Below are 55,917 nucleotides of genomic sequence, written 5' to 3'. Positions count from 1 at the left end.
CCCGACGGCTCCGTCGACCTGGACGCCTTCCGCACCCATGTGCGCGGCGGCATCGAGGCGGGCGCCGCGGCCGTCTTCGCCTGCTGCGGCACGGGCGAGTTCCATGCCCTGACTCCCGAGGAGTTCCAGGAGTGCGTGGCCGCCGCCGTCGAGGAGGCGGCGGGCCGGGTGCCGGTCGTCGCCGGCGCCGGGTACGGCACCGCGCTCGCCGTGCGGTACGCGCGCCTGGCCGAGGAGGCGGGCGCCGACGGGCTGCTCGCCATGCCGCCCTACCTCGTCGTCGCCGGGCAGGAGGGGCTGCTGCGGCACTACACCGAACTCGCCGCGGCCACCTCCCTGGACGTCATCGTCTACCAGCGCGACAACGCCGTCCTCACCCCGGAGACGGTCGTCGCGCTCGCCCGCGCCGAAGGCGTCATCGGCTTCAAGGACGGCCTCGGTGACATGGACCTGATGCAGCGCACGGTCAGCGCCGTGCGCGCCGAAGTACCCGGGGACTTCCTCTACTTCAATGGCCTGCCGACCGCCGAGCTGACCGGCCTCGCCTACCGCGGCATCGGCGTGAGCCTCTACTCCTCGGCCGTCTTCTGCTTCGCGCCCGACATCGCGCTCGCCTACCACCGGGCGTTCAACGCCGGGACCTCCGAGGGCGACGCCACCGTGAACCGCCTCCTGGACGGCTTCTACCGGCCCTTCGTGGAGCTGCGCGCCCTCGGCCGCGGTTACGCCGTCTCCCTGGTGAAGGCGGGCGTGCGGCTCGGTGGCCTCGATGTCGGCCCCGTGCGCCCGCCGCTGCACGAACCCGCCGCCGAGCACGTCAAACGCCTGGCCGAACTCGTCGAGCAGGGGCGTGGGCTGCTGGGGACCGCGCACCCGGGGGCGGGCGCGTGAAGGCCGCCGCGTTCCTCTACCCCTGGGACGTCGTCGGCGACCCGGACGCGCCCGCCCGCATCGCCGCGCTCGGCGTCCGGCAGGTCACCCTCGCCTCCGCCTATCACTCCACGCGCGCGCTGACCCCGCGCCACCCGCGCCACCGGATCGTCACGGCCGCGCACGCCGCCGTGCTCTACCCGCCGGGGGAGGCGTGGGAGGGGCGCGTGCCGCGGCCGTACGCCGCGGGGGACTGGGCGCCGGGCGATGCCTACGGAGAGGCCGCGCAGGCGTTGCGTGCCGCCGGGCTCGACGTGCACAGCTGGGTCGTCCTCGCCCACAACTCCCGCCTCGGAGCGGAGCATCCGGCGACCTCCGTGGTCAACGCCTACGGAGACCGCTACCCCTGGGCGCCGTGCGTCGCGCAGCCCGCCACGCGCGCGTACCTCGTCGACCTCGCCGCCGAGGCCGCCGCGCGCCCGGAGACCAGCGGCACCGAACTGGAGTCGTGCGGCTGGTACGGCCTCGCGCACCTGCACGCCCACGACAAGATCGCCGGCGTCGGTCTCGGCGAGGCGGGCCAGTATCTGATGTCGCTCTGCTTCTGTGCCTCCTGCCGCGAGGGGTACGCCGCAACGGGCCTCGACCCCGACGAGCTCGCGGCAGCCGTGCGCGACGCCCTGGAGCCGCTCTGGCGCGGCCGGGCCGAGGACACCGGCTGGGCGTCCGTCGAGAAGCTCCTCGGCGCACAGCGGGCGACGGCCACGCGCGCGTGGCGCGAGGAAACCGCCCGCACGCTCCAGGAGGCCGTGATCGGCGCCGTCCGCTCGGCGGCCCCGCCGGGCTTCCAGGTGCTGCTGCACGCGGACCCGGTCACGTACCACTGCGGCGCGAACGCGGGCGTCGACCCGGCGCACATCCTCACCGTGGCCGACGGCGTGGTCGTGCCCTGCACGGGCGGCGCACAGGCCCTGACGCCGTTCGCCGAGCACGCGGGCGACGGGACCGTGCTGGCCGCCAACCTCACCGTGGTCACCGGCATGGGCGGCAGCCCCGCGACCCTCGCGGCCGACGCGAGCCGGGCGGCGGACCTGGGCGCCACGGAACTGCGGCTGTACCACGCGGGGTTGGCCTCGGACGCGGACCTGGCGCGGGTCGGGCGGGGGTTGGCGGGCCTGGGGTGACCGGCTTCCCGTGTGCCTGGCGGGGCCTGACATGTAGGCCGTCGCCACCATCAAGCGCTGGGCCGACGTGAAGTGACCCGCACCCGGCGCCCGAGGAGCAGGGGCGCGGCGATCAGCAGCCGCGCCCCCGCGAGAACCGGCAGCAGGACGCGGATGTCGACGCTCTCCACGAGGGCCGCGCCCGCCGCGATGCCGAGCGCGGTCGGTGCGAACATCAGCGTATTGGCGGTCGCCGCCACCCGGCCGAGCAGCGCGTCCGGCGTCTCCCGCTGCACCGCGGTGAGCCCCGCGATCAGCACGCAGGGCAGCCCGACGCCGTTCGCGAAGCTCCCCGCGAGGACCGCCGCGTCGCTCGGCAGCGCACTCAGGACCGCCGCCACACCGGTCAGCGCGATGCCCACGCCGCCGAACCGCCACGCCCCGAAGCGCCGCAGCAGCGCCCCCGAGGCCACGCCCACCGCCACGGAGCCCGCGCCCTGCACGACGTACAGCACGCCCGTGTACGCGGGCGAGTGGCCGAGCCGCTCCACGATCGCGTAGACCGTCGCACCGCTGATCCCCGACGTCAGCATCGTCAGGCCGCCCGCCACCACGACGGGCCGCAGCCGCTCGTGCCCCCACAGGTACCGGGCACCCTCGGCGGTCCGGGCCCATGGCGAGGCGCGCTCACGGACGGGGGCGGCCTCCCGGACCCGCAGCAGCGCGTACATGCCGGCGGCGAGTACGAACGTGACGGCGTCCAGGAGCGCCACCCGGGCGCCGCCGTACGCGGTGAACAGGCCCGCCCCCGCGAGCGGCGCCACCAGCTTCATGCCCTCGTTCGCGGACATCCGCAGGCCGTTGAAGTCGCCGAGCAGCTCCTTGCCGACGGCCGCCGGGACCAGGGCGGCCTCCGCCGCGTCCGTGACGACGCCGCACGCCCCGTACACCAGCAGGAGCGCGAAGAGGATCCACAGCCGTCCGGCGGAGTCCACCGCGAACAGGGACAGGAGCAGGGCACCGAGGGTCAGGTTCACGGTCACCAGGAGCGGTTTGCGGCGCGTGCGGTCGGCGAGCGTGCCGAGCAGCGGGCCGGCGAGGGTGGGCGCCCACAGGGCCAGCTGGCAGAGCGCGGCGAGCCCGTCGGAGCCGGTCAGCTCCTTCACCCAGACCCCGGAGACGAGCCACAGCGCGGAGGTCCCGAAGCCGGAGACCACCACCGCGCCCAGATAGAGGCCGGCGTTGCGGTCCCGCAGGACGCGCCCGATCGTCGATGTCATGCCTGGTGATGCTGGTTCCTGAGGCCCTCGGCACGGTATCGGGCGGTTTCCTTAAGGAAGCCGATGAGTTCGGGTCGCGCGGCCGGTCCACCAGGGGAGGCGTACCGAGAAAGCCGCCTTATCCCAAGCGCGAAGTCCTTAGTGGAGGCCCCCATGACCGTCGACCACCTCGATCTCGCCCCGCAGGCCCGCCTGGTGGCGCAGCTGGCCGCGCACGTCACGGACGAGCAGCTCGCGGCTCCCACGCCCTGCCCCCAGTACGCGGTGCGGAATCTGCTCGGACATCTGATCGGCCTCGCCCAGGCCTTCGAGGCGGCCGCGCGCAAGGACTTCGGGCCGGCCCTGGACCAGGACCCCGCGAGCACCGTGCCGGACATCGGCCCCGGCTGGCGGGACGAGCTGCCCAAGGCCCTCGACGCCCTCGCCGAGGCGTGGCGTGACCCGGCGGCCCGGCAGGGCATGACCCGCGCGGGCGGCGTCGACCTGCCCGGCGAGGTCGCGGGCCTGGTCGCCCTCGACGAGCTGGTCGTCCACGGCTGGGACCTGGCGCGGTCCACCGGCCAGGAGTACGCGCCCGACGAGGCGAGCCTGGAGGGAGCGCTGGCGGTGCTGGCCCCCGGTGGGGAGGAGGGCGAGGAGCCGGGCGGCCTCTTCGGCCCGCCGGTCCCGGTGCCGGACGGGGCGCCGCTCCTGGACCGGGTGATCGGACTGAGCGGCCGCGACCCGGGGTGGCGGGTCGCGGGCTGAGGAGCAACCGTCCGTGCGTTCGGGCCCTCCTGCCGCGCTCGACATATCTAGTTAGGTTGCATTCCTGACTAGGTCGCTCTACGGTCTAGGTAGCTCAGACGCTCAAGGGGGGTGCGGGCACGCGCCACCGCGCACGTCCGCGCCCCCTCCGGGAAGGGGGACCCCGCCATGACCATCTCGCCGGACTTCTCACCCGCCGCCACGGCTCTCACGGCCGCGATCGGCGCCTATCTGCTGCTCGGGGAGCCCCTGCTCGGCCGCCGCATGTACGCCTCGCTGGCCCGCCGCCGCGCCACCGAACCCGGCGCCCTCGTCCGCTACTTCCGCGTCGTGCTCGCGCTGTGGTGGGCCCTCGCCGCCCTGGCGGCCGCGGCGCTGCTGCTCTCGCCGGGCACGGCCGCCGCCGACCTCGGCATCGCCTCGCCCGACAAGCCCGCCGTCGTCGCGGTCGGCGTCCTGTTCTGCGTGGTGATCGCGGTGACCTCCGGTCGCGCGCTCCGCGACCTCGACCGGCAGGGCAAGCACGTACCCGGGCGCGCCGCCATCGAGGCGATGCTGCCGGGCACGCCCCGCGAGCGCGCCCTCGCCGTCGCCTTCGGCGTGAGCGACGGCATCTGCGCGGAGTTCGTCTACCGCGGCCTGCTCATCGCCTTCGGCGTCGGCGTGCTCGGCCTCCACCTCTACGCCGCCGCGGCCCTCTCCGTGCTCGTCTACGCCGTCGCCGGCTACTACCAGGGCCGCCAGGGACTCCTCGTCTTCGCCGTCTTCGGCGCGCTGCTCACCGGCCTGTACCTGGCCACCGGCAGCCTGCTCCTGCCTGTGGCCCTGCACGTCATCCTCAGTGTGCGCGATCTGACAACGCTCACGCCGCCGACGCCGTCCGCGCCGCCCACGGCGTCCGCGGCGCCGCTCACCGCCAAGTGAAGGGCCCGAGAACGTGACCGCCGACCGCCGCGCCAGCTGGTTCAAGGGCGTACTCGACCTTCTCGTACTCGCGAGCCTCACCGACGGCGAGAGCTACGGCTACGAGATCGCCAAACTTCTCGGAGCCGCCGGCTTCGGCCAGATCAAGGGCGGCACGCTCTACCCCGTGCTGAACCGCCTGGAGGAGGCGGGCCTGGTCGCCGCCGAGTTCCGCGCCGCCGAGAAGGGGCCGGGACGGCGCTACTACCGGCTCACCGACGCCGGGCGCGAGACCCTCGGCGAGCAGGGCGGGCTGTGGCTCGCCTTCGACGGCTCCGTACGGGAGATCCTCGCGAAGGCGGGTGTGCGATGAGCACCCCACACACCCCGCACACACAGGACGGCTACCTCATCGACCTCGCCGAGCGGCTCCTCGCGCACGGCCTGCCCGCCGACCGCGTCGAGGCGACCGTCGCGGACCTGGCCGCGCACCTGGAGGAGTCCGGCGCCGAGGACGCGGAGACGGAGTTCGGCCCGGCGCGGGACTTCGCCCGGCAGCTGGCCCCCGAGGCCGCCACCCCCGACGGGCCCCCGGAGGGACACGTCGAGACCTGGCGCTGGACCGCCGACACCTACGTCGACGAGGAACTCCTGAACCGCTTCGGCGACCAGGGCTGGGAGGTCGAGCGCGTCGACGCCCTCGGCCGCTTCGTCAGCCACCGGGATCTCGCGCGGCCCCAGCGGTGGGAGTACCGCAGGGAACTGATCACGCGCGGCCGCGAAGGCCTGGACGAACGCCTCGCCCCCGACGGCTGGGAGGCCTGCGGCACCTGGGTGGTCTACGCCTGGTTCAAGCGACCCAGGGCGGCAAGCCTCGGCCCGGCGGCGGAGATCGCCGCGCCCCCGCCGGTCCCGGAGCGGACGAACTTCCTCAGCCGGAAGTTCTACGCCCTGCTCGCCGTCCTCGGGGCGACCGTGGCGCTGGCGGGCCTGTGGGCCGCGCTCGACGACGGCGAGGCGAGCACGGGGCTCGGCTTCACCGGCGGTCTGCTGTTCGGCGCGGCCGTGCCGCTGACGCTGACCCTCGGCTTCCGGCTGTGGAGCAACAGGCGCGGCCGGGGGCGCTGACGGGCACGGACGCGGGCGTGGACAAGTGCGGACGCGGGCACTGACAGGTACACACGCGCGCGCGGCACTGACAGGTGTACACACGCGCGCGGGCCCCGGGGGCGGCACCCCGGGGCCCGCGCGCGTGTGCCGCCTCAGCCCTTCAGCGCCGCCTCCATCATCGCCTTGGCGATCGGCGCCGCCAGGCCGTTGCCGCTGACCTCGTCGCGGGCCGCGCTCGACGACTCGATCATCACCGCGACCGCCACCTCCTGGCCGTCCGCGCCCTTGGCGTACGAGGTGAACCACGCGTACGGCGTCTTGCTGTTGTTCTCGCCGTGCTGGGCCGTGCCCGTCTTGCCGCCGACCGTCGCGCCGTCGATCTGCGCGTTCGAACCCGTGCCCTTCTCGACGACCGTCCGCATCGCCGACTGGAGGCCCTCGGCGACGGACTCGCTCATCACACGCTGGGAGTCCCCGTCGCCGAACTTCTCCAGGACGTTGCCGTCGGCGTCCGTGATCTGCGAGACCATGTGCGGCGCGGCGAGCTCGCCGCCGTTGGCGATCGCCGCCGACACCATCGACATCTGGAGCGGTGTCGCCGTCACGTCGAACTGGCCGATGCCCGACAGGCCCGTCTGGGCCTTGTCCATGCCGGAGGGGTACACGCTCTTCGCCGCGCGCACCGGCACATCCAGCTTGTCCGCGCCGAAGCCCAGCTTCTCCGCCATCGCCTTGACCTTGTCCTGGCCCAGGTCGACGGCCATCTTCGCGAAGACGTTGTTGCAGGAGTACTGGAGACCCGTGCGGATCGTCGCGTTCTCGCACGGCGCCGAGGGGTTCTCGTTCCGCAGGACCGTCGTCGTGCCCGGCAGCGTGTACGGGTTCGGGCTGGCGGTCCTCGCGTCCACCGAGGAGTAGAGCCCGTCCTCCAGGGCGGCCGCCGCGACGACCAGCTTGAACGTCGAGCCGGGCGGCAGCGGCTGGCGCATCGCCCGGTTCACCATCGGCTTCTCCTTGTCGGACGTCAGCGCCTGCCACTCCTTCGAGTCCGTGGAACCGCTGATCTTCGACGGGTCGTACGACGGCGTCGAGACCATGCCGAGGATCTTGCCGGTCTTGGGGTCGAGCGCGACCGCCGCGCCCTTGGTGTCCCCGAGCGCCTTGTACCCCGCCTTCTGCACCGCCGGGTCGATGGTCGTCACCACGTCGCCGGGGTCGGCGCGCTTGTCGGTGACCGTGTCGAGCGGCTTCTTCAGGCGGTTGTCGGTGCCGTCCAGGAGGTCCTTGTAGATGCCCTCCAGCTGGGTGGCGCCGTACACCTGCGAGCTGTAGCCCGTCACGGGTGAGTACAGGGCGCCGTTCTTGTACGTGCGCTTGTAGGCGAGGTCCCCTCCTGTCGTCCGCGCGGAGCCGGTGATGGCCTCACCGCCCACGATGATGTCGCCCAGCGGGTTCGCGTACTGCTCGATCGCGTTGCGCCGGTTGTGCTTGTCGTCCGCGAGCGCCTTGCCGTCGTAGAACTGCACCCACGTCGCCCGCACCAGCAGGGCGAGCACGAGCAGCAGAGCGAAGACCGAGGCGCGCCTGATCGTCTTGTTCATCCCACGGAAGGACGAGCGAGGGGGAAGGTTTCGTTCCCTTCTGGTCCCCTTGCGACCGTTTTCTCAGAGAGTCCTCATGAACCGCGGCCGTCGGCCGCTTCTGCGCACCAGAAACAGCCACCAGCACAGCACAAGGCCCAGTTTTCGACAGGTCTATGGGTTGACCCACTGGGGCGGGGCTCTTCCCTCCGCGTCAGCCGGTCTTGCCGCCAGTGAGGGCGATGTCCAGGTGCGCGAGCAGCGTGTCCAGTGTGGCCAGCTGTTGCGGTTCGAGACGGCCGAAGCGCTGGCGAAGTACCTGCGTGCCCGCTTCTTCCGCGGCCTTTAGTGCCGTGCGGCCGATGTCGGTGATAGAGACGGTCTTGCGGCGGCGGTCCTCGGGGTCGCCGGTTCGGGCGACCATGCCGAGGCGCTCCAGGCCTTCCACGACCTGGGTGACGGAGCGCGGTGCTTGGCCGAGGGAGGCGGCCAGCTGCGCTTGGTGGAGCGCGCCGCATGCCGCCAGTGCCTGAAGCACCTTGGTGCGGGACAGGGACAGGCCGGCGGTCGCCAGCATGTGCTGGTCGACCTGTTCGCGCAGGCTGTACGCGAGGGCCAGGAAGGACATTCCCACCTGCTCAGGGGCGCTGCCCGCCGTTGTTGATTCGTGCTGCTCCATGGTTCGGGTATCCTCGCACAACATAATCATGAGGTACCTCACGAAAGGGGTTGCGGGATGGATCGTCCAGTCGCCGTGGTCACCGGAGCCACCTCCGGACTGGGCCGCATCGCCGCCTTCGAGCTGGCCCGCCGGGGCTACCGCATCGGCACCGTGGCCCGCTCCCGCAGCAAGGCGCAGGCTCTCGTCACCGACCTGAAGGCGGTGACCGACGAGCCCGTGGATGTCTTCCACGCCGACCTGGGCCTGCTCCGCGACGCCCGCCGTGCGGGCGAGGAGATCGCCGCGCGCTACCCGCGCCTGGACGTCCTGGTCAACAACGCCGGTCTCCATGCCTTCGCGCAGCGCGTCACCACCGAGGGCTTGGCGGAGATGGCGGCGGTGAACTACCTCGGCCCGTTCGTCCTGACCGGGGCGCTGACGGCGAAGCTCGGGTCCTCGGCGCCGGCCCGGATCGTCAACGTGGCCTCCGAAGCGGCCCGGCAGGCGAAAACGATCGTCCCGGCCGAGGACCTGTCGCGCACTGAGCCCTACACCCGCCGGGAGTCGATGCCCCTGTACGGGCGCACAAAGCTGATGAACATCATGTGGACGCAGGAGCTGGCCCGTCGCCTGGACGCGGACAAGGTCACGGTGAACTGCTGCGACCCCGGCTTCAACGCCACCGGATTGGGCCGGGACCTGCCCGGCTCCGCCGTCCTGCAGCGGGTGCTGAACACTCTGAGGATCGGCGATCCCCGCAAGGGCGCCGGCATCATTGTGCGACTGGCCACCGACCCGGCGCTGGCGGGCACCACCGGCGGCTACTTCTCCGCCCGCGGCGCACGCCCCCTGCAGTGCCCCGAGCCCGGCCGGGAGCCGCGCGTGCAGCGGGAGCTGTGGGACGCGACCACGGCACTTCTCGCCGCCCACCCGGTCGGCTGAGACCCGGCACGCCCGCCTCAAGGAGGACACCGCCCGGTACCGGGGTACCGCCCCGGGCGCGGATTCGTCCTCCAGTAGCTCTTTTCGGCCGCAGCCGGCTCCTACGTTCATGGGCGGAGCCTGTCGGGCTCGCCCTCACACATCCGTTTTCCCTCCTGGTGGGAGTAATTTTCGTGGCCACCTTTCTCTACCGGCTCGGCCGGCTCGCCTTCCGGCGGCGCCGGCTGGTGCTGCTGGCGTGGATCGCGGTGCTCGCCGCCGCGGTCATCGGCGTCAGCAGCGTGTCGGGCAGTACGACGGACGACTTCACGCTTCCCGGAACCCAGTCGCAGCAGGCCATCGACCTGCTGGAGAAGGAGTTCCCGCAGGCTTCGGCCTCCGGCGCCACGGCCCGTGTGGTCATGGAGGCTCCGGACGGGCAGAAGCTGACGTCCGCCGCCCACAAGCAGGAGGTGGAGGCGCTGGTCGCCGACCTGCGCAAGGCACCGCAGGTGGCGAACGTGACCGACCCCTTCACCGCCGGCCTGGTCAGCTCCTCGGGCGGCGTCGCCTACGCCCAGGTGACCTACGCCGTCCCGCAGGCCGACATCACTCCCGCCGCGTCAAACGCCCTGCACGAGGTGGCGGACAAGGGCGAGAAGGCGGGCCTGGACGTCAGCCTGGGCGGCAATGCGGTGCTGGAGGAGGAGCAGAGCAACGCGGCCGAACTGATCGGCTTGCTGGTCGCCGCCTTCGTCCTGGTCGTCACCTTCGGTTCGCTGGTCGCGGCGGGACTGCCGCTGTTGTCCGCGATCGTCGGCGTCGGTATCGCCCTGTGCGCCATCACCGTCGTCTCCTCGTTCGTCGACATGGCCTCCAACGCGCAGACTCTGGCGCTCATGCTGGGTCTGGCGGTGGCCATCGACTACGCCCTGTTCATCGTCTCGCGCTACCGCACAGAGCTGCGTGAGGGGCACGCGCCCGAGGAAGCCGCCGGGCGTGCTCTGGGCACCGCGGGCTCGGCGGTGGTCTTCGCCGGCCTGACCGTCGTCATCGCGCTCGCCGGTCTGAGCGTCATCGGTATCGCGATGCTCACCACCATGGGGCTGGCCGCGGCCTTCGCCATCACCGTCGCCGTGCTGGTCGCGCTCACCCTCCTGCCGGCCATGCTGGGCTTCACCGGTACCCGCGTGGCGGGCGGTCGCCTCACCACACGCCGGGTGCGTGCCGAGCAGCGCGGCCGGCGCGTCACGATGGGGGTTCGCTGGGGCCGCTTCGTCACCCGTCACCCCTGGAAGATGCTGCTGGCGTCGGTGGTCGGCCTGGGCGTGCTGGCCATCCCGGCGCTGTCGCTGCGGCTGACTCTGCCCGACGACAGCATGGCGGCCCCCGGCAGCACCCAGCGCGTGGCCTACGACACGCTCGGCAAGGGTTTCGGACCGGGCTTCAGCGGCCCGCTGACCATCGTTGTTGACGCACCCGATGGCGACGCCGCGAAGACCGCGGCCGCGGACACCTCCGCCCTGTTGGAGGGCCTCGACGGCGTCGCCGCCGTACGGCCTCCGGTCTTCAACGAGGCTGGTGACGTGGCCCTGCTCACCGCGGTGCCGGGAAGCTCGCCCACCAGCCAGGAGACCGTCGACCTGGTCGGCGACATCCGCGAGCGCAGCGACGCGGTGGAGAAGGACAGCGGCGCGCAGGTGATGGTGACCGGCACGACCGCGCTCAACATCGACGTCTCCGCCAAACTAGGCGAGGCGATGGTGCCCTACCTGGCCGTCGTCGTCGGCCTCGCGCTGGTCCTGCTGCTTCTCGTGTTCCGCTCGGTCCTGGTCCCGATCAAGGCCGCGGCCGGCTTCCTGCTCAGCGTCGTCGCCACCCTCGGCGTGCTGGTCGCCGTGTTCCAGTGGGGCTGGCTCAAGGACATCTTCGGCGTCGACGAGACCGCACCCATCGTCAGCCTGCTGCCCATCCTGCTGATCGGCGTGGTCTTCGGCCTGGCCATGGACTACGAGGTGTTCCTCGTCTCCGGGATGCGCGAGGCATACGTCCACGGCGCCGGCCCCACCGAAGCGATCGTCACCGGGTTCCGCCACGGCGCCCGCGTGGTCACCGCCGCCGCCATCATCATGATCTCGGTGTTCGCCGGGTTCCTCCTCGACGACATCGCCCTGGTGAAATCCATCGGCATGGGCCTCGCCACCGCGGTCCTCTTCGACGCCTTCGTCATCCGCATGACCCTCGTCCCCGCGGTGATGACCCTGCTCGGCGCACGGGCCTGGGCACTTCCCCGCTGGCTCGACCGCCGCCTGCCCAACGTCGACGTGGAGGGTGAGAAGCTGCGCCGGGTACTGGCCGAACGCGAACGCCAGACCCGCATCCCCGCGCAGAACGACCAGGAGCCGACGGCGCCCGCGCCCCTGGGATAGGCACAGCCCGGCACACCCCGGCACACCCCGACCCCGCCTGCCGGCCCCCATCCCCCGAGGGGCGGCAGGCGGCCCCCGGGGCCCGGACAGCACACCGTGCACCGCACATCAGCTGCCCGGGCCCCTCTGCCCCGCCCGCCGGTTCACGCTCCCCGGGGAGCGGCGGGCGGCCTGCCCGGACAGTGAAAAGGCCCCCACCTGCCATGAGCGAGCCAACCACCCGAGAACCCGTACGCGGCACCTCGCCCCATGCTTCACGGCTTCCGCGGTCACTGACCAGCGACCCCGACCACCGCGTCACGGTGTCGATCATCAGCGGGCTGGCCGCCTGGCGGACGCTCGACCGCGACCACCCCCGGCTGCGGCTGTGGACCGTGCCCGTCTTCTGCGCCGTCCTCGCACTGCCCTCCCTCCTCAACCCGGCCAACCGCGCCCACCTGCCCAGCGAGATCGTCCTCACCCTCGCCTACACGGTTCCGCTGCTGTGGCGCGAACGCCGTCCCGGCCTGGTGTTCGCGATCACCACAGCCGCCTCCGTCCTCGCGCTGCCGCTGAACGTCCTCAACGGTGCCGACGCGGCCCGGATCGTCGCGCTCTACAACGTCGGCCGCCACGGTAGCCACCGCCAGATGGTCCTCGCCTGCACGGTCACCGCCGCCCAGCTCGTTCTCTGGATCGCGGCGTTCTGGGGAAGCGGCCAACTGCAACACGCCAAGCGCCCAGAAATCGTCACGCTGCTGGCCATGCTCGCCGTGACCGCCTGCGCCGGACTGGCCCTCACCGGACGCCTGGCGAAGGCATACATCGTGGCATTGGAGACCGAGCGGGACCAGCACACCCGCCTGGCCGCGGCCTCGGAACGCACCCGCGTCTCCCACGAGATGCACGACATCCTCGGCCACACCCTCGCCGTCATCATCGGGCTCGCCGACGGAGCTGCCGCCCTGGCCAGGTCCCGCTCGGAGAAATCCGCCGACACCCTCGACCTCATCGGCGACAGCAGCCGCGAGGCCCTCGCGGAACTGCGCCGCCTGCTCATCGTGGTCGACAACCCCGCGACACAGCGGGACACCACCCCGCTCGCACCGCAGCCGAACCTTCACGACCTGCCCGCGCTGCTCCACCGCTTCCGCGCCGCAGGTCCCACCGCCGACCTGCACACCAAAGGGGACCTCACACCGCTCGGTCCCGGCCTTCAGCTCACCGTCTACCGCATCGTGCAGGAAGCCCTCACCAACACCCTCAAACACGCCGCGGCCGACACCACCGTCTCCGTCGACCTGTACAGAGACGAGAAGTCGGTGCACATCACGGTGGAGGACACAGGCCCCACCCGTGCGGCGGACAGCGAACGGCACGGCAGGCACAGCGGGCAAGGCCTGGTCGGCATGCGCCACCGCGCCGCCCTCTACCAGGGGCGCATCAGCGCGGGCCCGACCCCCGCCGGCGGCTGGCGCGTCCACACCGTCCTGAGCACCTCCCACACCCTGCCCAGCGCCGTCACGGAGAAGCACCGCATATGACCACCGTCCTCATCGTCGACGACCAGACCTTGCAACGACTGGGCTTTCGCATGCTCCTCGAAGCACAGCCGGACATCTCAGTCGTCGGCGAAGCCTCCCAGGGCCAGGAGGCCGTCCGCCTGACCGCCGAACTGCGTCCCGACGTCGTCCTGATGGACGTCCGGATGCCCGGTGTCAACGGCATCGAGGCCACCCGCCGCATCGTCGAGTCCGGCGGCCGCTCGCGGGTCCTGGTCCTGACCACCTTCGACCTCGACGAGTACGCCTACGAGGCCCTGCGAGCCGGAGCGGCCGGCTTCTTCCTCAAAGACGCACGCCCCGAGGAACTCGTCGTCGGCATCCGGACCGTGGCGGCCGGCGACAGCGTCACCTCCCCGAGCCTGACCCGCAGACTCATCGACGCCTTCACCACCACGCACCCACAACGGACCTCCGCCGCTCCTGTCCTCAGCCCCGCACAGCGACGACAACTGGCCGCCCTGACCGAACGTGAACGCGAAGTCCTCACCGCCGTCGCCGCGGGCTGGTCCAACACCGAGATAGCCGCCCACCTCCACCTGGCCGAGTCGACGGTCAAATCCCACGTCAGCCGCATCCTGGCAAAGATCGATGCCCGCGACCGCGTACAGGCCGTCATCTTCGCCTACGACGTGGGCCTGGCCCGCCCTCAGTGAACCCGCCCGAGCAGGCAGATGGACCCCAGATGCCGCCGTCCGACGCGGCCGTCCCTCCAGCCGGGCGCCGCCGACCCCGGACCAATCAACTCCAACTATTCGACAACTCGCCCGGAGCACCCCGCCGCCATGCACCGACACCCCGGCCCCAGCACCCACGACGGGCGACCCGTCTCCAGCCCGTTCCCACCGGCTGAGGCAGCGGCGTGAGCACCCTCGCGCAGGAAGCCACCGTCGCCGCGGTGAGCATCATCGCCTCAGCCGCCGCACACCGCTACCTCTACCTGAGGCTCGTCAAGGACGTCACAGCGCCCACCCGGCTGCGCCGCGCGGGCGGGGCCACGGCAATCGCACTCACGGTCCTGGTCCCCACCGGTGTCCTCGCCGCCCAGTACGCGAACCCCACACGCATCGCATGGCTGGCCTGGCCGGCCTTCGTGTGGGTCGCCCTGGCCGCCTACCTGCTGATGACACTCGCCGTCCTGGAAATCCCAGCACGCCTCACGGCGCGTGCACTGCGGCGTCGAACCGTAACCGGCCCCGTGATTCCCGAGCAGGCCCTACGGGCGCCGGTCGTGCAGCAGAGCCACCCCGTTACGGCTCCGGTCATGGGCGCCCCGAATCCCCGACCGGCCCAGGAGGCACCGCGGATGGTGGACCGCCGTCTCGTGCTGGCCCGCTCGGTCGCGCTGCTCGCCACCGGAACCGCCGTGGCCACCACCGGCTATGGCTTTCACCGCGGTCTGGGAGCACCCGATGTGAAAGTCGTGCCCGTGGCCCTGCGCCGACTGCACCCCTCACTCGACGGCATGCGCATCACCATGGCCAGCGACCTCCACCTCGGGCCGTTCTTCGGCCGCGCCCACACCGCACGCACGGTCCGGATGATCAACGACACCTCGCCCGACATCGTCGCCATCGTGGGCGATCTCTCCGACGGCACCGCCGGCGACCTGGCCGCTCACGCCGCGCCGCTCACCCGGCTGTCCTCGACCCACGGCACCTTCTTCGTCACGGGCAACCACGACTACCGCCACGATGTCGACGCCTGGATCGCCACACTCGCCGACTTCCGCGTCACCACCCTGCGCAACACCCGAACACTGATCAAACACCGGGGCGGAGCCATCGACATCGCAGGCGTCACCGACGTCACAGGCGAGCAGAACCACGACACACCCGACTACGACAAGGCCCTCGGCGACCGCGACGCCTCCCACCCCGTCGTCCTGCTCGCCCACCAACCCGTGCAGGTGCACGAAGCCGCCCGGCACAAAGTCGATCTCCAACTGTCCGGGCACACACACGGCGGAGCCTTCTTCCCCGGCAACCTGCTCGTGCCGCTGACCCAACCCCTCACAGCGGGACTGGCCACCATCGACCACACACAGCTCTACGTCTCTCGCGGAGTCGGAGCATCCCTGCCACCCATCAGAGTCGGAGCGCCACCCGACATCACAGTCATCGAATTGCGCAGGCAATAACGCACGCGTGGTGCCGGCGAGCCGGACCAGCATCGTCATCGTTGAGGAGCTGGTACTCGCTGGTGTCGCGTGCTCGGTGCGCATCCAGCGCATGCCGTCCCGGCCGACATCCCCCGGCCTTCGGCCCCAGCTCAATCACTCGAAGGAACAATCGATGTCGGGGCTGTGCGCGAGATCAAAAAGCGGACAGGCGATTCGCCTCACTGGATCGCCTGCCGCGAACGGTACGAGTCAGTCGAAGCTCAGACACGATTCACAGAAAGTCGCTCTTCATGAAACCGGCCTCGTACGCCGCGATCACCGCCTGCGTGCGGTCCCGCGCGCCCGTCTTGGCGAGGACGGACGCCACGTGCGTCTTCACCGTCGCCGCGCCCACCCCCATCCGTCCGGCGATCTCCGCGTTGGTCAGCCCCGCCGCCATCAGCCGCAGCACCTCGTTCTCCCGGCCGGTGAGCCGCGCCACCCAGGCGGGTGGTGCGGGCCTGGCGCGTCCGTGCTCGGCGGCCAGGGCGCGCACGGCCGAGGGGAAGAGCAGCGAGTCGCTGTGCGCGACGATGCGCACGGCCTGGACGAGCGCGTCCGCGTCCGCCCGCTTGAGCAGGAACCCGGCGGCGCCCGCGCGCAGCGCCTCGTACACGTACGCGTCGTTCTCGAAGGTCGTCACGACCACGATGCGCGGCGGTCGCGGCATCGTCCGCAGGATCTGCTCGGTGGCGCGGATGCCGTCGATCTCCGGCATGCGGACGTCCATCAGGACCACGTCGGGCTCAAGCTCCCGCACGACCGACACCGCCTCGGCACCGGTCGCCGCCTCGCCGACGACCTCGATGCCCGCCTCGGCGGAGAGGATCGCGCGCAGGGCGGTACGCACCATGCGCTCGTCGTCGGCGAGCACGACCCGCAGGGCGGGGCTCTCGGGGGAGGGTGCGGTCGTCATGCGTGTCCTTTCAGCGGAAGTCGTACGTCAAGGCGCCACACCCCGTCCGCCGGGCCCGCCGCCGCCGTGCCGCCCAGCAGCCGGGCCCGGTCCGCTATGCCGCGCAGGCCGTGGCCGCCGCCGGGGCGCGGGGCGGGGGAGCGGGGCGGCAGCGGGTTCTCGGCCGTGACGGTGAGGTCGGGTCCTTCCAGGGCGACGCGCAGGGTGACGTCGGTGCCCTCACCGCCGTGCCGCAGGGCGTTGCTCAGCGCCTCCTGCACGATGCGGTACGCCTCACGGGAGACCAGCGGGGGCAGGCCGGCGGGGTCCATGTCGACGGCGGCGCTCACCCGCAGGCCGCCCGCCCCGGTGCGGCGCAGCAGGCCGTCCAGGTCGGCTTCGAGGGTGGGCGCGGGCGCCGTCGCGCGGGCGTCGTCGGCCTCCCGCAACACGCCGAGCACGGCGTCCAGCTCACCGACCGTGCGGCGCGTGGTGTCCTCGATGGCGGCCAGCGCCTCGCGGACGAACTCCGGGTCGTGGTCGAGGACGCGGCGGGCCGCGCTCGCCTGGAGTGTGACGGCGCTCAGCGCGTGGCCCACCGAGTCGTGCAGCTCGCGCGCCAGGCGGTTGCGCACCGCGAGGTCGGCGGCCCGCTGCTCGGCGGCCGCGAGCCGGTCGGCGGGCGTGGGCCCGAGCAGTTCCGGCGCCCAGCGGGCGAGGAGCCCGCCGGCGGTGGCCGCGCACGCCGCTAGCGCGACCAGCGACGCGCAGCCGATGACCGGGGAGAGCGCCACCATCCAGGGCTCCCCGAAGACTTCGGGCAGCCCGATGCGGCTGCCCCCGAACACGACGAAGAACGGCAGCGCGATCAGCACGCAGGCGAACGGCGGCAGCGCGAGCGACATGCCGCTGACGATCCCGCCGAGGCCGAGGTGCAGCGTGAACCAGGCGGCGGTCCGCCCCCGCGCCACCCGCCCCCGCGCGGGCGCCTCGGCGAGCGAGTCGTCCGGCACCGCGCACAGCGCCCGCACGGCGGCCACCGACATCGGCCGGGTCAGCGGGAACAGCGCGGTGATCGCGGCCAGCGGCAACCCGGCCGCGAAGGAAGCGAGTTGGGAGGCGAGCGACCCGAAGAACCGGTCGTCGCCGACGAGCGGCCCGACGAGCACCGAACCGACGAAGACGTACGGCATGGAGAGCGCGCCGCCCAGGATCAGATGGATCCACCGGCGGCGCGTCCGACGCCCGAAGAGGGCGGTGGCGAGGGCCCTCACGCCGGTGAACCCGCCCGCTCCTTGAGGAAGCGCACCCCGACGGCGGCCACGAGTATTCCGGTGATCATCTGCACAGAGTAGGCCAGGAGCATGAGGCCGGTGGGCTGTCGGGAGACGTCGTCGGAGGGGCCGACGAGCGAGGCGAACACCAGCCAGCCGCCCCAGCAGCCCACCGCGCCCGAGCCCACCCAGGCCAGCGCGAACGGCACCTTCACGGGCAGCGCGGGAAGCCACCGGAAGGCCGGCACCAGGGCGCCCGTCACAGCGGCGGCGAGGTAGACCATGTCCAGGCACTCCAGGACGTAGAAGTCGGTGGTGCGCGCCTCGGCCTGCGCCGCGCTGAGTCCTGCGGTGGAGCCGGTCGCCCACAGCAGATGGCATACGAGCAGCGCCAGGGCCGGCGGCGCGGCGGCGACGGCGGTGGCCCGCACGCCCCTCGAACCCGCTCCGGGGCGCGGCAGGTCCCCCACGCGCCCGCGCCACAGGTGCCCCCAACGGTCCCGGGCGTACAGCACGAAGAGGGAGCCGAGCGCGATGCCCTGAAGGATGAAACCGGTGTAGACGACGCCGAAGACCCACTCGGCGAGGAACGGCTCGCCCCCGCCGCTCCCCGACGAGCCGTGCACGCTCCCGCCGAACGCCCTGACCAGCAGTTGCAGCGGAAACCCGGCCATGATCGGCACGAGCAGCCCCGTCGCCGCCCACATCGGGAACGCGAGCAGCCACGCGGGTGTCCGCAGGCCCCACGGCCGGGTCAGGAGCAGCACCAGCACGATGACGGCCGCGTCCATCAGCACGGTCAGGCCGTTCGCGAAGATCATCGACGCGCGGTGGTCGAGCAGCGGGCTGCCCTCGGGGATCCCGAGATGACTCCCGCCGATCCAGGCGGCCTTGAGGGCGAGGTAGGGGACACAGGCGGCCAGGGCGACGCACCGCAGCACGCGGCGGGAACGGCTCAGCGCGAACGGCGCGGGGGAGGCCGGCCGCGGGGCGACGGCCAGGAGCGGGTCGGGCAGCGATCGGGGCATGACCCCACGCTCCCGCCAGGAGGGCCCACCGCACCTCCTGCGCCGCGATGATCCGCCTCCCCCGCGCGGCGGAGTCTCAGCCGCCGTCCAGGACGAGGACCACCTCGTCGATCTCCGCCCCGCGCGCCGCCGCGAACCCCCGCTCCCGCGCGGTCTCGCGGAACCCGCACTTCGCCAGGACGCGCCGCGAGCCCGCGTTGTCGGCCGCCGCGCGGGCGTAGAGCGGGCGCTCCGGGATCAGCGCGAGCAGCTCGCGCAGGGCGGCGGTGGCCAGGCCGCGACCCCAGTACGCGCGGTCGATCCAGTACGTCACCTCGCGCTCGCCCGGCTCGCCGTACACCGCGGCGCTGCCGACCACGTCCCCGTCGGCGAGGACCGTGCGCACGTCGACGCCGGGGGAGGTGCGCATCTTCTTCCAGTGCGCGTCGAAGCGGTCCATGTCGCCGGGGTCCTTCGGGGTGAAGGCGGCCATGTGGGCGGACTCGGGGTCGTTCATCTGCCGGAAGAAGACGGGCAGATCGCTGTCGTGCACTTCGCGGAGACTGACATCCATGCGTCAGAGCCTACGAGTTGCCAGTGTCAGCCGGTCGCGCGCGTCGAACAGGGCGTCCTTGACCATCTGTTCGTGGGCGGGCGTGAGCCGCGCCACCGGCACCGAGCAGCTGATCGCGTCCCGCGCCGGGGTGCGGTAGGGGATGGCGACGCCGAAGCAGCGCAGGCCCAGCGTGTTCTCCTCGCGGTCCACGGCGAAGCCCTGCTCGCGCACCGTGTGCAGCTCCTCGATGAGCTTCTCGCGGTCGGTGATGGTGTGCTCGGTGAGCGCGGGCAGCGCCTCCGGGAGCATCTTGCGGACCTGCTCGTCGGTGTGGGTGGCGAGCAGCGCCTTGCCGAGCGAGGTGGAGTGCGCGGGCAGCCTGCGCCCCACCCGGGTGAAGGGCCGCAGGTAGTGCTGGGACTGGCGGGTGGCGAGGTAGACGACGTTCGTGCCGTCGAGCCGGGCCAGGTGGATGGTCTCCGTCGTGTCGTCGGAGAGCCGGTCCAGGGTCGGCCGGGCGGCGGCCACCACCTCGTCGCCGTCGATGTACGAGGTGCCGACCAGCAGGGCGCGTACGCCGATGCCGTACCGCGTGCCGGTCGCGTCGGTCTCCACCCAGCCGAGTTCGACCAGGGTGCGAAGGAGCATGTAGAGGCTCGACTTCGGGTACCCGACCGCTTCCTGGACGGCGGCCAGGGAGTGCATTCCGGGGCGGCCCGCGAAGTACTCGAGCAATTCAACTGTCCGCACCGCGGACTTGACCTGCGCACCGCCTCCGGTCTCGCCAGTCGACATCGCCCTTGACCCCTTAGTTCGCCGAGAAATAGTCTCCGAAGCCTCCGGTCATTCACGAACAGAGACGGCGTTCAGTATATCGAACAGCCCAGGTGAGTGGCATACGTCTGGAAAGGGAATCCGCGGTGGCAGCAGCACCAGTCTGGAGTGTCGACCCCCGAACCGGGAAGCAGCGTGAGCAGGTTGCGGTGGAAGCCACAGCCGAGGAGGTCGGCCGCGCGGTCCGCGCCGCCCGGGACGCGGCGCCCGCACTCGCCGACCGCGCGGTCCGCGCAGCCTTCCTGCGCACCGCCGCCGAGCTGCTCCAGGAGGCGAAGGACCAGCTCGTGGAGGCCGCGGACGCGGAGACCGCGCTCGGCTCCGTCCGCCTCACCGGCGAACTCGCCCGCACCTGCTACCAGCTGCGGGCCTTCGCGGACATAGTCGACGAGGGCGCCTTCCTCGGCGTCGTCATCGACCACCCCGACGCCTCGGCGACCCCGCCCATCCCGGACCTGCGCCGCTACAAGATCCCGCTCGGCGTCGTCGCCGTCTACTCCGCGTCCAACTTCCCCTTCGCCTTCTCCGTGCCCGGCGGCGACACCGCGAGCGCCCTCGCCGCGGGCTGTCCCGTCGTCGTCAAGGCCCACCCCGACCACCCGGGCACCTCCGAGCTGGTCGCCTTGGTGCTGCGCAGGGCCGCCGCCGCGCACGACATCCCCGAGGGCGTCCTCGGCCTCGTACACGGCTTCGAGGCAGGCGTCGAGCTGGTCAAGCACCCGCTGGTTGCGGGCGCCGGGTTCACCGGATCCATCCGCGGCGGCCGCGCCCTCTTCGACGCCGCCGCCGCCCGGCCCGTGCCGATCCCCTTCCACGGCGAGCTCGGCTCCCTCAACCCCGTCGTCGTCACCGAGGCCGCCGCCGCCGAGCGCGCCGAGCAGATCGGCACCGGACTAGCGGGCTCGATGACGCTCGGCGTCGGCCAGTTCTGCGTCAAGCCGGGCCTGGTCCTCGCCCCCGAGGGCGCGGGCGGCGACCGGCTCGTGAAGTCCCTCACCGAGGCGGTCGGCGGCACCGAGGCCGGGGTGCTCCTCGACCACCGGATGCGGGACAACTTCGTCGCCGGGGTGCGCGAGCGCGCCGGACTCCCGGACGTGGACGCCCCGGTGACCCCGGGCGCCGGCGACGAGCACACCGTCAGCGCCGGCTTCCTCACCGTCCCGGCCGCGCGCCTCGCGAGCGAGGGCGAGCACGACCTGCTCCTGGAGGAGTGCTTCGGCCCGGTCACCGTCGTCGCGCGCTACGCGGACGACGCGGAGATCACCGCCGTCCTCTCGCGCCTGCCCGGCAACCTCACGGCGACCGTGCAGCTCTCCTCCGACGAGGCGGCGGGCGTCAGCGGCCGCGGCGCCGAGCTGATCGCCGAGGTCACGCCGCTCGCCGGACGCGTACTCGTCGACGGCTGGCCCACCGGCGTCGCCGTCGCACCCGCCCAGCACCATGGCGGCCCCTACCCGGCCACCACCTCCACCTCGACGTCAGTGGGCGGCACGGCCATCGAGCGCTGGCTGCGCCCGGTCGCCTACCAGAACACCCCGGAGGCCCTGCTCCCGCCGGAGCTGCGCGACGCCAACCCGCTGGGACTGCCGCGGCGCGTGGACGGGCGCCTGGAACACTGACGCCATGGACGTCACCATCGAGCACCTCCCGTTCCCGCTGCGCAGCTACGGCCCCGAAGGCCACTGGTCGTACGAGGAGGGGGTGCTCACCGGCCGGGCCGGGGCCCGGCAGGACCGCTTCGTGCCGCCGACCGGCGCGGCACTGGACTCCGCCTCCGACGCGCCCCGCCTCCTCGGGGCGCCCGAAGGTGACTTCCAGCTGATCGCCCGCGTCACGGTCGGCTTCGCGGCCGCCTTCGACGCGGGCGTGCTGTACCTCCATGTCGGCGAGCGGGAGTGGGCCAAGCTCTGCCTGGAGCGCTCCCCCGACCGGCCCACGATCTGCGCGGTCGTCACCCGCGGCCGCTCCGACGACGCCAACGCCTTCGAGGTGGACGGCGACAGCGCCTGGCTGCGCGTCAGCCGCACCGGCTCGGCGTTCGCCTTCCACGCGTCGACGGACGGCGAACGCTGGACGTTCGTGCGGATCTTCTCGCTCGGCGACGAGGAGTCGGCGGGCGCGGCCCTCGTCGGCTTCATGGCCCAGTCGCCCACCGGCGAGGGCTGCGAGGTGACGTTCGACGGGATCGAGTTCCGCCCCAACTGGCCGAAGGGCCTGCGGGACGGCTCCTGACCGGCGCCCGGCGAGGGGATTCCGCAGGTCTTGGCGCGGCGGAACCTACGGCTTGTGGGTCACCCAGAGCAGTTCCGCCGGCCAGCGGTGTGCCCAGTCGGGCGGGTCGGTCTCGTTGTAGCCGTTGCGTGTTCCCGGTTCGGGCCGCGGCTCGATGAGGTCGTCGATGACCAGACCCGCGCCGCGCAGGACCCTGACCCAGTCGCCGTAGGTGAGCTGATAGCTGGTCGCGCCGTCGCCTTCAGCGATGGTGTGCAGCCCGAAGTAGTCCTGCCGCAGCGTCGTGGTCGCGCGGCCGGCGGCTTCGTCGTAGCAGGCTTCGAACCATGGGCTGGCGACGTTGAACACCAGGCGCCCGCCCGGGGCCAGGACGCGTGCGGCCTGCGGGACGGCGAGGTGCGGGGGCGCCCAGCTGAGCCCACCGAAGTCGCAGAACACCAGGTCGAAGCTGCCGTCGGCGAAGGGGAGCCGTTCGGCGGCGCCTTGCACCAGCGGGTAGCGGGCCGCCCCCATCGCGCGGGCCGCGGCGGCCAGTTGGGCTTCGGACAGGTCGAGCCCGACCACGATGGCGCCCTCGGCGGCGAGCGCCCTGGACCACTGTCCTGCGCCGCAGCCGAGTTCGAGGACGCGCTTGCCGGTGACGTCGCCCAGGGCGTGCAGGTGCGCGTCGGGGATCGAGTACATGCCCCACAGCCGGGGTGCGGCCCCGATGCGCGGGTCGTGCTCGTGCTGGTAGGCGCTGCTGATCCGGTTCCAGAGCCGCCGGTTGGCGGGGATGCTGTCCACGTGCCGACTCCAGCACTGCCCGCCGGGGGCGGTCAATTCGATAAGGGCACCGGCCCTCGCCTCGGTCCGGCCCCGGCTCGGCCCGTGATCGGCCGGACGAGCCTAGACGTGCACCCGGGCCCCCGTGGCCGCCGCCCGCCCGATCGCGTCCAGCAGCCGCTGGCGCCGCACCGCGTGCGCGAAGTCCGGCGCGTGGGCGGTGCCCTGCGTCAGGTCGGCGAGGATCCGGGCGTACTGCGCGCCGACGTTGTACGCCACTTCGTACGACGGAGTCCCGCGCAGCTCGTCCAGCTCCGGCACCCCGAAGTGGCGTTCGGGAACGGGCAGTTCCGCGAGGCCGGTGTCCGGGCCGCGCCCGCCGCGCACGGTCACCGCCGCCTGCTGGAGGTGGCCGGAGTCGCCGGTGACGACGAGGTCCCCCTCCGTGCCGTTGATCTCCCAGTGGAAGTCCGTGCCGCGTGACAGCCCCGACCGGAAATGGGCCGAGACGACGGCGCCCGACGCCAGGCGCCCCGAGACGGCGATCTGGTCGGCGGCCGTCATCGGCGCGGTGCGTCCCGTGCCCGCCTCCCGCACGACGGGCCGCCGCGTCGCCGAGGTCGCGGAGACCTCGGTGAACTCCCCGAGCGCCATGGTCACCGCGTCGACGGTGTGCCCGAAGGGGATCGTCAGCATGGTCGCCCCGTTCGTCTCGTCCAGCAGATACGCGGCGCCCGGCTCGAAGACCGGCCCCCACCCCCGCCCCGAGGCCACCAGACTGGTCGAAAGGACCTTGCCCACGTAGCCGTCGGCGACCAGCTCCCGGACGTACCGGACGGCGGGCGCCGACCGGGCCTGGAGCCCCACGAACGTCCGCACCCCCGCCCGTTCCGCGGCCGCCGCCAGCTCCTCGGCCTCGGCGAGGCCGTTGCCGAGCGGCCACTCGGAGAGCACCGCCTTGCCCGCGCCGAGCGCGGCGAGGACCACCTCGCGGTGCAGCGGCAGGCGCACGCTCACCACGACCAGGTCGACCTGATCGCTGCGGACGAGTTCCTCGGTCGACCCGAAGGCCAGCGGTACGCCGTACTTCTCGGCCGCGGCCCGCGCGGAGGCCTCGCTCGACGCGGACAGGGCACGCAGTTCGTACCCCTTCAGGGCGGACAGCGCGGGCAGGTGGGAGCGGGGCGCCCAGCCGCCGCGGGCGGACAGGCCGACGAGGCCGACGCGGACGGGGGCGCCGAAGGGGGAGACAGCGGTGGAAGTCATGATCGGGACGGTAAGGCGGACCGCGTGGTTACCCGCAAGGGCCGTAACTATATTTTCGGAACCATGACTGGTCAGCCCACGTACACCGGCCTCTCTCCCCAGACCCCCCACACGCCCCACGACATCTACGGCCTGCTCTGCCCCGGCCGCGCGGTCTGGGAGCTGCTCGTCCACAAATGGACGGGCCTCGCCATCACGGCCCTCGCGGACGGTCCGTGCCGCTTCGGCGAGCTGCGCCGCAAGCTGGAGGGCGTCAGCCCCAAGGCGCTCACCCAGACCCTGCGCCGCCTGGAGGACCACGGCCTGGTCCTGCGCACGGTCCACGCGGAGGTCCCGCCCCGCGTCGATTACGAACTGACCGACCTGGGCCGCGGCGCCCTGGAGCCGCTGGCCCACCTGCGCACCTGGATCCGCGCGAACGCGGGAAAGCTCACGGCGGGGGAATGAGCCGCTTTGCCCGTACGTTGACGCCGTGAGCGGAGGCTGCCTCCGCGCCGGCCATCCGCGTACCCCCGTGTCCGCGTACCGCACGACCTGGAGAGAAGCCACACATGCGCGTCGAGATCTGGAGCGACATCGCCTGCCCCTGGTGCTACGTGGGCAAGGCCCGCTTCGAGAAGGCCCTCGCCGCCTTCCCGCACCGTGACGGCGTCGAGGTCGTGCACCGCTCCTTCGAGCTGGACCCGAACCGCGCCAAGGGCGACTTTGGGCCCGTCATCCCGATGCTCATGGGCAAGTACGGCATGACCGAGGAGCAGGCCCGCGAAGGCGAGCGGCGGCTCGGGGAGAACGCCGCGGCCGAGGGCCTCGACTACCTCACCGAGGGCCGCGACCACGGCAGCACCTTCGACATGCACCGCGTCCTGCACCTCGCCAAGGAGCGCGGCAGGCAGGACGAGCTGATCGGCCTGCTCTACCGCGCGAACTTCGCCGAGGAGCGGTCCGTCTTCGAGGACGAGGGGCGCGTCGTCGAGGTCGCCGTCGAGGCCGGTCTTGACGCGGACGAGGTGCGTGCCGTCCTCGCCGACCCCGCCAAGTACGCCGAGGACGTCCGTGCCGACGAGCGCGAGGCCGCCGAACTGGGCGCGAACGGCGTGCCGTTCTTCGTCCTCGACCGCAAGTACGGCATCTCCGGCGCCCAGCCCGCCGAGGTCTTCACGCAGGCCCTTGAGCAGGCGTGGGGCGAGCGTTCACCGCTGACCACCCTCGCGGACGCCGGCGAGGGCGACGCGTGCGGCCCCGACGGATGCGCGGTTCCGCAAAGCGGCTGAGGCGTATAAGAGTTGACCCCATGGCGATCACCATGGGGATCAATGACGTCCGTCGCACCGAGTTCACGCCCACATCGGCGTATCTGAACACCGCGAGCTGCTGTCTGCTGCCGCGCCGCGCGAGCGAGGCCGTGGGCGCACTCGTCGCCGAACTCGGCGAGGGCAGGCCCGGCGGGGCGGGGGACTTCGAGGTCGTCGACGAGGCCCGCGCCTCCTTCGCGCGGCTCGTCGGCGTGGATCCGGGGCGCGTGGCCACCGGCGCCTCGGTCGCCACGCACGTCGGACTGATCGCGGCCTCGCTGCCGCCCGGCGCCGAAGTCCTCCTTCCCGAGGGCGAGTTCGCGTCCGTCGTGAACCCCTTCGTCGTACGGGGCGACCTCCGGCCGCGCCACGTGCCCCTGGAGTCCCTCGCGGAATCCGTGCGCCCCGGCACCGCGCTCGTCGCCTTCTCCGCCGTCCAGTCGGCCGACGGCAGGACCGCGGATCTGGCGGCGGTGCGGGAGGCCGCGGCCGCGCACGGCGCCCGTACGCTCGTCGACGCCACGCAGGCGGTGGGCTGGCTGCCGTTCGACGCGGGGCTGTACGACTACACCGTCACCGGCGCCTACAAGTGGCTGCTGTGCCCGCGCGGCACGCAGTTCCTCACGGTGAGCGAGGCGGCGCAGGAGTCCCTGATCCCGCTGCACGGCGGCTGGCTCGCGGCGGCCGACACCTGGAACTCGACGTACGGACCGCTGACCGAACTCGCCCCGGACGCCCGCCGGTTCGACGAGGGACCGGCCTTTCTCGCCTATCACGGGGCGGCGGCCGCGCTCGCGGTCCTGGAGGAGGCCGGCGTCGAAGCCGTGCACGCCCATGACACGGCCCTCGCCGCACGGTATCGCGCGGGCCTCGCGGAGCTGGGCCACGTCCCCGTGCCCGGGACGTCCCCCATCGTGGCAGTGCCCGGCCTCGGCGGGCGTCAGCCGGAGCTGGCCCGCGCCAAGGTCGTCACCTCGGCCCGCGCCGGGCATCTGCGGGCGTCGTTCCACCTGTACAACACGGAGGCGGACGTGGACCGGCTCCTCGACGTGCTGTCCGGCTGACGGCCGCCCCCGGGGTTCAGCCGCCGGCCGCCCCGCGTTCCGGGCAGTCCGCGGTCTCCGTGCAGAGGTTGGTCTCCACCCGGGTGAGCAGGTGAAGGAGTGTGGTGCGCTCGTCTTCGTCGAGACCGGCGAGCGTGTGCCCTTCCAGTTGACCCCAGGCGCGCTCCACCTGGGCCAGCAGGCCGCAGCTGGCGTCGCTGGCCTCGACGAGCACGGCCCGGCGGTCGGCCGGGTCGGGGCGGCGCCGCACGTGCCCGGCCTGCTCCAGGCGCTGGAGCATCTTCGTGACCGTCGACGGGTCGAGGTCGACCGCCTTGATGAGCTCGGACTGCCGCACCGGACCGGCGTCCCACAGGTGCATCATCACGAACTCCTGGCCCGGATAGAGGCCGACCCCCTTCAGGACCTTGCCCGCCGCGATGCGGTGCAGGCGTGCCACCCGGCTGAGCGCATGGCTGACGGGGCCCGCCTCCGCCACCGCGGGGAGCCCCGGGGGACAGGCGGGGTCGGCCGGTTCGGTCTGCGGGGTGTCGGCCTTCATCACGTGCTCCTGCTGGTCACTGGACGTCTTCCGAAAAGATTACCTTGGTCGGCCAAGAAATGCGTTACAGTGAAGCCCGGCCAGATGGTTGGCCGACCACATAAAACCTGCCCGGGAGCCCTGATGACCACCGCGTTCGACCCGATCGACCTGTCCGGCACCCCGCTCGCCAACCGCATAGCCATGGCCCCGATGACCCGAAGCCGTGCGGGTCAGGGCGGTGTTCCCACCGACCTGACCGTTGAGTACTACGTCCAGCGGGCCTCCGCGGGCCTGATCATCAGCGAGGCCATCCAGCCTTCTGTGGTCGGCCAGGGATACCCGGACACCCCCGGCCTGCACAGCGCCGAGCAGGTCGCCGCCTGGCGCAAGGTCACCGACGCCGTGCACGCGGCGGGCGGCAAGATCTTCGCCCAGCTCATGCACGCGGGCCGCATCGGCCACCCGGTCCTGCTCCCCGACGGACTGGTCAACGTCGCCCCCTCGCCCGTACAGCCCGAGGGCCAGGTCTACACCGCCGAGGGCCCCAAGGACTTCGTCACCCCGCGTGAGCTGACCGACGCCGAGATCCGCGCCACGATCGGCGACTTCGCCGCCGCCGCGCGGAACGCGGTGGACGCCGGCTTCGACGGCGTCGAGCTGCACGGCGCCAACGGCTACCTGATCCACCAGTTCCTCGCGCCCGGCACCAACCGGCGCACCGACGAGTGGGGCGGCTCCGTGGAGAACCGCCTGCGCTTCGCCGTGGAGGTGGCCAAGGCCGTCACCGCCGAGATCGGCGCCGCCCGCACCGGCTTCCGCATCTCGCCCGGCAACCCCTTCAACGACATCACCGAGCCCGATCCCGAGCCGGCGTACACCGCCCTGGTCAAGGAGCTGGCCGCGCTCGACCTCGCGTACCTGCACGTCATGGAGGTCGGCGAGATCCGCGAGCTGACCACCCGGCTGCGGCAGGACTTCGGCGGGACGTTCCTCCTGAACCCGCAGACCGAGGGCCCCACGAGCCACGACGCGCTCGCCCTCGTCGAGGACGGCACCGCGGATGTCATCGCGTTCGGGGCGCTGTTCCTCGCCAACCCCGACCTGCCGGCCCGCCTGAAGGCCGAGGGCCCGTACAACACGCCTGACCCGGCGACCTTCTACGGCGGCACGGAGAAGGGCTACACGGACTACCCCGCGCTGTAGCGAACGGGCGGGACGCGGGCCGGCCCGGCGCCCACGGGGGGTGCCGGGCCGGCCCGCGTCCCGCCTCAGTTCACCCGACCGGGGTGAAGTCCCGCGCCCCGATGAACTCGGGCCTGCGCACGGGCGCCGCGAACGGCTCGACCGCGGTGTTCTCCACGCTGTTGAAGACGATGAAGACGTTCGACCGCGGATACGGGGTGATGTTGTCCCCGGAACCGTGCATGGCGTTGCAGTCGAACCACGTGGCCGAGCCCGCCTCGCCGGTGAACAGGCGGATGCCGTGGTCGGACGCGAGGTGGGTCAGCGTCTCGTTCGACGGGATGCCCGCGTCCTGCATCTGGAGCGACCGCTTGTAGTTGTCCTTCGGCGTGGCGCCCGCACAGCCGAGGAACGTCTTGTGCGACCCCGGCATGATCATGAGGCCGCCGTTGGTGTCGTGGTTCTTCGTCAGGGCGATCGACACCGAGACGGTGCGCATGTTGGGCAGGCCGTCCTCCGCGTGCCAGGTCTCGAAGTCCGAGTGCCAGTAGAACCCCGAGGCCCCGAAGCCCGGCTTCACGTTGATCCGGGACTGGTGGACGTACACGTCGGAGCCGAGGATCTGCCGGGCCCGGCCCACCACGCGCGGGTCGGCGGCCAGCTTGCCGAAGAGCTCACTGATCTTGTGCACCTCGAAGATCGAGCGGATCTCCTGCGAGCGCGGCTCGACGATGGAACGCTCGTCCGCGCGCATCGCCGGATCGTTCATGAGCCGTTCCAGCTCACCGTGGTACACGGCGACTTCGTCCGGGGTGATCAGCTGGTCGATGGCCAGGAAACCGTCCCGCTCGAACCCCGCCAGATCCCCGGCCGCGATGGGCCCTTCGGCACCCGGCTCGGACCACACCACCGGGTCCTTGCGTTCGATGAGCACCTCTTCGGCACCTCGGGTCGGGTACAGGTCAATGGTGCGTTCGGGTGCGGTGGTCATGGTGTTGCCTGCCTCTCCTCTCGTACGGCCCTGTGCGGGATGTAGGTCGCGGTCAGACCGGGTCCGGCTCCGTGAGCAGCGGGTACACGCCGTTCTCGTCGTGGTCCTCACGACCGGTGACGGGCGGGTTGAAGACGCACAGGCAGTGGAAGTCCTCCTTGATCCGCATGGTGTGCTTCTCGTGCCCGTCGAGCAGGTACATGGTGCCCGGCGTGATCGTGTACTTCTCGCCGGTCGTGTCGTCGGTCAGTTCGGCCTCGCCCTTGGTGCAGACGACGGCCTCGATGTGGTTGGCGTACCACATCGACGTCTCCGTCCCCGCGTACAGGATGGTCTCGTGCAGGGAGAACCCCACGCGCTCCTTGGCGAGGACGATGCGCTTGCTCTCCCAGGTACCCGACTTGGCCTTCACATGCCGGTCGGTGCCTTCAATGTCCTTGAACGAACGGACGATCACGGTGTGGTGGTTCCTTTTCTCTTACGGTGTGAGGGGCTCGGACAGTCGCTCGCTCAGGCGGTCTCGCGGACCGCGCGGGCCAGCGTGCGCAGCCCCTCGTCCAGCTCGTCGGGGGTGATCGTCAGCGCCGGGAGGAGCTTGACGACCTCGCCCTCGGGGCCGGAGGTCTCGATCAGCAGGCCCAGTTCGAAGGCCCGCTTCGCCACGGCGCTCGCCCGGTCCTTGTCGAGGAACTCGATGCCCCAGACCAGGCCGCGGCCGCGGAACTCCTTGATCTCGGCACGGTTCTCGTCGACGATCGCGGTCAGCGCCTGCTCGACCTGCTCGCCGCGGGCACGGGTCTGCTTCTCCATCGCCGAACCGTCGGACCAGTACGTCTCAAGCGCGGCGGCGGCCGTGACGAACGCCGGGTTGTTGCCGCGGAAGGTGCCGTTGTGCTCGCCCGGCTCCCACACGTCGAGCTCCGGCTTGAACAGGCAGAGCGACATGGGCATGCCGTAGCCGCTGATCGACTTCGACACCGTCACGATGTCCGGCGTGATGCCCGCCTCCTCGAAGGAGAAGAAGGCGCCGGTGCGGCCGCAGCCCATCTGGATGTCGTCGACGATCAGGAGCATGTCCCAGCGCTCGCAGACCTCGGCGAGCTTGCGCAGCCACTCGACGCGGGCCACGTTGATGCCGCCCTCGCCCTGGACCGTCTCCACGATCACCGCGGCGGGCTGGTTGAGGCCCGAGCCCTGGTCCTCGAGGAGCCGCTCGAACCAGATGAAGTCAGGCGTCTGGCCGTCGAGGTAGTTGTCGAACGGCATCGGCGTGCCGTGCACCAGCGGGATACCGGCGCCCGCCCGCTTGAAGGCGTTGCCGGTCACCGCGAGGGAGCCGAGCGACATGCCGTGGAAGGCGTTCGTGAACGACACGATCGACTCGCGGCCCTTGACCTTGCGGGCCAGCTTCAGCGCCGACTCCACGGCGTTGGTGCCCGTCGGGCCCGGGAACATGACCTTGTACGGCAGGTCGCGCGGGCGCAGGATGATGTTCTGGAACGACTCCAGGAAGGCGCGCTTGGCGGACGTCGACATGTCGAGGCCGTGCACGACACCGTCGCGCTCCAGGTAGTCGATGAGCGCGCGTTTGAGGACCGGGTTGTTGTGCCCGTAGTTGAGCGAACCGGCACCGGCGAAGAAGTCGAGGTACTCGTGGCCGTCCTCGTCGAACATGCGGCTGCCCTGCGCGCGGTCGAAGACCGTAGGCCAACCGCGGCAGTAGCTGCGCACCTCCGACTCCAGGGTCTCGAAGACGCTCAGGTCGGGCTGGGTGATGGTCACAGCGGATCTCCTGGGAGATGGAAAGAAAGACGTGGGAGGTGGGGGGGGGGCTGGGGGGCTGGGGGTGGTGCGTGGGGGACTCGCCGGCTCGTGGGGGGAGCGAGCGGATCAGAAGTCGAGTGGTCCGATGGGGCCGATGCGGTACAGCACCTCGGGCTCGTGTCCGCCGTCGGGGAAGAGCCCCGCGTCGAACAGGACCTCGCGCTCGACCTGCGCGCCGTGCCGCCGCGCGTAGGAGGTGAACAGGCGCTCGGACGCGGTGTTGCCGGGCGTGATGGTGGTCTCGACGCGGGCCAGTCCGCGCTCGGCGGCGACCTTCGAGGTCAGCCCGTCGAGCAGGGCGCCGGCCAGGCCGCGGCCGCGCTGCCCGTGGTCGACGGCCACCTGCCAGACCACCAGGGTGTCCGGGCGCTCGGGCCGGATGTAGCCGGTGATGAAACCGGCCGGCTCACCGTCGGCGCCGCGGGCCACCACGGAGGTCGCCGCGAAGTCGCGGCACCACAGCAGATAGCTGTACGAGGAGTTGAGGTCGAGCACCTTGGAGTCGCGGGCGATCCGCCAGATCGCGGCGCCGTCGGCGACGACGGGACTGTCGAGCCGCAGCCCCTCAGGCATTTTCAGGTATTTCGCTTGCAGGTCGGTCGGTAGATCGGCTTGTGCAGCGGTCATGCGGATTGAATTTACCGAGCAATTTCTTGAATTGCATCGTGGGAAGGGGTTACGTGAGCGCGTCTCATGTGTTATCACGCGGGGGTGCGCGCCCGCATGAGCAACTTGCTTTTTGGGGTGATTTGACCGTGTCATATGCGGAGGAAATGGACACGATGTGGAGTACGTCACAGCGATGTAACCCGCATGAGACCCGCCCGAATTACGCCTTTTGGTGCTGACGAAATCTTAGTGTTTAGGTCTTCGGAAAGCGGGCAGAAGAATACGGGAAGCTGAGCTCATAAAGAATTCATGAGAATGCTTCATGGAATGTGCGGATGAATAGGCGGATGATGCTCGTGGAGTGCGGATGGCGTGCGGCAATTGCGCGCCCGATTCATGTTCCCGTCACGCCGTCGATACGCTCCCGCAAGAGGTCGGCATGCCCGTTGTGGCGCGCGTACTCCTCGATGAGGTGCATCAGGACCCAGCGGAGGCTGACCTCGTCGTCACCGCCCACGACGGCCGCCTCCTCGGCGCCGAGCCGCCCCGTCTCGTCCAGCGAACGCCCCGCGCAGATCTCGCGGTTGACGGCGACCTCGCGCTCCCACGCCGCGAGCACCTCGGCGAACGTCCTCGACCGGTCCAGGGTGAAGCCGCCGGGCTGTCCGGCGTAGAGCAGCGGGACCTCCCGCCGGGCGAACACCCGCTGGATCCAGTTGCGTTCGATCTCGGCCAGGTGCTGCACCAGGCCGAACAGCGAGAGCGTCGACGGCTCCACGGGCGTACGCAGCGCCTCCTCGTCGTCGAGGCCCGCGCACTTCACGGCGAGCGTCGCGCGGTGCAGGTCGAGCCAGCCGGCCAGCATGGCCGGCTCATCGGCGGTCAGGGGTGGAATGCGGCGGCCGTCCGGAAGCGTGGTCATGGCGGGCACGGTGCCACGGGGGAGCGCCACGGCGGAAGAGCGCCCCGCGAGCCAAGAGCCAGGAGCCAAGAGCCAGGGGCCAGGAGCCGAGGTACGGATCCGGACGGCCAGGGGCCGCTACCGCCAGGCGTCGGTCACCGCGCGGCGCGCCGCCTCCAGGTCGACCGCGAGACCGGCCTCGCCCATCGCGGCGCCCAGAGCCGCGAGGCAGGCGTGCACGACACCGCGGGTGGCGTCGGGGCCGTAGTGGTTGACCCGGATCATCTCCTTGGCCAGCGCCCCGCCCCCGGCGACCAGCGGCAGCACCGGGTCGGCGGCCAGCGCCTTGGCGACCAGCTCCGAGGCGTCGGTGCCCGAGGGCGCCCGCAGGGTGGTGGCGACCGGCGCCGCGTCCCCGGCCTCGTACACGTACGGCTCAAGGCCACCGCCGAGCGCGAGCGCGCCCGCACGGGTCGCGGCGGCGGCGGTGGCGTGCCGCGCCATCAGGGCGTCGAGGCCCTCCGTCTCGATGCGCTCCACGCACGCCTCGAGGGCCAGCATCTCCAGCTGGGCGGGCGCGTGCAGCAGCGCCTTGCGGCCGCCGTCGATCCAGCGCTCCTTCCAGTCGAGGAGGGAGAGGTAGGAGCGGCGGGGCGCCTGCGGGTTCGCGGCGATCCGCTGCCAGGCCCGCTCGCTCACCGACACCGCCGAGACGCCCGCCGGGCCGCCCATCGCCTTCTGCGCGCCGATCACGCACAGGTCCACGCCCCACGCGTCCGGCAGCAGCGGCTCGGCGCCCACCGAGGCGACCGCGTCCAGCATGAACAGCGCGCCGTGCTCGCGCACGACCTCGCCGATCTCCGCGACCGGGTTGGTGTTGCCGGTCGCCGCCTCGGCGTGCACCAGCGACACGAAGTCGATCTCCGGGTGCTCCGCGAAGGCCTGGCGCACCTGGTCGGCCGTGACGGCCGTGTGGAAGGGCACGGCGAGGTCGATGACCGTGGCACCGCAGTCGCGCAGCCAGTTCCCGAAAGTCTGGCCGTACGGCCCGGTGATCACGTTCAGCGCGGTCGTGCCGGGCCGCGCGGCGCCCCGGATGCACCCCTCCAGGGGCAGCAGGGCCTCACCCTGCATGATCACGACGTCCTGCTCGGTGGCCAGCAGCCCGGCCACCCGCGCCTCGATGGCGGCGAAGTGCTGGGCGCTCAGCGGCGCCAGGTCCAGAAAGGGATGCGTCACGGTACTGCTCACGTCACTGCTCACTTCGCTCACGTCGCTCACGAGTTCGTTCGGGCTGCGGTACGAGCGTACCGAGGGGCCCGGGGCCGGGCGTTCCCAGCGCCCCGTTCCCCCCGCCCTGAGCGCCTCCTAAGCTGCTGCCATGAGTGATCACGCGGTGCTGCACGTGAAGGGGCGGGTGCTCGTCGGGCCCGAGGACGTACGGGACGAACTGTGGGTCGTCGGGGGCAAGGTGACGTACGACCGGCCGCTCGCCCCGGCCGCCGGGACGGTCACCGTCGAGGGGTGGGTGCTGCCCGGCCTCGTCGACGCGCACTGCCACGTCGGCCTGGACGCGCACGGCCCCGTGGACTCCGCCACGGCCGAGAAGCAGGCGCTGACCGACCGCGAGATCGGCGCACTGCTCCTGCGGGACGCGGGCTCCCCCTCCGACACCCGCTGGATCGACGACCGCGAGGACCTGCCGAAGATCATCCGAGCCGGCCGGCACATCGCGCGCACGCGCCGCTACATCCGCAACTACGCCCACGAGATCGAGCCCGAGGACCTCGTCGCGTACGTCGCCCAGGAGGCGCGGCGCGGCGACGGCTGGGTCAAGCTCGTCGGTGACTGGATCGACCGCGAGGCCGGTGACCTGACGGCCTGCTGGCCGCGCGAGGCCGTCGAGGCGGCGATCGCCGAGGCGCACCGGCTCGGCGCCCGCGTCACCGCCCACTGCTTCGCCGAGGACTCCCTGAGGGACCTGGTCGAGGCGGGCATCGACTGCATCGAGCACGCCACGGGCCTGACGGAGGAGACGATTCCGCTCTTCGCGGAGCGGGGCGTCGCGATCGTCCCGACCCTGGTCAACATCGCCACGTTCCCCGGTCTTGCCGCCGGTGGCGAGAAGAAGTTTCCCCGCTGGTCGGCCCACATGCGCAGGCTCCACGACCGCCGCTATGACACGGTGCGTTCGGCGTACGACGCGGGCATCCCTGTCTTCGTCGGCACCGACGCGGGCGGCTCCCTGCCGCACGGCCTGGTCGCCGCCGAGGTCGCCGAACTGACCCGCGCGGGCATCCCGCCGCTGGCCGCCCTCTCCGCGACGACCTGGGGCGCGCGGGACTGGCTCGGCCGTCCCGGCCTGGCGGAGGGGGCCCCGGCCGACCTCGTGGTGTACGAGGCGGATCCCCGGCAGGACGTACGGGTCCTGGCGGCGCCTCGGCGGGTGGTGCTGAATGGGAAGGTCGTGGGGTAGGCGGGCGCCCCGCTCCTCGCATACGGACGGGTGTTGACCGGGCGTTACGTGGGGGCGCGGCGCGTCGTTTGTTCTCTCCCACGCGGCTCCGTGTGGAGCTCAGTCCGGCGGGGAACCGCGGTGCGCGAGTGATTCCAGGGAACGTGCGTGCCCGCCGATTCGAAAGCAAGGCCGGAAATCCCCCTTTGGAGTGAACTGGCGTTGGGTTGCCGCCCGTTCACTCTGAGTGCGTAAAGATTCCCGCGTCGCCCCCCCGTCGATGGGGGGCGACGCCCTCGGCGCGCACGTGATGTCCCCTGTGGCGTGCGCCGCCGACGGCCCGTCTCTCTTGTGGGGGTTCCACCACCTTGAACAGCAACACCTTCCGCCTGCCCGCGCGCCGCCTCGCCGTCGTCGCCGCCACCACCGCCCTCGCCGCCGGTCCCGCGGCGCTCGCCGGTGCCGGGCCCGCGCAGGCCACCGGCGGTGACCACGACCGCGGTGGCCGCGCCGACGCCGTCGTCCTGCGGACCGGGCTCGACGTCTCCCTGCTCAACAAGACCGTGAACGTCCCGCTCAAGGTCGCCCTCAACGAGGTCCAGGCCCCCGAGAGCGCGGAGAAGACCGCGCTCACGGCGCGGCTCGACGGGGTCGACGGAGGAAAGCCGTTCAGCGTGCTGCGCGCGGACGTGGCCACGGCCAAGGCGACCGTGCGGGGCGGCCGGGCGGAGGGCTACAGCAACATCGCGCGGGCCGAGGTGCATGTGCCGGGGCTGCCGCTGCTCTCCCTCATCGAGGTCGAGCAGGTCACCTCCAAGGCCGTCTGCGAGGCGGGCAAGCGGCCTGTCGCCGAGGCGAATCTGCTGGGCGGGGTGACCGTGCTCGGCAAGAAGGTCACGTTGACCGCCGGGGGGAGGAGCGAGGTGATCGTGCCGGGGGTCGGTGAGGTGCGGCTGGAGCTGTCCAGGACCCGTACGACGTCGCGTACGGCTGCGGCGTCCGCGCTGGAGCTCAAGGTGTCGGTGAATCCGTTGAAGCTGAACGTCGCCGAGGTCGAGGGGACGGTGACGCTGGCGGGGGCCGGCTGTTCCGCGCCGGGGGTGGCGCGTGAGGAGGGCGGGGCGGAGCCGCAGGGGGAGCGGGAGAAGCCGGTCGACGCGGGGGCGGAGCCCGAGGCCGCTGAGGCGGGCCTCGCGGAGACCGGGGGGAACTCCATGACTCCGTACGTCGCGGGTGGGGCGGTGGTGCTGCTGGCCGCGGGCGGGGGTGCGGTGGCCATGGCTCGACGCGGCCGGGGATAGCCGGGGCCGGACTGGGCTCGGCTGGGGCGCCTGGGGTGTGCGTCTTGGGGGCGGGGCGGGGCGGGGGCGCCTTGGGTCGTCGGGTGAGGCGGGGCCGCGGGGGTATGTCCGTGCTCGCCATCGTGGCGCGGGGGTTCTGCTGCTTCGGCGCCCTCATGACCACCACTGTGCTCCGCGCGCACATACCCCCACGTCCCCTCGGGCGCGCTCGCGGCTGCGGGTTGTTGGTGGCCCATGTCCTCGCTGGGTGCGTGAGTGGCTGCGGGTTGTTGGTGGCCTATGTCCTCGCTGGGTGCGCTCGCGGCTGTGGGTTGACCTCGGTCCATACCTGCGCTGGGTGCGCCTGGCCCTAACTGCGGGGTCGTCGGCCTCGGCTCATGCCCCCTGGGCGCGGCCGGTGCCGCCCGCCTGCTCGCGCGCTTCCTGCGGGCCCGCGCCCACCCGCCCCCGCCCCGCTTCCAGAGGCCGCTGCGGGTGGCTGCCCACCCTCCCCGCTCCTACCCCGAGGTCTCGACGCCGAGTTACGGGCGGGTGGGTGGGAGACGTCCGGCGCGGAGCGGCGGGGCAGGGGATACCGCCGGGCTCGTGTTCGTGGCCGGGGTGCCCCCACCCTCCCCGCTCCTACCTCGACGTCTCGACGCCGGGTTACGGGCGGGTGGGTGGGAGACATCTGGCGCGGAGCGGCGGGGTAGGGGATGCCGCCGGGTACTTGCACCGCCGCGGGGTGCGCGACCGCTCCTACCCCGAGGTCTCGACGCCGGGTTACGGGCGGGTGGGTGGGAGACATCCGGCGCGGAGCGGCGGGCGAGGGGATACCGCCGGGTTCCTCAGCCGCGCAGCGTCGCCGCCAGCGCGGCGAGGAAGCGGTCGGACGTGGCCCGGTCCCTGACCGCGAGGCGGAGCCAGTCAGGCCCCAGGCCAGGAAACGTGTCGCCCCGCCGCACCGCGAACCCCGCCGCCCGCAGCCGCCCCCGCACCCCCAGCGCTCCGGGCACACGGACCAGCACGAACGGCCCCTCCGCGGGCCCCGCCACCCGTACCCCGAAGCCTCCCAACTCCCCCAGCCCCGCGAGGAGATACGCCCGGTCCGCCGCCCCCCGATGCGCCGCGTGCCCGGCCTCCGCCAGCGCCCGCGGCCCCACACACGCCCGCGCCGCCACCAGCGCAGGAGTCGACACCGGCCACAGCGGCTGCGCCCCCGCCAGGGTGGCGATCACGTCCGGCGCGGCCAGGACGTAGCCGATACGGAGCCCCGCGAGACCCCACGTCTTCGTGAGGCTGCGCAGCACCACCAGACCGGGGACATCGGTACGGCCCGCCAGCGCCTCCCGCTCACCCGGCACCGCGTCCATGAACGCCTCGTCCACCACCAGGATCCGCCCCGGCCGGGCGAGCGCCACGATCGACGCCGCCGGGTGGAGGACGGACGTCGGGTTCGTCGGGTTTCCGATGACCACGAGGTCGGCACCCTCCGGGACCGCCGCCGGGTCGAGGCGGAACCCGTCCTCCTCCCGCAGCAGCACCCGCCCCACCTCGTGCCCCGCGTCCCGCAACGCCGCCTCGGGCTCAGTGAACTGCGGGTGCACGACGACGGGATGTCGTACCTTCAGGGCGCGTGCCAGGAGGACGAACGCCTCCGCCGCCCCGGACGTGAGCAGCACGCGATCCGGGGGGAGACCGTGGCGCGCCGCCACCGCCTCCCGCGCCGAGCGTCCGTCCGGATACGCCGCGAGGCCGTCCAGCGACTCGGCGATGACCTGCTTCAGCCAGGCCGGAGGAGTGTCGGACCGTACGTTCACCGCCAGGTCGGTCAGCTCGGCGCCGTCGTCCCGCACCTCCGCGTCCCCGTGGTGCCGCAGATCGTGCCCGGCGGCACGGCGTACGACCGCGCACGTCACCATCGGCGGCCGGCCCACCGGCGCCGACTTCCGCTTGGGGACGAGGAGTTCGCCGCCGCCCCGCAACGCCGCCGCTTCCGCCACCGACGGCGTACCCACCGCCGCGCCGGCCCACGCGGACGGGTTCGGGACCGTCACCTCCGCCAGCTCGGCCGCCGAGTACGTCACGAGCGGTACCCCGAGCCGTGCCGCCGCCGCGACGATCCCAGGCTCCTCACCCTTCACGTCGACCGTCGCCAGCTCGGCCACCGCGCCCTCGGGCAGACCGGCCTCGCGGACCGTGTCCCGGACGAGGCCGAGCACCTCCTGCGGGGGCGCGCCCTCGCAGGCGCCGACGCCCACGACCAGAACCTGGACGTCAGCCATGGAGGGGTCCTTTCATACGAGGAGGGGGGACACGGGGTGAGGGATGTGCGGGAGAGGGGGACGATCCGCTAGCAAGGGGCCATGGCGGTGTTCGTGGCGCTCGGCGCCTTTCTCATGACCCTGGTGGGCGGGTGGACGGCCCAGCGGGTCACCGACCGGCGCCATCTCGTCCTCGGGCTCGCCGGCGGCCTCATGCTCGGCGTCGTCGGCCTCGACCTGCTCCCGGAGGCCCTGGAAGCCGCCGGGAGACCCGTCTTCGGCGTACCGGAGGCGCTGCTCCTGTTCGTCGGCGGCTTCCTCGTCGCCCATCTCGTGGAGCGTCTCCTCGCGGGACGGCAGGCCGGCCACGGCGCCGATGAGCATGAGCGCGGGCGGGTTCCCCAAGTGGGGCTGACGGCCGCCGCCGCCATGGTCGGGCACAGCGTCATGGACGGTGTCGCCATCGGCGCGGCCTTCCAGGTCGGCGGCGGCATGGGCGTGGCCGTGGCGCTCGCCGTCGTCGCCCATGACTTCGCGGACGGCTTCAACACGTACACGATCACCAGCCTGTACGGGAACGCCCGCCGCAAGGCCCTCGCGATGCTCTTCGCGGACGCGGCGGCCCCGGTGGTCGGCGCCGCCTCCACCCTGCTTCTCACCATCCCGGAACAGCTGCTCGGCGCCTATCTCGGGTTCTTCGGCGGGGCACTGCTGTATCTCGCGGCGGCCGAGATCCTGCCCGAGGCGCACCACGACCACCCCGCCCGCTCGACGCTGCTGTGCACGGTGGCGGGCGTGGGGTTCATCTGGCTGGTGGTCGGCGTCGCCGAGTGAGCGGCACCGCGCGATGTTCACGGCGTACACCGGTCGACGAAGCGGCGCGCGACATCCGGGCGCGCGGCCCAGTGCGTGTGCAGGTAGCTGGCGTGCACGTTCCCCTGTACGAAGCCTTCGACACGGCGCTCAGGGGCGTGCAGGCCCCAGGCGGGGGCCGGGCCCGCCCCCGGCTCCACGACCGTGCGGTGGAACTCGTGGCCCCGCGTGCGCGTCCCCGCCGCCGCGAGCACGCCGTCCGACACGGCGACCGCCTCGCGGTACCCGAGCGTCAGCCGCTCCGACATCCGCGCCTCGGCGTCAAGCACCCCGCACATAGGCTTCCCGTCCAGCTCACGGGCGAGGTACAGCAGCCCCGCGCACTCCGCGGCCACGGGCGCCCCGGAGCGCGCCAGCGCCGCCACGGCCTCGCGCAGCGGTTCGTTGGCGGACAGCTCGGGTGCGTACACCTCGGGGAAGCCGCCGCCGATCACCAGACCGGCCGTGCCCTCCGGCAGCCGCTCGTCGTGGAGCGGGTCGAACGGCACGACCTCGGCCCCGGCCGCCGTGAGCAGTTCCGTGTGCTCGGCGTAGGAGAAGGTGAAGGCGGCGCCACCGGCGACGGCGACACGGGGCGGGCGTCCGGCAACCGAAGCCGACGCCGGTACCGCGCCGGGATCCCACGCACCGCCGGGCAGCGACGGCGCGCTGCGGGCCAGCGCGAGCAGCGCCTCCAGGTCACAGCCCTCCCGCACCTGCGAGGCCAGCGCGGCGACGGACTCCACCGCCTCCGCCTGCCGTTCGGCGACCGGGACGAGACCCAAGTGCCGTGACGGCGCCCGTACTTGACGTACCCGGCGCAGCGCGCCCAGGACCGGTACGCCGGACTCCTCCAGCGCCTCCCGCAGCAGCGTCTCGTGCCGGTCGGAACCCACCTTGTTGAGGATCACGCCCGCGACCCGCACCTGAGGGTCCCACGACGCGAAGCCGTGCACGAGCGCCGCCACCGAACGGGACTGCGACGACGCGTCGACGACCAGGACGACCGGTGCGCGCAGCAGCTTCGCGACATGCGCCGTGGAGGCGAGCTCGCCCTGGCCCGCCGCCCCGTCGTACATCCCCATCACGCCCTCGACGACCGCGAGATCGCACCCCGCCGACCCGTGCGCGAACAGCGGCGCGATCAGGTCGGGGCCGCACAGGTACGCGTCGAGGTTGCGGCCGGGCCGGCCGGTCGCCAGCGCGTGATAGCCGGGGTCGATGTAGTCCGGCCCGACCTTGTGCGGGGACACGGCGAGCCCGGCCGCCGTGAAGGCGGCCATCAGGCCCGTCGCGACGGTCGTCTTGCCACTGCCCGACGACGGCGCCGCGATGACGAGACGAGCTACCACTCGATGCCCCTCTGGCCCTTCTGTCCGGCGTCCATCGGGTGCTTGACCTTGGACATGTCCGTCACCAGGTCGGCGAAGTCGATCAGCTGCTGCGGTGCGTTGCGGCCGGTGATGACCACGTGCTGGGTGCCGGGGCGGTTCCGCAGGACCTCCACGACCTCGTCCGTGTCGATCCAGCCCCAGTGCATCGGGTACGCGAACTCGTCGAGCACGTACAGCTTGTACGTCTCCGCCGCGAGGTCACGCTTGACCTGCTCCCAGCCCTCGCGGGCCTTGTCCTCGTTCGTCGACTCGCCCTCGGCGGGGGCGCGCTGGATCCACGACCAGCCCTCGCCCATCTTGTGCCAGGCGACCGTGCCGCCCTCACCGGAGGCGCCGAGGACCTTCAGCGCGTTCTCCTCGCCGACCTTCCACTTCGCCGACTTCACGAACTGGAACACCCCGACCGGCCACCCCTGGTTCCACGCCCGCAGCGCGAGCCCGAACGCGGCGGTCGACTTGCCCTTGCCGATGCCCGTGTGCACGAAGACCAGCGGGCGGTTGCGGCGCTGGCGCGTCGTGAGCCCGTCGTCCGGTACGACACTCGGCTGTCCCTGCGGCATTAAGCGGCCCTCCTCGAAGGCGAGTTCATTCCCTGTACGTCCTTGACGAGCCCGGCGATCGAGTCCGCCCGCAGCTCGTCGAGCGTCACGGCCGTGCCGCCGAGCTCGCCCGCCAACTGGCCCGCGAGACCGAGGCGTACGTAGCCCGACTCGCAGTCGACGACGACCGAGGCCACCTTGTCGGCCGCGAACAGCCGTGCCGCGCGGCCCGCTCGGGCCACCGGCTCCACCCCGCCCGTCGCCCGCCCGTCCGTCACCACGACCACCAGCGGCCGCCGCGCGGCATCGCGCAGCCGCTCCACACGCAGCACGTCGTGCGCCTTCAGCAGGCCCGCGGCCAGCGGCGTACGGCCGCCCGTCGGCAGCGTTTCGAGGCGGGCGGCGGCGGCGTCCACCGATGACGTCGGGGGCAACGCCACCTGGGCGTCCTGGCCCCGGAACGTCACCAGGCCCACCTTGTCGCGCCGCTGGTAGGCGTCCAGGAGGAGCGAGAGCACGGCACCCTTGACGGCGCTCATCCGCTGCCGCGCCGCCATCGACCCCGAGGCGTCCACGACGAACAGCACGAGGTTGCCCTCGCGGCCCTCGCGGGTCGCCTGCCGCAAGTCGTCACGGCGTACGACGAGACCGGCACCGGAGCGGCCCCGGGCCTTCTGGTGCGGGGCGGCGGCCTGCACGGTCGCCGCCAGGTGCAGCTTGGTCAGGGCGCCTTGAGGGCGCCGCGAACCCGTCGTACGGCCGTGCTCGGTACGGGCGCGTGAGCGCCGCCCGGCCGCGCCCTCGCCGATGCCGGGCACGCTCAGCATCTTGGTGCGGAAGGGCTCGGCGGCGCGTACCGCCTGCTGCTCGCCGGCTCCGGGGCCTGCGGTCGGGGCCGGTTCCTGAGGGGCCGCCGGTGCGTCGTCCGCGCCGGGGCCCTGCTGCTGGGAGGGGAGATCGGGGGTGTCGGGGCCGCCGCCCTCCGGGGGCTGCCCACCGCCGCCACCACCATCGCCGGGACCGCCGCCGTCGGGGTCGTCCTCAGGAGGCTCGGGCGCCTCGTTCTCGCGCGCCTCCTCCAGCGTCTCGTCGAGCTTGTCCTCGTCGAGACCCGGCGCGTCGAAGGGGTTGCGGCGCCTGCGGTGCGGCAGCGCGAGCAGCGCGGCCTGCCGCACGTCCTCGCTCTCCACCTCCGTACGCCCCGCCCAGGCGGCCAGCGCGGTCGCCGTGCGCGCCATCACGATGTCGGCCCGCATCCCGTCCACCTCGAACGCCGCGCAGGTCGCCGCGATCTGCCGCAACGCCCCGTCGCCCAGGACGACTTGGGGCAGCAGCGCCCGTGCCGCCACGACGCGGTCGCGCAGCGCCGCCTCGTCCTCGGCGAAGCGGGCCGCGAAGGCCTCGGGGTCGTCGTCGTACGCCAGCCGCCGCCGCACGACCTCCACGCGCTGGTCGGTCTCGCGGGAGGCGGCCACCTCGACGGTGAGCCCGAACCGGTCGAGCAGCTGCGGCCGCAGCTCCCCCTCCTCGGGGTTCATGGTGCCGACCAGCAGGAAACGGGCGGCGTGCCGTACGGAGACGCCTTCGCGCTCCACGTACGAGGCGCCCATCGCGGCGGCGTCCAGGAGGAGGTCGATGAGATGGTCATGCAGCAAATTGACTTCATCCACGTACAAGATGCCGCGGTTTGCCGAGGCCAACAACCCGGGCTCGAAGGCCTTGACGCCTTCCGAGAGCGCACGCTCGATGTCGAGAGACCCGACAAGACGGTCCTCGGAAGCGCCGACAGGCAGTTCCACCATCCGGGCGGGCCGTGACGCTCCGGTCCCGGGCTCGTGCGGCCCGTCGGGGCAGCCGAGGTCCGGGGCGTCGGGGTCGCAGGAGAAGCGGCAGCCGGCCACGACGTCGACGGCGGGCAGCAGAGCCGAGAGGGCCCGGACGGCCGTGCTCTTCGCCGTGCCCTTCTCGCCGCGGACAAGGACACCGCCCACCTTGGGCGATACGGCGTTGAGCAGCAGCGCGAGCCGCAGGTTGTCCTGGCCGACGACAGCGGTGAACGGATAGGGGGTGCTCATACGCGGATCACTCCTTCGTGCGGTTCATGCCGGTGCTCGTGCAGCGCGAGGAGCGCCGTGCGCAGTATGGGTGAGTGGTCCCCGCTGCTGCGGGGATGGTCCACTCCTGCACGATCACTTCGTGGAACTGCTGCTGTGGTCCCCGCGCATGCGGGGCTCGTTCTACTGGGGGGCCGGGTCGTCATGCGGGCGCACCCGGCGCGATGAACGGCAGCCCGGCCGGCGCCCCCTTCTCGATCAGGCTCAACAGCCCGTCCGTGTCCGCGTGTTCTTCGATCAGGTCGCCGAGGATGTCGAGCTGCTCCTCGCGCAGCGTGCCGAAGCTGGTGTCGGGCGCGGGCACGAAGCGGCGCCCGGCCGCGCGCGCCACCTCCGTGAGGAACCGGCGCCGGAACGCGTCGCTCTCCAGCGACCCGTGCCAGTGCGTGCCCCACACCTCGCCGACCCGGCAGCCGTCCAGGAAGGGTTCCCCGCCCAGGACCTCGGCGACGCCGTGGTGGATCTCGTACCCCTCGACCGGCTCGCCGAGGGCCTCGCCCACCGGTCTGGCGAGGGTCTTCTCGCGGGCGAACCGCACCCGCACTGGCAGCACCCCGAGCCCCGCCACGGCGCCCGCCCGCGACTCGACATCGTCCTCGATGTGCTCGCCGAGGACCTGGAAGCCGCCGCAGATGCCGAGCACGGGCCGCCCCTCGGCGGCGCGGCGCACGAGGGCGCCCGCGAGGCCGCGCTCCCGCAGCCACTGGAGCGCGCGTACGGTCCCGCGCGTGCCCGGTACGACCACGAGGTCCGCGTCGACGAGCTCCTCGGCCCGGTCCACGAACCGCACGACGACACCCGGCTCGGCCGCCAGCGCGTCCACGTCGGTGAAGTTGGACATCAGCGGCACCGCGCACACGGCGACGCGCAGCACGTCCTCACCGACCGGCGGTGCCACCACGGACTCCCGCACGGCGCCCCGCAGCGAGACGCGCAGCCCGTCCTCCTCGTCGATGCCGAGCCCGTGCTGGAAGGGCAGCACACCGAAGGTGCGGCGCCCGGTCAGCTCGTACAGCATGTCGAGGCCCGGTTCGAGGAGCGAGACGTCGCCCCGGAACTTGTTCACCAGATACCCGGCGACCAGCTCCTGGTCGGCCGCGCTCAGCAGCGCCGTCGTACCGAAGAACGAGGCGAACACCCCGCCCCGGTCGATGTCCCCGACCACCAGGACGGGGAAGCGGGCCGCGCGCGCGATGCCCATGTTCACGATGTCGGTGCGCCGCAGATTGATCTCGGCGGGGCTGCCCGCGCCCTCACAGATCACGGCGTCATAGCTGCCCCGGAGTTCTTCGAGGCATCCCACGACGGTGTCGAGCAGCGCGGCCTGCCGCCCCCCGTGGTAGCCGCGCGCGCTCATCTCGCCGACCGGCTTGCCCATCAGCACGACCTGGCTTGAGCGGTCGCTGCCCGGCTTGAGCAGGACGGGGTTCATCAGGGCGCTCGGCTCCACACGGGCGGCCTGCGCCTGCATGGCCTGGGCCCGCCCGATCTCGGCGCCCTCGCGGGTGACGAAGGAGTTCAGGGACATGTTCTGCGCCTTGAACGGCGCGACGGACACACCCTCGCGGGCCAGCCACCGGCAGATCCCGGCGGTGACGACGCTCTTCCCGGCGTCCGATGTGGTTCCCGCGACCAGCAGCCCACCACTCATGAGGTCCTCCTCGACCGAGACCGACGGCACATCTCCCGCACACCCACCGCGACGCCCAGCGCCAGCCAGCTCACCCGCCGCGACAGCTTCACGGCCCGCTCGATGTCCGTCACCCGCACGTCCCGCCCGTCCGTGTTCAGGACGGGCCGGTGCTCGACCCGCCCGCCGTACGAGAGGGTCCCGCCGAGCCGCACTCCGAGCGCTCCCGCGAAGGAGGCCTCCACGGGCCCGGCATTGGGGCTGGGATGCTTGGCGGCATCCGTACGCCATGCCCGCACCGCCCCTGAGGGCGAGTCCCCGGCCAGCGCCGCGAGCCCGGCGGTGAGCCGCGCCCCCGGCCAGCCGAGGACGTCGTCGAGGCGGGCGGAGGCCCAGCCGTACCGCCGGTACCTGGACGACTTGTGACCGACCATGGCGTCGAGGGTGTTCACGGCGCGGAAGGCGACGAGCCCCGGCACCCCGCCGACGGCACCCCACACCAGCGCCCCGACCACCGCGTCGGAGGTGTTCTCGGCGACGGACTCGACGACGGCGCGCGCGATGCCGTCGGAGTCCAGCGCCTGCGGATCCCGTCCGCACAGATGGGGCAGCCGCTCCCGGGCCACGTCCACGTCACCGGCGGCCAGCGCGCCGCCGATGGCCCGCGCCTCCCGTCCGAGCGAGGTCCCGCCGACCACGGCCCACGTCGCGGCGGCGGTCAGCGTGACGGAGGCGGCGGGGGAGCGGCGTACGAGAGAGGCGGCGAGCGCGGCGGCACCCGCCGCGCCCCCGGCACAGACCACGGCGTGCAGCGCGCCCCACCCGCGGTGGTCCCGCCACAGCACCCGCTCGACGGCGGCCGCCGCACGCCCGAACCCGGCGACCGGATGGCCCCGGCGGGGATCGCCGAGCAGCAGGTCACCGAGGAGGCCGGCGGCGGCGCCGTACGCGAAGTCGCGATCGGCACTCATGGGGTCAGCCCGTCGCAGTGCCGGGTGATGAGCTCACGCTCGGGAACAGGTCCGGCAACGGGCGGCCGCGCATGGCGATATGTCCTCACTCAGGGTGTCCGCGCCCTGGTTCGACGTGATCGGCGGCGAGAGTTCCTGGCTTCCGGGAGCGTCGGGGACGGCTGCCCGGTGACAGTGGCGGGACCGCGCCGGATTCGCACCGGCTTCCTCTTCTGCCGCCGTAGTTGGCCCCGGCAGTCCACCACGCCCCGCGAACGCCCGTCAACTCGCCGTTGACCTGCGGCGGGAGAGTGTGTGGAGCCGCACATACGGCGGCGGGGGGGGGGGGGGGGGCACCAACCCCCCCCCCCCCCCCCACCCCCCCCCCCCCCCCCCCCCGCCCCCACCCCCCCCCCCCCCCCCCCCCCCCCCCCCCCCCCCCCCCCCCCCCCCCCCCCCGCCACCGCCCTTCAACTCGCCGTTGCCGTGCGGCGGGAGAGTGTGTGGCGCGGCACATCCGGCGGGGGGGGGCGGGACGTGAACACACGTCCCGCACCCCGCCGTGAACCGCTGCCGTCAGGCGACGATCAGATAGATGCCGTACGCCACGGCCGCCGCGCACAGCGCGAAGCAGGCGTACGCGCCGGTGCGCGCCAGCGCCACGGAGCCGCCGGAACCACTGCCCGACGCGGCCGCCGTCTCCTGCTTGGAGAGACCGATGATGCCGAGGGTGAACAGGCCCACGAGAGCCACCGTCACGGCGAGGCTGACTCCGAAGACGGAGCCGAGTGCTGCCCAGTCGATGTTCATGGTGATGTGTCCTTACACCGTCGCGGGCCGGGCGGGGTCCGCCATGGCGCCGGTCGTGGTCGGGGCGGTGGCCTGGGCCGTGAGGGTGGCCTTGACCAGTTCGTCGGAGGAGGCGCCCGCCGCGGCCATCGCGCCCGTCGGGGGCGGGGTGACGGCGGCGATCGCGGTGGTCACGACGCCCGCGGGTTCGGCGCCCGTGGTGTCGTCGTGGCGGACCTCGTCGTCGGTGACGTTGGTGTGGTCGACGGCGTTGCGCCGGGAGAGCGCCCAGATGACGGCCGAGCCGGTGATCAGGAGCGCGGCGGTGACCGCGATGCCCCAGGGGCCCTGCTTGGTGAGGAACTCGGCGCCCGCGCCGACCAGACCGGCGGCCGGCAGGGTCAGGCCCCACGCGACGAACATGCGGGTCGCGGTGGACCAGCGGACCACGCCGCCCTTGCGGCCGAGGCCCGCGCCCATCACGGCGCCGGAACAGGACTGGGTGGTGGAGAGCGAGAAGCCCAGGTGGGAGGAGGCCAGGATGACCGTCGCGGCGCTGGTCTGGGCGGCGAAGCCCTGCTGCGGCTGGAGGTCGGTGAGGCCCTTGCCCATGGTGCGGATGATGCGCCAGCCGCCGAGGTAGGTGCCGAGCGCGATGGCGACACCGGCCGAGACGATGACCCACATCGGGGGGTTCGCGCCGGGGTTCAGGACGCCGCCGGTGACCAGGGCGAGCGTGATGATGCCCATGGTCTTCTGCGCGTCGTTCGTGCCGTGCGCCAGGGAGACGAGGCCCGCGGAGGCGATCTGGCCGGCGCGGTAGCCCTTGGCGGTCGCCCTGGTGTCGGTGTTGCGGCCGATGCGGTACGTCAGGCGCGTCGCCAGCGTCGCGGCGAGTCCCGCCACGAGCGGCGCGGCGAGGGCCGGGATGAGCACCTTGGTGACGACGGTGCCGCCGTTGATCGACGACCAGCCCATCGACATGACCGCGGCGCCGATGAGGCCGCCGAAGAGGGCGTGGGAGGAACTGGAGGGCAGGCCCACCAGCCAGGTCAGCAGGTTCCACAGGATCGCGCCGACGAGCGCAGCGAAGATGACCTCCGTCTTGAGGCCGTCCTCGTTGACGATCCCGCCTGAGATCGTCTTGGCGACTTCGACGGAGAGGAAGGCTCCGACGAGGTTCAGCACGGCGGACATGGCCACCGCCGTCTTGGGCTTGAGAGCGCCGGTCGAGATGGTCGTCGCCATCGCGTTGGCAGTGTCGTGGAAACCGTTCGTGAAATCGAACACGAGAGCGGTAACGATCACGATCCCGAGGAGAAGCGTGATGTGTTCCATTTACCCAGGCTTCTGTTGGACGTCAGTGGCATGTGGAACGTAGGCAACCCGGGTGAACGGAAAGTGAACTGGGCCGGGCGGCACGGTGACCCGAAGCGGAGTGTCGCCACTCCCTATCCATCAGGGGTCTGACGTCGATCGTACGGAATGACGGTGCGGCGCCCGGAATCTGGGCGGAGTGTCGGCTTCCGTCGCCTGCCCGGTCCCCTGCGGACGGGCCGCGCCCGCCCGTCCATCGGGGCCGCCGAAGAGATACTGATCACTCGCCGTCTACAGCGCGGCGCGCCCGGCTGGCAGGATCGTCGTATGACTGAGCAGCGGCAGGACGCCGGGCACGGCGCGGGGCGGGACGAGCTCGGACGGGCATGGGGCGAGCTGGTGGAGACGGCCCGCAGGACGGTGACGGACGGTCTGGTCGTCGGTACCTCCGGCAATGTCTCCGTGCGGGTCGGCGACACCGTCCTGGTCACCCCGAGCGGGGTCGCCTACGACCGGCTGCGGCCCGAGGACGCGCTCGGCGTCGACCTCGAAGGGCGGCGGGTCATCGGCGACCTCGCGCCGACCAGCGAGCTGCCGATGCACCTCGCGATCTACCGGACCACCGGCGCGACGGCCGTGGTCCACACCCACGCGGTCCACGCCACGGCCGTCTCGACGCTGGTCCCCGAGCTGCCCGCGGTGCACTACATGACGGGCGTCCTCGGCGGCCCGGTCCGCGTCGCCCCCTACGCGCTCTACGGAACCGAGGAACTGGCCGAGAACATGCTCCGCGCCCTCAGCGACCGCACCGGATGCCTCCTCCAGAACCACGGAACGGTCACCTACGGAGACTCCCTGTCCCAGGCGTACGACCGCACGGCGCAACTGGAGTGGATGTGCCGCCTGTGGCTCACCGCCACGGCGGTGCCGGGCCACACCCCGAGCCTCCTGTCCGCCGCCCACCTGCGCGAGGCCCAGGAGAAACTGCGGGGATACGGACAGCCGACTTTCTGACCGTTGCGATCCGCCGTCCACGGGCACGAGTACACCTATGGCGAAACCGACGCGCACACACCGCTCCCGGCCCGCGGACGGACGAGGCGGGGCACTGCCCTGGCGCCGCCCCACCACCGCGTCACCCCGCGGACCGCGCCCACTGGCCCCGCGGCCGTCACCCCCGGACACTGGGACGGTGCGCCCAGCCAAAGCGACGGCAGCGGCCGTCACCGCAGTCACAGCAGCCCTGGGGACAGCCGCGGCCGCGGTCGCGGCGGGGCGGTTCGCCAGCGACGCCGCCCTCAGGGCCCCGGCGGGCCGCCCCCTGCCGTCGGAACCCCGCCTCACCGTGCACGCCACCGGCACCGGACAGGTCTCCCTGACCCGCGCCCTCGCGAGCCTGCGCCCCGGCACGTACGGCCTCACCGGCAACGGCACCCACGCCGTCGTCGGGCCCGTCCTGGAGTCGGCGCGGCACGAGGCCGACACGGTCGTACGCCGCCTGGAAGCCGTCACCCACGGCACCCTGGAACCCGGCGCGAAGGTCTGGCTCACCCCGCAGGTCCACGTCGGCGACCCGTACACCGCGCTCGGCATCGACCACACGGACGTCGGCATCCCGGGCGAACTCGGCACCCTGCCCGCCTGGTTCGTGCCCAACCTGCGCGACACCTGGGTCATCACCGTGCACGGTCTGGGCACCACCCGCGAGCACCCCATGGTCGTCATGGACCTCCTGCGCCGCCTCCGGCTGCCCGTGCTCGACCTCGCCTACCGCGGCGACCCCGGCGCGCCCCGCTCCGCGGACGGCCTCGGCCACCTCGGCGAGACCGAGTGGCGCGACCTGGACGCCGCCCTGCGCCACGCCGTGCGCCACGGCGCCCGCAAGGTCATCCTCCACGGCTGGTCCACCGGCGCCACCATGTGCCTGCACGCCGCCGCCCACTCGGCACTGCGCGACCACGTCAGCGGCCTCGTCCTGGACTCCCCGGTGCTCAACTGGGAGACCACCCTCCGCGCCCTCGCCGTGGCCCGCCGCACCCCGGGGCCGCTCCTTCCGCTTGCGGTCCGCGCGGCCCAGGGACGCACGGGTCTGCGCGGCGACCGCACCCTCGCGGCAGCCGACCCCACGCTGCTGCGGGTACCGACCCTCGTCCTGCACGGCCCCGACGACACCGTCGCCCCCTGGGCCCTCTCCCGGCGACTGGCCGAACAGCGCCCGGAACTGGTCGCGTTGCGCACCGTCCCCGGCGCTCCCCACGGCGCCATGTGGAACGCCGACCCGGCCGGCTACGAAGAGGCGCTGCGCCGCTTCCTCACCCCCCTGATGTGACCCTTCGCGGCCCTCCCGCACCACCCGGCGCGCCCCCTCGCGCGGCACCCGGAAGCCCGCCGTCGGCATTCCGTTTGGGTTTTCGGACCGTCAACAGGAAGACTGCTCCCGTGACGTCCCGTACCCCGCGCGACTCCAGGCTCCGACTTGTCCGCGCGCCCTACCCGAGGGCCGAGAAGCGAGGAGAGACTCAGCGCGACCCAGCGCGACCCCTCTCCGCCGCCCCCGGCGCGGTGGGCAACCGCCGCGCGCGCCGTCCCGCGCCCCGCCCGCCCGAGGGCACACCCGCGCCCTCGGAGCTGGCCCGGGCAGCGCGCGCCGGCCTCGCCGACGCCGCCCGGGTCGCCCGCTGGGCCGACACCGCCCTGCGGCCCGGCCCCGGCAGCACCGGCGGGACGCCCGACGGCAAGGGCACCCTCTCCGACGCCACCGCCGAACGCGCCGCCGCCGAACTGGGACTGACCGCCGCTCAGGTCCGCGCCGACTGGGACACCGCCCGCCTCGCGGGCCTCGTCGAGGTGCACGGCGACCGCGCCCGCCCCGGCTGGCGCCTGCGCGCCTGGGACCGCGACGACACCGCCGTGCTGCGCGGCTGGGTCGCGCTCTTCGACGCCTGGTCACTGGCCCACCCGGCACCGGACGAGCTCGCGTCCGCCGCGGTCGCCGAGGTCGTCGAGGCCATGCCGCAGGTGCTGTCCTTCCTCCAGCTGTCGGCGGGCCCCGTCCCCGTACCGCAGCTGCTCGACCTCCTGGACCAGCGCGTCACCGAACTGCGCACCGAGCGCTGCGAGATCCCCTACGGCCCCCAGCCGGAGACCCCACCGGCCGACCGCCCCGAAGAGGCGGCCCCGCTGCCCGCCCTCCTCGACTGGGCGCTGCACGGCCTCGCCGCCGTCGGCGCGCTGACCTTCGCCGACGGCCAGGCCACCCTGACCCCGCTCGGCAGCTGGGCGGTCTGGGTCAAGCTGGAGCAGATCTGCGTCGCCGCGCAGAGCCCCGCCGGGCACATCGAGCAGTCCGCCGAGGACATGCTGCGCGGCTGCGCCCGCCTGCGCCCCAACGCGGCCCGCGCCGAGTACAGGGCCTGGCTCGCCGCCCGCCCCGTCGGCAGCGCCGTCACCGACCTGCTCACGGCCGCCCGCGGCGAGGACGCCCTGCTGCGCGGCCTCGCCTTCGAGGCCCTGCGCGTCGTCGGCGCCCCGGCCGAGCAGGAGGTCAGGGCCGTCCTGGACGAGACCCCCCTGCGGCCCTACGCCCTGCTGTGGCTGGCCGAGCAGGAGGGCGCCGACCCCGAGGACGTCCACCTCGTGCTGAGCCGCGAGGAGTCCACCTGGCTGTGGATCGACACCGCGGCGGCCGTCGCCGACCACGGGGAGGGGGAACTCCTCGTCCGCCACCTGGAGTCGGCGGTCCAGCCCACGGTGCCCGCCCTCCTCGACGAGGTGCGCCGCGCGGGACACCCCCGCACCGTCCAGGTCCTGGTCGCCCTCGCCGCCGCCCACCCCGACCCGGCGCTGGCCAGGGCCGTGCGCCGCGCCGCCTTCCAGGTGCACACCGGCGGGGAGTGAGCGTCAGCCCCCGGCGGTCCCGGGGGCGTACGTGCCGAAACTCCATACGTTGCCCTCGGCGTCCCGCGCCATGTAGTCCCGCGAGCCGTAGTCCTGGTCGGTCGGGGGCATCAGGATCTCAGCGCCGTGTTCCACGGCCCGCCGGTGGTGGGCGTCGACGTCGTCCACGACGACGTACACCCCGCAGGGTCCCGCGCCCTTCATCGCCCGGTCGAAGACGCCGCCCGTGCCCTTGGAGCCGAGCATCACCAAGCCGTTGCCCTGGGCCAGTTCGGCGTGCGCGACGCTGCCGTCCTCGCCCTCGTACACATGCAGCTCGGTGAAGCCGAAGGCCTCCGTCAGCTGCCGGATCGCGGCTTTCGCGTCCGCGTACAGCAGCGTCGGGAAGATGCTCGGCCGCCCGCTGGCGCTCTCGTTCCCTGCCATGTACATCACTCCGATCGGGTCGTGCCGCGCCGGGGTCCGGGCGGTCAGCGGAAGGTGTCGCACCGCCCCATGTCACCGGTGCGATAGCCCTGGTAGAACCACCGCTGGCGCTGCTCGGCGGAGCCGTGCGTCCAGGTCTCGGGGGTGACCCGGCCCTGGAACTTCTCCTGGATCCGGTCGTCGCCCACCGCGGCCGCCGCGTCCAGGCCGTCCCGGATGTCCGCGTCGTCGAGGCTGCTGATCAGCGGCTTGCCCGTGCGCTCGTCCGGACTGCCGGTCGCGTGCCGCGCCCAGACCCCGGCGTAGCAGTCCGCCTGGAGCTCCACCTTCACGGCGTTGCTGTCGCGGCCCGTGCGCCCGTCCTGGGAGCGCTTCAGGGTGCCCGCCAGGTTCTGTACGTGGTGCCCGTACTCGTGGGCCACCACGTACGCCTGCGCGAAGGGGCCGCCGGTGGAGCCGAACTTCGTGCGCAGCTCGTCGAAGAAGCCGAGGTCCAGATAGACCTTCCGGTCACCGGGGCAGTAGAACGGCCCGACCGCCGAGGTCGCCGTCCCGCAGGCGGTGCCCACCCGGCTCGTGAACAGGACGGTCTGCGCGGGGGAGTACGAGGCCCGCCTGCGCTGGAACTCCGGGCGCCAGAAGTCCTGCACGCTGTTGACCACCGCCACGATGCGGCAGTCCTCCTTGGTGTTGGCGTCCTGCCCCGTGCGGCAGTTCCGCTGCACCTGCGCGAGGGACGACGACGAGGCCTCGGGCTCCTCGTCGCCGGAGGACAGGCCCAGCTGATCCGGCCCCACCCCGAAGAAGAGGCCGAGCACCAGCGCGATGAGCCCGGCGATGCCGCCGCCCACGGTCGCCCGGCCGCCGGGGATCCGGCTGCCGCGCACATCCCGCACCTCGGAGGTGTCCAGGCCCGCGTCGTCGTCGAACTGCATTGGGCACACCCCTCTGCGTCACACCCGGGACGACGCACGCCGTCCCGCACCGGGCGGCCCGGCCACTTCATCCTGATACGCCCGCCTGCGCCCGGCGCCGGACGGAGGTCCGAACGGGGGACGCCGACCGCTCCCCGCGCCGTGTCGCACCGGCGGGACCACGGCCGCCCGGTGCCCCGCCGCTACGCTCTGCGCCTGAACGCCTGATCTGGGTGGTGGTACGAAGGGGGGCGTCATGTCCGCTCTGCCGAGCGAGTCCGCCGCAGAGCCCGCAGAACCCGCAGAGCCCGCCGGGACACCGCCCCCGCACCCGTCCCGCGCAAGCACCCGCGGCAGCACCCGCAAAGGCACCGGCAGGGGCACCCGCATCGCGCTTCCCGTCGCCCTCGCGCTGCTCGCCCTGCCGCTCATCACCGCCGCCCACCACTCGCGGCCGGCCCCCTACGGAGACCGCCTCATCGCCCACGCGCGCGTGCCGGACGCGGGCCCCGGCGCGGCGCCCGCCCTGCGGACACGGGGGCGGGCCGTCCAGGCGTACGAACCAATCGGCGGCGCGATCCGCTGGACGTACACGCGGGAAGGCCGCAGGCCCCTCACGGTGCTCGCCGCGCCCGGCCACGCCTTCACGCTCTGGAGCGACGGCCTGGTCACCGACACCGAGCGCGACGGCGGCCGCTCCGTGCGCTGGCACCGTGCCGTTCCCGAGAGCGCCGGCTGGCTGCGCACCCCGGCCGCGCTCGGCGGCGCCGGAGTGCTGCGGCCGCTCGCGCCCGGGGCCCGCATGCTGGCCGTCGTCACCCCGCGCCGCATCACCGCCTACCGCACCGCCGACGGCGACCTGCGCTGGGTGCTCCCCGCCCGCCGCGGCTGCGCCTTCGAACCGGCCCGCTCGCTCCACCGGGACGGGGCCCTGCTGGTCGCCCAGCCCTGCGCGGGCACCGCCGCCTCCTGGACCGCGCAGGTCGTGGCGGTGGACGACCTCGGCAGAATCGTTCCCGGCCGTACCCCGCTGGGCAACGGCGACCTGGAGCGTGACCCCGGGGCGGGCGAGGGCGACGGCGGCCCAGAAAACTAGTTGCGCTCGCCCGTTAGACTGGCTGCCATGGCAGCTCCTCTTCTCAGTTGGACGGCGTAGACACCGGCCCCGAGCAACCAGTCGTCCCTCTCGCCGTCCACCCTGTTCAGGAGTACCCCCCGTGATCACCGCTTCCGGCATCGAGCTGCGCGCCGGCGCCCGCATCCTCATCGAGAACGCCTCCTTCCGCATCGCGAAGGGCGACCGCATCGGCCTCGTCGGCCGCAATGGGGCGGGCAAGACCACCCTCACCAAGTGCCTGGCGGGTGAGGGCATCCCCGCCGGCGGCACGATCTCCCGCTCCGGAGAGGTCGGCTACCTCCCGCAGGACCCCCGCACCGGCGACCTCGACGTCCTCGCCCGCGACCGCATCCTCTCCGCGCGCGGACTCGACACCCTGATCCGCAAGATGCGCGAGAACGAACAGCGCATCGCGAACGGCCAGGGCGCCACGCGCGACAAGGCCATGAAGCAGTACGAGCGCCAGGAGACGGAGTTCCTCACCAAGGGCGGGTACGCCGCCGAGGCCGAGGCCGCCACCATCGCCGCCGCGCTCAACCTCCCGGACCGCGTGCTCGGCCAGCCCCTGCACACGCTCTCCGGTGGTCAGCGCCGCCGTATCGAGCTGGCCCGCATCCTCTTCTCGGACGCCGACACGCTCCTGCTCGACGAGCCGACCAACCACCTCGACGCCGACTCGATCGTCTGGCTGCGCGACTACCTCAAGACGTACCGCGGCGGCTTCATCGTGATCTCCCACGACGTCGACCTCGTCGAGACGGTCGTCAACAAGGTCTTCTACCTCGACGCCAACCGCTCCGCGATCGACGTCTACAACATGGGCTGGAAGCTCTACCAGCAGCAGCGCGAGTCCGACGAGAAGCGCCGCAAGCGCGAGCGGCAGAACGCCGAGAAGAAGGCCGCCGCCCTGCACTCGCAGGCCGACAAGATGCGCGCCAAGGCCACCAAGACCGTCGCCGCGCAGAACATGGCGCGCCGCGCCGACAAGCTCCTCGCCGGTCTCGACGAGGTGCGCCAGAGCGACAAGGTCGCCAAGCTCCGCTTCCCCGAGCCCTCCCCGTGCGGCAAGACACCGCTGATGGCCGAGGGCCTGTCGAAGTCGTACGGCTCCCTGGAGATCTTCACCGACGTCGACCTCGCGATCGACAAGGGCTCGCGCGTGGTCATCCTCGGCCTCAACGGCGCGGGCAAGACCACCCTGCTCAGGCTGCTCGGCGGCGCCGAGAAGCCCGACACCGGCCAGGTCATCGAGGGCCACGGCCTCAAGCTCGGGTACTACGCCCAGGAGCACGAGACCCTGGACCCCGAGCGCACGGTCCTGGAGAACATGCGCTCGGCCGCCCCCGACCTCGACCTCGTCGAGGTGCGCAAGACGCTCGGCTCGTTCCTCTTCTCCGG

At 72.8% G+C, this 55,917-nt stretch carries 52 protein-coding genes and 1 riboswitch (2 of these 53 running past the window's edge); of the genes, 25 read left to right on the top strand and 27 right to left on the bottom strand.

The window, feature by feature from the left end; all coding sequences use genetic code 11:
* Positions 1–891, top strand: the 3' portion of a protein-coding gene (locus tag ACF062_RS00555) for a 5-dehydro-4-deoxyglucarate dehydratase (protein ID WP_392133840.1). Its footprint begins 75 nt before the window's first position; 891 of the gene's 966 nt are visible here — the last part of the coding sequence; the start codon falls outside the window, past its left edge; its stop codon occupies positions 889–891.
* Positions 888–2,054 (top strand): hypothetical protein, encoded by a 1,167-nt coding sequence (locus tag ACF062_RS00550; RefSeq protein WP_392133837.1) that lies wholly within the window; start codon positions 888–890, stop codon positions 2,052–2,054. The genes ACF062_RS00555 and ACF062_RS00550 overlap by 4 nt, the downstream gene beginning before the upstream one ends.
* Positions 2,055–2,104: 50 nt before the next feature.
* Here the strand turns inward: ACF062_RS00550 and ACF062_RS00545 are convergent, their stop codons facing one another.
* A complete protein-coding gene (locus ACF062_RS00545; protein WP_392133834.1) occupies positions 2,105–3,313 on the bottom strand; it encodes an MFS transporter in 1,209 nt (402 codons plus the stop codon).
* Between the two features lie 153 nt (positions 3,314–3,466).
* Between ACF062_RS00545 and ACF062_RS00540 the strand changes: the two genes are divergently transcribed.
* The 4 genes from ACF062_RS00540 (at position 3,467) to ACF062_RS00525 (ending at position 6,091) form a co-directional block, all read left to right on the top strand.
* Entirely contained in the window at positions 3,467–4,060 is a 594-nt protein-coding gene (locus tag ACF062_RS00540; protein WP_392133831.1) for a TIGR03086 family metal-binding protein, read from the top strand.
* Between the two features lie 168 nt (positions 4,061–4,228).
* Positions 4,229–4,984: a CPBP family intramembrane glutamic endopeptidase gene (locus ACF062_RS00535; RefSeq protein ID WP_392133829.1), complete on the top strand. Its 756-nt coding sequence runs from the start codon at positions 4,229–4,231 to the stop codon at positions 4,982–4,984.
* 13 nt (positions 4,985–4,997) lie between these two features.
* Positions 4,998–5,336 carry a PadR family transcriptional regulator gene (locus tag ACF062_RS00530; RefSeq protein WP_356577641.1) on the top strand — a complete coding sequence of 113 codons (339 nt, stop codon included), beginning with the start codon at positions 4,998–5,000 and terminating at the stop codon, positions 5,334–5,336.
* Entirely contained in the window at positions 5,333–6,091 is a 759-nt protein-coding gene (locus ACF062_RS00525) for a hypothetical protein (protein WP_392133826.1), read from the top strand. The genes ACF062_RS00530 and ACF062_RS00525 overlap by 4 nt, the downstream gene beginning before the upstream one ends.
* A 134-nt stretch (positions 6,092–6,225) precedes the next feature.
* Here the strand turns inward: ACF062_RS00525 and ACF062_RS00520 are convergent, their stop codons facing one another.
* Both ACF062_RS00520 and ACF062_RS00515 read right to left on the bottom strand, forming a co-directional pair.
* A complete protein-coding gene (locus tag ACF062_RS00520) occupies positions 6,226–7,674 on the bottom strand; it encodes a peptidoglycan D,D-transpeptidase FtsI family protein (protein WP_392133823.1) in 1,449 nt (482 codons plus the stop codon).
* Positions 7,675–7,867: 193 nt separating this feature from the next.
* Positions 7,868–8,332, bottom strand: coding sequence for a MarR family winged helix-turn-helix transcriptional regulator (locus tag ACF062_RS00515; RefSeq protein WP_392133821.1), 465 nt, complete (start codon positions 8,330–8,332; stop codon positions 7,868–7,870).
* Between the two features lie 57 nt (positions 8,333–8,389).
* Between ACF062_RS00515 and ACF062_RS00510 the strand changes: the two genes are divergently transcribed.
* The 5 genes from ACF062_RS00510 to ACF062_RS00490 all read left to right on the top strand — a co-directional run bounded on the left by ACF062_RS00510 (position 8,390) and on the right by ACF062_RS00490 (position 15,345).
* Entirely contained in the window at positions 8,390–9,256 is an 867-nt protein-coding gene (locus ACF062_RS00510; protein ID WP_392133818.1) for an SDR family NAD(P)-dependent oxidoreductase, read from the top strand.
* 173 nt (positions 9,257–9,429) lie between these two features.
* Positions 9,430–11,664 carry an MMPL family transporter gene (locus ACF062_RS00505; protein ID WP_392133815.1) on the top strand — a complete coding sequence of 745 codons (2,235 nt, stop codon included), beginning with the start codon at positions 9,430–9,432 and terminating at the stop codon, positions 11,662–11,664.
* 203 nt (positions 11,665–11,867) lie between these two features.
* Positions 11,868–13,187: a sensor histidine kinase gene (locus ACF062_RS00500; protein ID WP_392133812.1), complete on the top strand. Its 1,320-nt coding sequence runs from the start codon at positions 11,868–11,870 to the stop codon at positions 13,185–13,187.
* On the top strand, positions 13,184–13,861 hold the full coding sequence (locus ACF062_RS00495; RefSeq protein WP_392133808.1) for a response regulator: 678 nt from the start codon (positions 13,184–13,186) through the stop codon (positions 13,859–13,861). The genes ACF062_RS00500 and ACF062_RS00495 overlap by 4 nt, the downstream gene beginning before the upstream one ends.
* Positions 13,862–14,067: 206 nt before the next feature.
* Positions 14,068–15,345, top strand: a complete 1,278-nt coding sequence (locus ACF062_RS00490) for a metallophosphoesterase (RefSeq protein WP_392133805.1) — start codon at positions 14,068–14,070, stop codon at positions 15,343–15,345.
* Positions 15,346–15,598: 253 nt separating this feature from the next.
* Here the strand turns inward: ACF062_RS00490 and ACF062_RS00485 are convergent, their stop codons facing one another.
* The 5 genes from ACF062_RS00485 to ACF062_RS00465 form a co-directional block, all read right to left on the bottom strand.
* The gene (locus ACF062_RS00485; RefSeq protein ID WP_392133802.1) at positions 15,599–16,282 is read right to left on the bottom strand and encodes a response regulator; all 684 of its coding nucleotides are present in this window, start codon (positions 16,280–16,282) and stop codon (positions 15,599–15,601) included.
* Entirely contained in the window at positions 16,279–17,535 is a 1,257-nt protein-coding gene (locus ACF062_RS00480; RefSeq protein WP_392133800.1) for a sensor histidine kinase, read from the bottom strand. Before ACF062_RS00480 ends, ACF062_RS00485 begins: the two co-directional genes overlap by 4 nt.
* A complete protein-coding gene (locus tag ACF062_RS00475) occupies positions 17,532–18,563 on the bottom strand; it encodes a hypothetical protein (protein WP_392133797.1) in 1,032 nt (343 codons plus the stop codon). The genes ACF062_RS00480 and ACF062_RS00475 overlap by 4 nt, the downstream gene beginning before the upstream one ends.
* 76 nt (positions 18,564–18,639) lie before the next feature.
* Positions 18,640–19,116: a GNAT family N-acetyltransferase gene (locus ACF062_RS00470; RefSeq protein WP_320591323.1), complete on the bottom strand. Its 477-nt coding sequence runs from the start codon at positions 19,114–19,116 to the stop codon at positions 18,640–18,642.
* A 3-nt stretch (positions 19,117–19,119) separates the two neighbouring features.
* Positions 19,120–19,893, bottom strand: coding sequence for an IclR family transcriptional regulator (locus ACF062_RS00465; RefSeq protein ID WP_356577655.1), 774 nt, complete (start codon positions 19,891–19,893; stop codon positions 19,120–19,122).
* Positions 19,894–20,018: 125 nt separating this feature from the next.
* Here ACF062_RS00465 and ACF062_RS00460 point away from each other — a divergent pair, with 125 nt between their 5' ends.
* Both ACF062_RS00460 and ACF062_RS00455 read left to right on the top strand, forming a co-directional pair.
* Positions 20,019–21,551: an aldehyde dehydrogenase (NADP(+)) gene (locus ACF062_RS00460; protein ID WP_392133792.1), complete on the top strand. Its 1,533-nt coding sequence runs from the start codon at positions 20,019–20,021 to the stop codon at positions 21,549–21,551.
* 4 nt (positions 21,552–21,555) lie between these two features.
* Positions 21,556–22,164 (top strand): DUF1349 domain-containing protein, encoded by a 609-nt coding sequence (locus tag ACF062_RS00455; protein ID WP_392133789.1) that lies wholly within the window; start codon positions 21,556–21,558, stop codon positions 22,162–22,164.
* Between the two features lie 45 nt (positions 22,165–22,209).
* On the opposite strand, the gene ACF062_RS00450 is transcribed toward ACF062_RS00455, so the two are convergent.
* Together ACF062_RS00450 and ACF062_RS00445 are read right to left on the bottom strand one after the other, a co-directional pair.
* Positions 22,210–22,950: a class I SAM-dependent methyltransferase gene (locus ACF062_RS00450; RefSeq protein ID WP_392133786.1), complete on the bottom strand. Its 741-nt coding sequence runs from the start codon at positions 22,948–22,950 to the stop codon at positions 22,210–22,212.
* Between the two features lie 102 nt (positions 22,951–23,052).
* On the bottom strand, positions 23,053–24,195 hold the full coding sequence (locus tag ACF062_RS00445) for a Gfo/Idh/MocA family protein (RefSeq protein ID WP_392133783.1): 1,143 nt from the start codon (positions 24,193–24,195) through the stop codon (positions 23,053–23,055).
* Between the two features lie 63 nt (positions 24,196–24,258).
* Between ACF062_RS00445 and ACF062_RS00440 the strand changes: the two genes are divergently transcribed.
* The 3 genes from ACF062_RS00440 (at position 24,259) to ACF062_RS00430 (ending at position 26,551) form a co-directional block, all read left to right on the top strand.
* Entirely contained in the window at positions 24,259–24,642 is a 384-nt protein-coding gene (locus ACF062_RS00440; RefSeq protein ID WP_392133780.1) for a winged helix-turn-helix transcriptional regulator, read from the top strand.
* Between the two features lie 104 nt (positions 24,643–24,746).
* Positions 24,747–25,466, top strand: a complete 720-nt coding sequence (locus ACF062_RS00435) for a DsbA family oxidoreductase (protein WP_392133777.1) — start codon at positions 24,747–24,749, stop codon at positions 25,464–25,466.
* 20 nt (positions 25,467–25,486) lie between these two features.
* On the top strand, positions 25,487–26,551 hold the full coding sequence (locus tag ACF062_RS00430) for an aminotransferase class V-fold PLP-dependent enzyme (protein ID WP_392133774.1): 1,065 nt from the start codon (positions 25,487–25,489) through the stop codon (positions 26,549–26,551).
* A gap of 16 nt (positions 26,552–26,567) precedes the next feature.
* On the opposite strand, the gene ACF062_RS00425 is transcribed toward ACF062_RS00430, so the two are convergent.
* Positions 26,568–27,092: a MarR family winged helix-turn-helix transcriptional regulator gene (locus ACF062_RS00425; protein WP_392133771.1), complete on the bottom strand. Its 525-nt coding sequence runs from the start codon at positions 27,090–27,092 to the stop codon at positions 26,568–26,570.
* Between the two features lie 123 nt (positions 27,093–27,215).
* On the opposite strand from ACF062_RS00425, the gene ACF062_RS00420 reads away from it, so the two are divergent.
* Positions 27,216–28,277: an alkene reductase gene (locus ACF062_RS00420; RefSeq protein WP_392133769.1), complete on the top strand. Its 1,062-nt coding sequence runs from the start codon at positions 27,216–27,218 to the stop codon at positions 28,275–28,277.
* A gap of 70 nt (positions 28,278–28,347) precedes the next feature.
* On the opposite strand, the gene thpD is transcribed toward ACF062_RS00420, so the two are convergent.
* The 6 genes from thpD to ACF062_RS00390 all read right to left on the bottom strand — a co-directional run bounded on the left by thpD (position 28,348) and on the right by ACF062_RS00390 (position 33,820).
* On the bottom strand, positions 28,348–29,247 hold the full coding sequence (gene thpD, locus ACF062_RS00415) for an ectoine hydroxylase (RefSeq protein ID WP_223773918.1): 900 nt from the start codon (positions 29,245–29,247) through the stop codon (positions 28,348–28,350).
* A 52-nt stretch (positions 29,248–29,299) separates the two neighbouring features.
* Complete coding sequence (locus tag ACF062_RS00410) at positions 29,300–29,704, bottom strand: ectoine synthase (protein ID WP_219687406.1); 405 nt, start codon at positions 29,702–29,704, stop codon at positions 29,300–29,302.
* Between the two features lie 53 nt (positions 29,705–29,757).
* Complete coding sequence (ectB, locus tag ACF062_RS00405) at positions 29,758–31,029, bottom strand: diaminobutyrate--2-oxoglutarate transaminase (RefSeq protein WP_392133766.1); 1,272 nt, start codon at positions 31,027–31,029, stop codon at positions 29,758–29,760.
* A gap of 108 nt (positions 31,030–31,137) precedes the next feature.
* The gene (ectA, locus tag ACF062_RS00400; protein ID WP_392133764.1) at positions 31,138–31,698 is read right to left on the bottom strand and encodes a diaminobutyrate acetyltransferase; all 561 of its coding nucleotides are present in this window, start codon (positions 31,696–31,698) and stop codon (positions 31,138–31,140) included.
* 376 nt (positions 31,699–32,074) lie between these two features.
* Positions 32,075–32,602: a DinB family protein gene (locus tag ACF062_RS00395; protein WP_392133761.1), complete on the bottom strand. Its 528-nt coding sequence runs from the start codon at positions 32,600–32,602 to the stop codon at positions 32,075–32,077.
* A gap of 117 nt (positions 32,603–32,719) precedes the next feature.
* Positions 32,720–33,820: a pyridoxal-phosphate-dependent aminotransferase family protein gene (locus ACF062_RS00390; protein ID WP_392136387.1), complete on the bottom strand. Its 1,101-nt coding sequence runs from the start codon at positions 33,818–33,820 to the stop codon at positions 32,720–32,722.
* A 142-nt stretch (positions 33,821–33,962) separates the two neighbouring features.
* Here ACF062_RS00390 and ACF062_RS00385 point away from each other — a divergent pair, with 142 nt between their 5' ends.
* Together ACF062_RS00385 and ACF062_RS00380 are read left to right on the top strand one after the other, a co-directional pair.
* Positions 33,963–35,057, top strand: coding sequence for an amidohydrolase family protein (locus ACF062_RS00385; RefSeq protein WP_392133759.1), 1,095 nt, complete (start codon positions 33,963–33,965; stop codon positions 35,055–35,057).
* A 347-nt stretch (positions 35,058–35,404) separates the two neighbouring features.
* Positions 35,405–36,337, top strand: coding sequence for an SCO1860 family LAETG-anchored protein (locus ACF062_RS00380; RefSeq protein WP_392133756.1), 933 nt, complete (start codon positions 35,405–35,407; stop codon positions 36,335–36,337).
* An 827-nt stretch (positions 36,338–37,164) separates the two neighbouring features.
* On the opposite strand, the gene cobC is transcribed toward ACF062_RS00380, so the two are convergent.
* Positions 37,165–38,601: an Rv2231c family pyridoxal phosphate-dependent protein CobC gene (cobC, locus tag ACF062_RS00375; RefSeq protein ID WP_392133753.1), complete on the bottom strand. Its 1,437-nt coding sequence runs from the start codon at positions 38,599–38,601 to the stop codon at positions 37,165–37,167.
* A gap of 81 nt (positions 38,602–38,682) precedes the next feature.
* Here cobC and ACF062_RS00370 point away from each other — a divergent pair, with 81 nt between their 5' ends.
* The gene (locus ACF062_RS00370; protein WP_223773910.1) at positions 38,683–39,414 is read left to right on the top strand and encodes a ZIP family metal transporter; all 732 of its coding nucleotides are present in this window, start codon (positions 38,683–38,685) and stop codon (positions 39,412–39,414) included.
* A 17-nt stretch (positions 39,415–39,431) separates the two neighbouring features.
* Here the strand turns inward: ACF062_RS00370 and ACF062_RS00365 are convergent, their stop codons facing one another.
* The 7 genes from ACF062_RS00365 to ACF062_RS00335 form a co-directional block, all read right to left on the bottom strand.
* Positions 39,432–40,784: a cobyrinate a,c-diamide synthase gene (locus ACF062_RS00365; RefSeq protein WP_392133750.1), complete on the bottom strand. Its 1,353-nt coding sequence runs from the start codon at positions 40,782–40,784 to the stop codon at positions 39,432–39,434.
* Positions 40,778–41,386, bottom strand: a complete 609-nt coding sequence (cobO, locus tag ACF062_RS00360; protein ID WP_392133747.1) for a cob(I)yrinic acid a,c-diamide adenosyltransferase — start codon at positions 41,384–41,386, stop codon at positions 40,778–40,780. Before cobO ends, ACF062_RS00365 begins: the two co-directional genes overlap by 7 nt.
* Entirely contained in the window at positions 41,386–43,440 is a 2,055-nt protein-coding gene (locus ACF062_RS00355; RefSeq protein WP_392133744.1) for a putative cobaltochelatase, read from the bottom strand. Before ACF062_RS00355 ends, cobO begins: the two co-directional genes overlap by 1 nt.
* Before the next feature lie 181 nt (positions 43,441–43,621).
* Positions 43,622–45,130: a cobyric acid synthase gene (locus ACF062_RS00350; RefSeq protein WP_392133741.1), complete on the bottom strand. Its 1,509-nt coding sequence runs from the start codon at positions 45,128–45,130 to the stop codon at positions 43,622–43,624.
* Complete coding sequence (locus tag ACF062_RS00345; protein WP_392133738.1) at positions 45,127–46,080, bottom strand: cobalamin biosynthesis protein; 954 nt, start codon at positions 46,078–46,080, stop codon at positions 45,127–45,129. Before ACF062_RS00345 ends, ACF062_RS00350 begins: the two co-directional genes overlap by 4 nt.
* Before the next feature lie 129 nt (positions 46,081–46,209).
* A riboswitch (cobalamin riboswitch) is annotated at positions 46,210–46,292 on the bottom strand.
* A 343-nt stretch (positions 46,293–46,635) separates the two neighbouring features.
* Positions 46,636–46,869: a hypothetical protein gene (locus ACF062_RS00340; RefSeq protein ID WP_127912642.1), complete on the bottom strand. Its 234-nt coding sequence runs from the start codon at positions 46,867–46,869 to the stop codon at positions 46,636–46,638.
* A 12-nt stretch (positions 46,870–46,881) separates the two neighbouring features.
* Positions 46,882–48,186: an anion permease gene (locus tag ACF062_RS00335; protein WP_392133735.1), complete on the bottom strand. Its 1,305-nt coding sequence runs from the start codon at positions 48,184–48,186 to the stop codon at positions 46,882–46,884.
* A gap of 306 nt (positions 48,187–48,492) precedes the next feature.
* Between ACF062_RS00335 and ACF062_RS00330 the strand changes: the two genes are divergently transcribed.
* From ACF062_RS00330 to ACF062_RS00320, 3 genes are all read left to right on the top strand, one after another.
* The gene (locus ACF062_RS00330; protein WP_356577702.1) at positions 48,493–49,179 is read left to right on the top strand and encodes a class II aldolase/adducin family protein; all 687 of its coding nucleotides are present in this window, start codon (positions 48,493–48,495) and stop codon (positions 49,177–49,179) included.
* 178 nt (positions 49,180–49,357) lie between these two features.
* Positions 49,358–50,494, top strand: a complete 1,137-nt coding sequence (locus ACF062_RS00325; RefSeq protein WP_392133732.1) for an alpha/beta hydrolase family protein — start codon at positions 49,358–49,360, stop codon at positions 50,492–50,494.
* Positions 50,495–50,604: 110 nt separating this feature from the next.
* Entirely contained in the window at positions 50,605–52,062 is a 1,458-nt protein-coding gene (locus ACF062_RS00320; RefSeq protein ID WP_392133729.1) for a hypothetical protein, read from the top strand.
* A gap of 3 nt (positions 52,063–52,065) precedes the next feature.
* Here the strand turns inward: ACF062_RS00320 and ACF062_RS00315 are convergent, their stop codons facing one another.
* Both ACF062_RS00315 and ACF062_RS00310 read right to left on the bottom strand, forming a co-directional pair.
* Positions 52,066–52,488 carry a VOC family protein gene (locus ACF062_RS00315; RefSeq protein ID WP_392133726.1) on the bottom strand — a complete coding sequence of 141 codons (423 nt, stop codon included), beginning with the start codon at positions 52,486–52,488 and terminating at the stop codon, positions 52,066–52,068.
* A 44-nt stretch (positions 52,489–52,532) separates the two neighbouring features.
* The gene (locus ACF062_RS00310) at positions 52,533–53,423 is read right to left on the bottom strand and encodes a neutral zinc metallopeptidase (protein ID WP_392133723.1); all 891 of its coding nucleotides are present in this window, start codon (positions 53,421–53,423) and stop codon (positions 52,533–52,535) included.
* 235 nt (positions 53,424–53,658) lie between these two features.
* Here ACF062_RS00310 and ACF062_RS00305 point away from each other — a divergent pair, with 235 nt between their 5' ends.
* Together ACF062_RS00305 and abc-f are read left to right on the top strand one after the other, a co-directional pair.
* Positions 53,659–54,498 (top strand): hypothetical protein, encoded by an 840-nt coding sequence (locus tag ACF062_RS00305; protein WP_392133720.1) that lies wholly within the window; start codon positions 53,659–53,661, stop codon positions 54,496–54,498.
* A gap of 121 nt (positions 54,499–54,619) precedes the next feature.
* Positions 54,620–55,917, top strand: partial view of a ribosomal protection-like ABC-F family protein gene (gene abc-f / locus ACF062_RS00300; RefSeq protein WP_392133717.1) — the 5' portion only. It continues 301 nt past the right edge of the window; only the first 1,298 of its 1,599 coding nucleotides appear in the window; it begins with the start codon at positions 54,620–54,622; the stop codon falls past the right edge of the window.

It is taken from the genome of Streptomyces sp. NPDC015345, from assembly GCF_043078805.1.
GTDB lineage: Bacteria > Actinomycetota > Actinomycetes > Streptomycetales > Streptomycetaceae > Streptomyces.
The sequence above is the reverse complement of the archived record's forward strand: the minus strand, read 5'-3'. Positions and strand labels throughout refer to the sequence as shown.

Bases quoted from the DNA above. Each gene is read 5' to 3' on its own strand.
- ACF062_RS00545 (WP_392133834.1), bottom strand. From the start codon at position 3,313: ATGACATCGACGATCGGGCGCGTCCTGCGGGACCGCAACGCCGGCCTC.
- ACF062_RS00540 (WP_392133831.1), top strand. From the start codon at position 3,467: ATGACCGTCGACCACCTCGATCTCGCCCCGCAGGCCCGCCTGGTGGCG.
- ACF062_RS00535 (WP_392133829.1), top strand. From the start codon at position 4,229: ATGACCATCTCGCCGGACTTCTCACCCGCCGCCACGGCTCTCACGGCC.
- ACF062_RS00525 (WP_392133826.1), top strand. From the start codon at position 5,333: ATGAGCACCCCACACACCCCGCACACACAGGACGGCTACCTCATCGAC.
- ACF062_RS00520 (WP_392133823.1), bottom strand. From the start codon at position 7,674: ATGAACAAGACGATCAGGCGCGCCTCGGTCTTCGCTCTGCTGCTCGTG.
- ACF062_RS00515 (WP_392133821.1), bottom strand. From the start codon at position 8,332: ATGGAGCAGCACGAATCAACAACGGCGGGCAGCGCCCCTGAGCAGGTG.
- ACF062_RS00510 (WP_392133818.1), top strand. From the start codon at position 8,390: ATGGATCGTCCAGTCGCCGTGGTCACCGGAGCCACCTCCGGACTGGGC.
- ACF062_RS00500 (WP_392133812.1), top strand. From the start codon at position 11,868: ATGAGCGAGCCAACCACCCGAGAACCCGTACGCGGCACCTCGCCCCAT.
- ACF062_RS00495 (WP_392133808.1), top strand. From the start codon at position 13,184: ATGACCACCGTCCTCATCGTCGACGACCAGACCTTGCAACGACTGGGC.
- ACF062_RS00485 (WP_392133802.1), bottom strand. From the start codon at position 16,282: ATGACGACCGCACCCTCCCCCGAGAGCCCCGCCCTGCGGGTCGTGCTC.
- ACF062_RS00475 (WP_392133797.1), bottom strand. From the start codon at position 18,563: ATGCCCCGATCGCTGCCCGACCCGCTCCTGGCCGTCGCCCCGCGGCCG.
- ACF062_RS00470 (WP_320591323.1), bottom strand. From the start codon at position 19,116: ATGGATGTCAGTCTCCGCGAAGTGCACGACAGCGATCTGCCCGTCTTC.
- ACF062_RS00465 (WP_356577655.1), bottom strand. From the start codon at position 19,893: ATGTCGACTGGCGAGACCGGAGGCGGTGCGCAGGTCAAGTCCGCGGTG.
- ACF062_RS00455 (WP_392133789.1), top strand. From the start codon at position 21,556: ATGGACGTCACCATCGAGCACCTCCCGTTCCCGCTGCGCAGCTACGGC.
- ACF062_RS00445 (WP_392133783.1), bottom strand. From the start codon at position 24,195: ATGACTTCCACCGCTGTCTCCCCCTTCGGCGCCCCCGTCCGCGTCGGC.
- ACF062_RS00440 (WP_392133780.1), top strand. From the start codon at position 24,259: ATGACTGGTCAGCCCACGTACACCGGCCTCTCTCCCCAGACCCCCCAC.
- ACF062_RS00435 (WP_392133777.1), top strand. From the start codon at position 24,747: ATGCGCGTCGAGATCTGGAGCGACATCGCCTGCCCCTGGTGCTACGTG.
- ACF062_RS00430 (WP_392133774.1), top strand. From the start codon at position 25,487: ATGGCGATCACCATGGGGATCAATGACGTCCGTCGCACCGAGTTCACG.
- ACF062_RS00425 (WP_392133771.1), bottom strand. From the start codon at position 27,092: ATGAAGGCCGACACCCCGCAGACCGAACCGGCCGACCCCGCCTGTCCC.
- ACF062_RS00420 (WP_392133769.1), top strand. From the start codon at position 27,216: ATGACCACCGCGTTCGACCCGATCGACCTGTCCGGCACCCCGCTCGCC.
- thpD (WP_223773918.1), bottom strand. From the start codon at position 29,247: ATGACCACCGCACCCGAACGCACCATTGACCTGTACCCGACCCGAGGT.
- ectA (WP_392133764.1), bottom strand. From the start codon at position 31,698: ATGACCGCTGCACAAGCCGATCTACCGACCGACCTGCAAGCGAAATAC.
- ACF062_RS00395 (WP_392133761.1), bottom strand. From the start codon at position 32,602: ATGACCACGCTTCCGGACGGCCGCCGCATTCCACCCCTGACCGCCGAT.
- ACF062_RS00385 (WP_392133759.1), top strand. From the start codon at position 33,963: ATGAGTGATCACGCGGTGCTGCACGTGAAGGGGCGGGTGCTCGTCGGG.
- cobC (WP_392133753.1), bottom strand. From the start codon at position 38,601: ATGGCTGACGTCCAGGTTCTGGTCGTGGGCGTCGGCGCCTGCGAGGGC.
- ACF062_RS00370 (WP_223773910.1), top strand. From the start codon at position 38,683: ATGGCGGTGTTCGTGGCGCTCGGCGCCTTTCTCATGACCCTGGTGGGC.
- cobO (WP_392133747.1), bottom strand. From the start codon at position 41,386: ATGCCGCAGGGACAGCCGAGTGTCGTACCGGACGACGGGCTCACGACG.
- ACF062_RS00355 (WP_392133744.1), bottom strand. From the start codon at position 43,440: ATGAGCACCCCCTATCCGTTCACCGCTGTCGTCGGCCAGGACAACCTG.
- ACF062_RS00350 (WP_392133741.1), bottom strand. From the start codon at position 45,130: ATGAGTGGTGGGCTGCTGGTCGCGGGAACCACATCGGACGCCGGGAAG.
- ACF062_RS00345 (WP_392133738.1), bottom strand. From the start codon at position 46,080: ATGAGTGCCGATCGCGACTTCGCGTACGGCGCCGCCGCCGGCCTCCTC.
- ACF062_RS00340 (WP_127912642.1), bottom strand. From the start codon at position 46,869: ATGAACATCGACTGGGCAGCACTCGGCTCCGTCTTCGGAGTCAGCCTC.
- ACF062_RS00335 (WP_392133735.1), bottom strand. From the start codon at position 48,186: ATGGAACACATCACGCTTCTCCTCGGGATCGTGATCGTTACCGCTCTC.
- ACF062_RS00330 (WP_356577702.1), top strand. From the start codon at position 48,493: ATGACTGAGCAGCGGCAGGACGCCGGGCACGGCGCGGGGCGGGACGAG.
- ACF062_RS00315 (WP_392133726.1), bottom strand. From the start codon at position 52,488: ATGGCAGGGAACGAGAGCGCCAGCGGGCGGCCGAGCATCTTCCCGACG.
- ACF062_RS00310 (WP_392133723.1), bottom strand. From the start codon at position 53,423: ATGCAGTTCGACGACGACGCGGGCCTGGACACCTCCGAGGTGCGGGAT.
- ACF062_RS00305 (WP_392133720.1), top strand. From the start codon at position 53,659: ATGTCCGCTCTGCCGAGCGAGTCCGCCGCAGAGCCCGCAGAACCCGCA.